Origin of the sequence: Rossellomorea sp. YZS02 (assembly GCF_033963925.1) — a bacterium.
Taxonomy (GTDB): domain Bacteria; phylum Bacillota; class Bacilli; order Bacillales; family Bacillaceae_B; genus Rossellomorea.
This window is the reverse complement of sequence record NZ_JAXBLY010000006.1, coordinates 172139-223667: the sequence shown is the minus strand read 5'-3', so window position 1 is coordinate 223667 and position 51529 is coordinate 172139. Positions and strand designations below refer to the sequence as shown.

49 protein-coding genes (1 of these 49 only partly in view) are annotated in these 51529 nt (G+C 44.2%); 14 read left to right on the top strand and 35 right to left on the bottom strand.

The features are described 5' to 3' along the window. Positions 1 to 350: 350 nt before the first annotated feature. The 3 genes from SLH55_RS08445 to SLH55_RS08435 form a co-directional block, all read right to left on the bottom strand. Positions 351 to 722, bottom strand: coding sequence for a YisL family protein (locus SLH55_RS08445; RefSeq protein ID WP_219166980.1), 372 nt, complete (start codon positions 720 to 722; stop codon positions 351 to 353). Positions 723 to 794: 72 nt separating this feature from the next. Continuing rightward, entirely contained in the window at positions 795 to 1664 is an 870-nt protein-coding gene (locus tag SLH55_RS08440; RefSeq protein WP_320323173.1) for a fumarylacetoacetate hydrolase family protein, read from the bottom strand. 24 nt (positions 1665 to 1688) lie between these two features. Further along, positions 1689 to 2876: a DUF418 domain-containing protein gene (locus SLH55_RS08435; RefSeq protein ID WP_320323172.1), complete on the bottom strand. Its 1188-nt coding sequence runs from the start codon at positions 2874 to 2876 to the stop codon at positions 1689 to 1691. Positions 2877 to 3005: 129 nt separating this feature from the next. Here SLH55_RS08435 and SLH55_RS08430 point away from each other — a divergent pair, with 129 nt between their 5' ends. The 6 genes from SLH55_RS08430 to SLH55_RS08405 all read left to right on the top strand — a co-directional run bounded on the left by SLH55_RS08430 (position 3006) and on the right by SLH55_RS08405 (position 4996). Further along, positions 3006 to 3227 carry a spore germination protein gene (locus SLH55_RS08430; RefSeq protein WP_219166983.1) on the top strand — a complete coding sequence of 74 codons (222 nt, stop codon included), beginning with the start codon at positions 3006 to 3008 and terminating at the stop codon, positions 3225 to 3227. Between the two features lie 12 nt (positions 3228 to 3239). Then, complete coding sequence (locus tag SLH55_RS08425) at positions 3240 to 3464, top strand: spore germination protein GerPB (protein ID WP_320323171.1); 225 nt, start codon at positions 3240 to 3242, stop codon at positions 3462 to 3464. 35 nt (positions 3465 to 3499) lie between these two features. Then, positions 3500 to 4129: a spore germination protein GerPC gene (gene gerPC, locus SLH55_RS08420; RefSeq protein ID WP_219166985.1), complete on the top strand. Its 630-nt coding sequence runs from the start codon at positions 3500 to 3502 to the stop codon at positions 4127 to 4129. Then, on the top strand, positions 4104 to 4283 hold the full coding sequence (locus SLH55_RS08415) for a spore gernimation protein GerPD (RefSeq protein ID WP_219166986.1): 180 nt from the start codon (positions 4104 to 4106) through the stop codon (positions 4281 to 4283). Before gerPC ends, SLH55_RS08415 begins: the two co-directional genes overlap by 26 nt. Positions 4284 to 4286: 3 nt before the next feature. After that, on the top strand, positions 4287 to 4697 hold the full coding sequence (locus SLH55_RS08410) for a spore germination protein GerPE (RefSeq protein WP_219166987.1): 411 nt from the start codon (positions 4287 to 4289) through the stop codon (positions 4695 to 4697). An 80-nt stretch (positions 4698 to 4777) separates the two neighbouring features. Continuing rightward, a complete protein-coding gene (locus SLH55_RS08405) occupies positions 4778 to 4996 on the top strand; it encodes a spore germination protein (RefSeq protein ID WP_219166988.1) in 219 nt (72 codons plus the stop codon). A gap of 39 nt (positions 4997 to 5035) precedes the next feature. Here the strand turns inward: SLH55_RS08405 and SLH55_RS08400 are convergent, their stop codons facing one another. From SLH55_RS08400 to addB, 3 genes are all read right to left on the bottom strand, one after another. Beyond that, the gene (locus SLH55_RS08400; protein ID WP_219166989.1) at positions 5036 to 5338 is read right to left on the bottom strand and encodes an HNH endonuclease; all 303 of its coding nucleotides are present in this window, start codon (positions 5336 to 5338) and stop codon (positions 5036 to 5038) included. Positions 5339 to 5431: 93 nt separating this feature from the next. After that, positions 5432 to 9193: a helicase-exonuclease AddAB subunit AddA gene (addA, locus tag SLH55_RS08395; protein WP_320323170.1), complete on the bottom strand. Its 3762-nt coding sequence runs from the start codon at positions 9191 to 9193 to the stop codon at positions 5432 to 5434. Further along, positions 9186 to 12668 carry a helicase-exonuclease AddAB subunit AddB gene (gene addB, locus SLH55_RS08390; protein ID WP_320323169.1) on the bottom strand — a complete coding sequence of 1161 codons (3483 nt, stop codon included), beginning with the start codon at positions 12666 to 12668 and terminating at the stop codon, positions 9186 to 9188. Before addB ends, addA begins: the two co-directional genes overlap by 8 nt. A 164-nt stretch (positions 12669 to 12832) precedes the next feature. Between addB and SLH55_RS08385 the strand changes: the two genes are divergently transcribed. Further along, the gene (locus SLH55_RS08385) at positions 12833 to 13987 is read left to right on the top strand and encodes an MFS transporter (protein ID WP_320323168.1); all 1155 of its coding nucleotides are present in this window, start codon (positions 12833 to 12835) and stop codon (positions 13985 to 13987) included. Here the strand turns inward: SLH55_RS08385 and SLH55_RS08380 are convergent. The 13 genes from SLH55_RS08380 to SLH55_RS08320 form a co-directional block, all read right to left on the bottom strand. Further along, entirely contained in the window at positions 13984 to 14370 is a 387-nt protein-coding gene (locus tag SLH55_RS08380) for a VOC family protein (RefSeq protein ID WP_219166993.1), read from the bottom strand. The genes SLH55_RS08385 and SLH55_RS08380 overlap by 4 nt on opposite strands. A gap of 342 nt (positions 14371 to 14712) precedes the next feature. Further along, positions 14713 to 15249 (bottom strand): GNAT family N-acetyltransferase, encoded by a 537-nt coding sequence (locus SLH55_RS08375; protein WP_219166994.1) that lies wholly within the window; start codon positions 15247 to 15249, stop codon positions 14713 to 14715. A gap of 48 nt (positions 15250 to 15297) precedes the next feature. Beyond that, a complete protein-coding gene (locus tag SLH55_RS08370) occupies positions 15298 to 16785 on the bottom strand; it encodes a class I adenylate-forming enzyme family protein (protein ID WP_320323167.1) in 1488 nt (495 codons plus the stop codon). A 196-nt stretch (positions 16786 to 16981) separates the two neighbouring features. Beyond that, on the bottom strand, positions 16982 to 18106 hold the full coding sequence (locus SLH55_RS08365) for an endonuclease (RefSeq protein WP_374939761.1): 1125 nt from the start codon (positions 18104 to 18106) through the stop codon (positions 16982 to 16984). Positions 18107 to 18355: 249 nt separating this feature from the next. Then, positions 18356 to 19534 carry a thiolase family protein gene (locus SLH55_RS08360; RefSeq protein ID WP_320323166.1) on the bottom strand — a complete coding sequence of 393 codons (1179 nt, stop codon included), beginning with the start codon at positions 19532 to 19534 and terminating at the stop codon, positions 18356 to 18358. 25 nt (positions 19535 to 19559) lie between these two features. Continuing rightward, the gene (fabG, locus tag SLH55_RS08355) at positions 19560 to 20303 is read right to left on the bottom strand and encodes a 3-oxoacyl-ACP reductase FabG (protein ID WP_320323165.1); all 744 of its coding nucleotides are present in this window, start codon (positions 20301 to 20303) and stop codon (positions 19560 to 19562) included. Continuing rightward, on the bottom strand, positions 20300 to 21211 hold the full coding sequence (locus SLH55_RS08350; RefSeq protein ID WP_320323164.1) for an alpha/beta hydrolase: 912 nt from the start codon (positions 21209 to 21211) through the stop codon (positions 20300 to 20302). The genes fabG and SLH55_RS08350 overlap by 4 nt, the downstream gene beginning before the upstream one ends. 16 nt (positions 21212 to 21227) lie before the next feature. Further along, positions 21228 to 22232, bottom strand: coding sequence for a 3-oxoacyl-ACP synthase (locus SLH55_RS08345; RefSeq protein WP_320323163.1), 1005 nt, complete (start codon positions 22230 to 22232; stop codon positions 21228 to 21230). Between the two features lie 13 nt (positions 22233 to 22245). Then, positions 22246 to 23238, bottom strand: a complete 993-nt coding sequence (locus SLH55_RS08340; protein WP_219167000.1) for a branched-chain amino acid ABC transporter permease — start codon at positions 23236 to 23238, stop codon at positions 22246 to 22248. Between the two features lie 4 nt (positions 23239 to 23242). Then, on the bottom strand, positions 23243 to 24103 hold the full coding sequence (locus SLH55_RS08335; RefSeq protein WP_320323162.1) for a branched-chain amino acid ABC transporter permease: 861 nt from the start codon (positions 24101 to 24103) through the stop codon (positions 23243 to 23245). A gap of 12 nt (positions 24104 to 24115) precedes the next feature. After that, complete coding sequence (locus SLH55_RS08330) at positions 24116 to 24823, bottom strand: ABC transporter ATP-binding protein (RefSeq protein ID WP_219167036.1); 708 nt, start codon at positions 24821 to 24823, stop codon at positions 24116 to 24118. After that, positions 24807 to 25580: an ABC transporter ATP-binding protein gene (locus SLH55_RS08325; RefSeq protein ID WP_219167002.1), complete on the bottom strand. Its 774-nt coding sequence runs from the start codon at positions 25578 to 25580 to the stop codon at positions 24807 to 24809. The genes SLH55_RS08330 and SLH55_RS08325 overlap by 17 nt, the downstream gene beginning before the upstream one ends. 86 nt (positions 25581 to 25666) lie before the next feature. Beyond that, positions 25667 to 26887, bottom strand: a complete 1221-nt coding sequence (locus tag SLH55_RS08320; RefSeq protein ID WP_320323161.1) for a substrate-binding domain-containing protein — start codon at positions 26885 to 26887, stop codon at positions 25667 to 25669. 498 nt (positions 26888 to 27385) lie between these two features. Here SLH55_RS08320 and SLH55_RS08315 point away from each other — a divergent pair, with 498 nt between their 5' ends. Then, a complete protein-coding gene (locus SLH55_RS08315; protein ID WP_219167004.1) occupies positions 27386 to 28900 on the top strand; it encodes an HD domain-containing phosphohydrolase in 1515 nt (504 codons plus the stop codon). Between the two features lie 59 nt (positions 28901 to 28959). Here SLH55_RS08315 and SLH55_RS08310 read toward each other — a convergent pair whose 3' ends face one another. From SLH55_RS08310 to SLH55_RS08295, 4 genes are all read right to left on the bottom strand, one after another. Continuing rightward, entirely contained in the window at positions 28960 to 32181 is a 3222-nt protein-coding gene (locus tag SLH55_RS08310) for a BTAD domain-containing putative transcriptional regulator (protein WP_320323160.1), read from the bottom strand. Positions 32182 to 32309: 128 nt separating this feature from the next. Then, positions 32310 to 32870, bottom strand: coding sequence for a signal peptidase I (gene lepB, locus SLH55_RS08305; RefSeq protein ID WP_320323159.1), 561 nt, complete (start codon positions 32868 to 32870; stop codon positions 32310 to 32312). Further along, positions 32867 to 33508 carry a TVP38/TMEM64 family protein gene (locus tag SLH55_RS08300; RefSeq protein ID WP_219167007.1) on the bottom strand — a complete coding sequence of 214 codons (642 nt, stop codon included), beginning with the start codon at positions 33506 to 33508 and terminating at the stop codon, positions 32867 to 32869. The genes lepB and SLH55_RS08300 overlap by 4 nt, the downstream gene beginning before the upstream one ends. A 361-nt stretch (positions 33509 to 33869) precedes the next feature. Then, positions 33870 to 35840, bottom strand: coding sequence for a S9 family peptidase (locus tag SLH55_RS08295; protein ID WP_219167008.1), 1971 nt, complete (start codon positions 35838 to 35840; stop codon positions 33870 to 33872). 205 nt (positions 35841 to 36045) lie between these two features. Here SLH55_RS08295 and SLH55_RS08290 point away from each other — a divergent pair, with 205 nt between their 5' ends. Next, positions 36046 to 36435 carry a hypothetical protein gene (locus tag SLH55_RS08290; RefSeq protein WP_219167009.1) on the top strand — a complete coding sequence of 130 codons (390 nt, stop codon included), beginning with the start codon at positions 36046 to 36048 and terminating at the stop codon, positions 36433 to 36435. Positions 36436 to 36443: 8 nt separating this feature from the next. Here the strand turns inward: SLH55_RS08290 and SLH55_RS08285 are convergent, their stop codons facing one another. Further along, positions 36444 to 37013, bottom strand: coding sequence for a competence protein ComK (locus SLH55_RS08285; protein WP_219167010.1), 570 nt, complete (start codon positions 37011 to 37013; stop codon positions 36444 to 36446). 196 nt (positions 37014 to 37209) lie between these two features. Here SLH55_RS08285 and SLH55_RS08280 point away from each other — a divergent pair, with 196 nt between their 5' ends. Both SLH55_RS08280 and SLH55_RS08275 read left to right on the top strand, forming a co-directional pair. After that, positions 37210 to 37449 (top strand): IDEAL domain-containing protein, encoded by a 240-nt coding sequence (locus SLH55_RS08280; RefSeq protein ID WP_219167011.1) that lies wholly within the window; start codon positions 37210 to 37212, stop codon positions 37447 to 37449. 102 nt (positions 37450 to 37551) lie between these two features. Then, entirely contained in the window at positions 37552 to 38250 is a 699-nt protein-coding gene (locus SLH55_RS08275; protein ID WP_320323158.1) for a DUF421 domain-containing protein, read from the top strand. Between the two features lie 34 nt (positions 38251 to 38284). Here the strand turns inward: SLH55_RS08275 and SLH55_RS08270 are convergent, their stop codons facing one another. From SLH55_RS08270 to SLH55_RS08255, 4 genes are all read right to left on the bottom strand, one after another. Beyond that, positions 38285 to 38605, bottom strand: a complete 321-nt coding sequence (locus SLH55_RS08270) for a hypothetical protein (protein ID WP_219167012.1) — start codon at positions 38603 to 38605, stop codon at positions 38285 to 38287. 199 nt (positions 38606 to 38804) lie between these two features. Next, on the bottom strand, positions 38805 to 40076 hold the full coding sequence (locus SLH55_RS08265; protein ID WP_320323157.1) for a M48 family metallopeptidase: 1272 nt from the start codon (positions 40074 to 40076) through the stop codon (positions 38805 to 38807). Between the two features lie 286 nt (positions 40077 to 40362). After that, positions 40363 to 40674, bottom strand: coding sequence for an AzlD domain-containing protein (locus SLH55_RS08260; protein ID WP_219167014.1), 312 nt, complete (start codon positions 40672 to 40674; stop codon positions 40363 to 40365). Continuing rightward, entirely contained in the window at positions 40667 to 41389 is a 723-nt protein-coding gene (locus SLH55_RS08255) for an AzlC family ABC transporter permease (RefSeq protein ID WP_219167015.1), read from the bottom strand. Before SLH55_RS08255 ends, SLH55_RS08260 begins: the two co-directional genes overlap by 8 nt. A 103-nt stretch (positions 41390 to 41492) precedes the next feature. On the opposite strand from SLH55_RS08255, the gene SLH55_RS08250 reads away from it, so the two are divergent. Together SLH55_RS08250 and SLH55_RS08245 are read left to right on the top strand one after the other, a co-directional pair. Further along, positions 41493 to 42050 carry a helix-turn-helix domain-containing protein gene (locus SLH55_RS08250; protein WP_219167016.1) on the top strand — a complete coding sequence of 186 codons (558 nt, stop codon included), beginning with the start codon at positions 41493 to 41495 and terminating at the stop codon, positions 42048 to 42050. 134 nt (positions 42051 to 42184) lie between these two features. Beyond that, positions 42185 to 43240, top strand: a complete 1056-nt coding sequence (locus SLH55_RS08245; protein WP_219167017.1) for a CotH kinase family protein — start codon at positions 42185 to 42187, stop codon at positions 43238 to 43240. 36 nt (positions 43241 to 43276) lie between these two features. Here SLH55_RS08245 and SLH55_RS08240 read toward each other — a convergent pair whose 3' ends face one another. The 5 genes from SLH55_RS08240 to SLH55_RS08220 all read right to left on the bottom strand — a co-directional run bounded on the left by SLH55_RS08240 (position 43277) and on the right by SLH55_RS08220 (position 49161). Next, positions 43277 to 44527, bottom strand: a complete 1251-nt coding sequence (locus SLH55_RS08240) for a YeeE/YedE family protein (protein ID WP_320323156.1) — start codon at positions 44525 to 44527, stop codon at positions 43277 to 43279. A gap of 123 nt (positions 44528 to 44650) precedes the next feature. Continuing rightward, on the bottom strand, positions 44651 to 45553 hold the full coding sequence (locus SLH55_RS08235) for an AEC family transporter (RefSeq protein ID WP_320323155.1): 903 nt from the start codon (positions 45551 to 45553) through the stop codon (positions 44651 to 44653). Between the two features lie 101 nt (positions 45554 to 45654). Further along, positions 45655 to 46587 (bottom strand): zinc-binding dehydrogenase, encoded by a 933-nt coding sequence (locus tag SLH55_RS08230; protein WP_320323154.1) that lies wholly within the window; start codon positions 46585 to 46587, stop codon positions 45655 to 45657. Beyond that, positions 46584 to 48056, bottom strand: a complete 1473-nt coding sequence (locus SLH55_RS08225) for a serine hydrolase domain-containing protein (protein WP_320323153.1) — start codon at positions 48054 to 48056, stop codon at positions 46584 to 46586. Before SLH55_RS08225 ends, SLH55_RS08230 begins: the two co-directional genes overlap by 4 nt. A gap of 328 nt (positions 48057 to 48384) precedes the next feature. Beyond that, positions 48385 to 49161: an enoyl-CoA hydratase-related protein gene (locus SLH55_RS08220; RefSeq protein ID WP_219167021.1), complete on the bottom strand. Its 777-nt coding sequence runs from the start codon at positions 49159 to 49161 to the stop codon at positions 48385 to 48387. A gap of 152 nt (positions 49162 to 49313) precedes the next feature. Between SLH55_RS08220 and SLH55_RS08215 the strand changes: the two genes are divergently transcribed. After that, positions 49314 to 49622, top strand: coding sequence for a hypothetical protein (locus tag SLH55_RS08215; RefSeq protein ID WP_219167022.1), 309 nt, complete (start codon positions 49314 to 49316; stop codon positions 49620 to 49622). A 43-nt stretch (positions 49623 to 49665) separates the two neighbouring features. On the opposite strand, the gene SLH55_RS08210 is transcribed toward SLH55_RS08215, so the two are convergent. Both SLH55_RS08210 and SLH55_RS08205 read right to left on the bottom strand, forming a co-directional pair. After that, the gene (locus tag SLH55_RS08210; RefSeq protein WP_219167023.1) at positions 49666 to 51222 is read right to left on the bottom strand and encodes a fatty acid--CoA ligase family protein; all 1557 of its coding nucleotides are present in this window, start codon (positions 51220 to 51222) and stop codon (positions 49666 to 49668) included. Between the two features lie 150 nt (positions 51223 to 51372). Further along, positions 51373 to 51529, bottom strand: the 3' portion of a protein-coding gene (locus SLH55_RS08205; protein ID WP_320323152.1) for a lipoate--protein ligase. The gene runs 830 nt beyond the window's last position; 157 of the gene's 987 nt are visible here — the last part of the coding sequence; the start codon falls outside the window, past its right edge; it ends in the stop codon at positions 51373 to 51375.

The window sequence follows — 51529 nt, the reverse complement described above, 5'->3', positions numbered from 1 at the left end:
TTTCGTCAGTTGATTCTCGCTGCAGGTGCTCGACTCCTGCGGGAAACGCTGGACAGCACGAAAAGCGGAGGCGGCTCGTTCAGCCCCGACAAGCATAAGATGAATGGGCTAAGAAGGCGTTCTTTTGCCTTCTTGGACCATTTAGCTTATGACCTCGAGGGGCTAGCCGCCGTAGCTGGACAGGTGAGACCCCGCAGGGCGCCGAGGAGGCTCACCGCCAGCCCCGCGGAAAGCGAGCACCTGGAGAGGAAATCAACAGCCACTCGCTACGTCCAAAAGCAACAATGTGTACGAAAACAGCCTAAAATAAAAAAAGTTGGCCCTCATACGGAGCCAACTTTTTTTTTACGTTATGCAAATGGATGAAGACCTAACGGTAAACGTAGTCCCAAATATAAAACAACGACTAAAGCGATGACCATCACGATCCAGAGTACATTTGTGTTCTTACCTTTATTCATGCGGACCAGAATCATTTCAAACATTCCGATCAATAAGATTCCCACCAAACCTTTGATACCGTAAAGGGCAGGATCGATGCCTTGATGCTTCCAGAATAATAGTGCGCCCGTTAAAATGATGAGCAGATAGAATAATCGTAAGATCATATGTACAACTTTCATGCCTTTTTTCTTCCCTGCATTATGTAAGCCGACCGCTACAAAGAAAAGAATGATGGCAATGACCCACGTTGTAATATGGGCATGTGTATTATCAAACATATTGAACCTCCTACAGGTAGATAGTTTACGCTCATAATATTACCACAGTCTGTACAACAACAGAAATTTTAACTAGGCCTGTAACGGATTTGTCAAAATTCCAAGGGATGCGATTTCAATTTCCACTAGATCTCCCTTATTTAAAAAACGTGGAGGCATAAAGCCTTTCCCGACGCCTGATGGTGTACCTGTCGCAATTATGTCCCCAGGTTCCAGTGTCATCCCTTTGGATAAGGTAGAAATAATGGTTGGAATGGAGAAAATCATTTCTCCAGTATTGGAAGACTGTCGGATTTCACCATTGACCTTTGTCTCTATGGATAAGTTATGAGGATCTCCCACTTCATCCTTAGTCACAAGGTAAGGTCCCATCGGGCATGTCGTATCGAGACTTTTCCCGATGAAGAACTGGCCATGTTTTTTCTGAAGATCACGGGCAGTAATATCATTAAGGATGGAATAACCAAACACATACTTCATTGCATCTTCAGGAGAGATTCCCCTCCCCTTCTTCCCTATAATTACGGCCAGTTCTCCTTCATAATCCAGCTCTTCTGTTATATCATCGTGATGAAGTACCGTTTCCCCGTGACCGATGACCGTATTGGTTGCTTTCGTGAACATCATGATGTCCTTTGGGATATCTTGTTCACCACCCATTTCGATGGCATGATCACGATAGTTTTTTCCGACACACATAATATTCCTCTTCGCTTTCGGAATCGGGGAAAGCCATTTCACTTCATCATGCGCAAAAGAGCGAAGAGTTCCTGCATGCTCCTTAAGGACAGCTGTCACATCCTTGAGAAAATCTTCCCCGTCTTCTATACCCTTCAGTAAATCCCTTGGTAAATCATGGACCCCGGCCAAATCAAGGAGCCTGCCATCCATCTCCACCCCAAATGTTTCTTTATCCTCCACTTTAAAACTTACGAATTTCATATTTCATATCCCCTCTCTACCGTTTTACATCTTTCCTTTTTCCCCCACATTGCGTCTACCATAACTTAATACACGCCACAGCTTCTCAACAGGACCGTATTGGAACTTGGACAACCAAATTTCTGACAGTATCACCTGTATGACATATATGCCTACTGCGAGCATCGTCCCCGTCGTTAACGTCACTTCCCCATATAGACCAAATCCATAAGAATAGAAGATCAATGTACCGATGATCGATTGCATCAAATAATTTGTGAGGGACATCTTCCCAACTGAAGAGAGCGGCTTGCTCCATTTCATGATTTTTTGATTCAACAATAATAATGAAAGGATTATTGCATAAGATACTGATAAGAACGGACCTCCCAAAAAGTCTTGTATGTATGAATAAGCAAAGTTGGACTCTATGAGAAGCGGCAGTGACTTAATGGCGACTCCCAAGAGTAATGTACTTCCACCCGTTACCATCCACATCTTCTTATAGGTCGATACCTTTTCCAATAGTCGCAGTTTACTTGCACCTGCCCCGATCATCATCATGGGGAGGATTGATAATAATAAGAATAAAAGGTTATCAGGCGAATTCACTATATACCAGTCTTCGAAACGTTGTCCCATGATACTGCTGAAGCTGCCTGAAGCATAGGCGGCAACTGAATCCTGGAGAGCGGAGATGTTTGTATATTGCGTCACCCCAGTCGGATCGGCAAAGGTCATCAATACTAGTAATATACTGAAAAAAGTTTGTGGCAACAGAAATAAGATACCTCCCAGCCACATCAATCCTTTACCGGATAGCCTCATGAATACAAGTAGCACGAGACCAAACATAGCGTAATTAATCAGGATATCCCCAGACCATATCAGGAAGGCATGGATACATCCGATTCCCAATAATACAAGAAGTCTTCTGATTCCAAAGCTGTAGAAGGACGTTCCTTTATCCATAGCCCTTTGTTGCTGGATCCCTAATCCATATCCGAACATCATGGCGAATAACGGATAAAAGCTTGCTTGAACCAAGACATCAATCCATGGATATAATGTGACATCTTCAGGTGTCTTCCACCACGTATACGGATCCAGATACAGAAATGGGGAATGAAAGGAAATCATGTTAATGATAAAGATGCCAAGCAATGAGAATCCCCTAATCACATCAAGGCTTACGATACGTTCTGTTTGTTCAATTGGTGACATGGTGTTCATTCATTTTCCTCCGATAAATTAATCTTGATCTCATTTTAACCCGAAAAAGGAAATTAGGCGATTATCACCTATTCATGTTCTTAACATAGAATAACAATAATTAACTTTGTCTTAAAGGTGTGAGTCACAATGCCCGCAATCGTAGGAATTGCTCAAGTCGTCAATGTTGGTTCCAGCGCCGTTTTCCATATTGGGGATGTATTTAACATCAGTCCGATTTCAACAGCTAAAACCTTTGCTGGGGCAGGTTCATTCATAACGGGTAAAGGAATTTCCGTATACAATGAAAGCTCACTGACCTATACCATTGATGATGATGGCATGGATCAGGGAATAAACTTTAATCTATGAGTGTGATGCAGAATGACCAATTATTACGTGCAACAATCCATCCAGATTCAATTTATCAAGATTGGCGGCATGTCAAACTCCTCCATCCTTCAAATTGGAACATGCGGTCAAATTTCAACAAATGACTTTCTATATAATACCGGGGGGTATACAGAGCCTGCTCCTGAAGCGGAGAAAAATGGTGGAACCAAACCACCTTCCGTTACTCCTCTGGTCCCCCTTCAATCACCAGGCTAAAATAAATGATCGCGACAAAAGAAAGAGGTGGCAGAATGAATAATTACTATATGACCCCACAACAACTCTATCAGTATATCGAAATGTTGAACTCGAAAATTGTCGCGTTGGAAAACAAAGTGAATGACCTGTCACAGGAATTAACCAGCCTCAGGGATACACCGACTATCAACGTAGAAAAGATCGAATATAAATTTGATCAGCTGAAAGTGGAATCCCTGGACGGGACGCTGAATATCGGGCTAAATCCAAACAGTTTGAAGGAAACGATCGAAGACCTCGCCGTTCAGCCCAATGTAGATGTTAAATCCATTAAAGATTTGGAACCATATAAAGAACGAATTTCCTCAGCGATAAGAGCCTATATCGATTCAGAACTACCGGGCCTCATCCAGGATAACGAAATTCAGTTCCAGAGATCCCTCGACCCATCTTATTATGAAATGATTCAACAGGATTTGTTGAATCAAATGCCACAAAGAATCGAATTTTATTTACAAAACATACCCTTTATTGAATCGAAACAACAGGAAGGGGAGTGGGAGAAAAAGATCATCAACAAAATCAAGAAAGACATTGAAACCGCCCTTTTCTCCTTTATGTCGCAAATCCCAGATCATATGGAAGGAATGAATAATAATGAACCTCCAGGTCATCAATCGTGAATTAACCGTCGGAAATATTGATATCGCAGGAGTGGCCAGCTCCTCTCTCGTTTTGGTCGGGGATGCCGATATCATCCAGCTTGCCTCTGCATTCGATACGCCGCCTGAATCCCTGATCATCGGTCCATTCGTCCCGCTGACCCCTAAAGGATGAACCATGCTTAAACGATATTCGATTGTTAATGAACTTGAGGGGATCACACTGGCCTTCTCCTCTGTTTACCAAATTGGAGATTCACAAAATATTTATGCACAATCCAAGGCATTTGCCGTACAAAGAGAAAAGGAACTCTTTTACACAAGTGAAGGTAGTTTTGATTCGGATGTATTCCTAAACCCAATTGAACTCCCCCCTATCAATCCTGAGATTGGGGTGTCAAGACTCAATCTTTGCCCGATTAAAGTCAATACGATGTATATTCGTGCAACCTCCGCTGCTTCCATCATACACATAGGGAATACATCAAATGTATATATGGAAGCAAGGGTGAAAAACATTCGCCAGCTAGAAAATAAAGAAGGAGAGGAACCGTCTGAAACGATTGAAACGATTGAATCACCTGATTGATCTCTTTCTTTGATGTATGAACGTTACTACAACACTCACATAGCCTATAATATAGACATATAGAAAAGAGGATGTTGAATATGCCCGCATTAGTAGGTCCAGTCGCGATTCTTAACGTCGGGGGCGGAAATGTCCAGTTTGGGGATACGGCCATCATTTCTCCTAAATCTGCTTCCAAGACTTTCGGTGGTGCCGGCGGCTTCAATACCGGTCCATTTCAATTAAGTTACAATGTATTCAGTGTAAGTACCACTTTTGATTGTAATGTTATTGACCAACCGATAACAGGAAATAACTAAAAAACAAAAAGCCTTAGAATAGGCTTTTTGTTTTTTTCATTATCGCTTTTTTCTGCGCTCATGGCTTTTCTTTGTTTTGATCAATTTGGTGGGCGGCTGCTTACGTATCCATTTGATGAATGCATAAATTTTTATATCGTTCCTTAAATCTTCAATTGTGTTTAACCTTGCACCCAGCTCATCATTTGTGTACAGGGAGTGTATCTGCTTATGACAAGGAATGCAAAGCTGCGCCGTGGGAAGGAATGTGCCCCCCACCTCCTTGGGTGTGAGGTGATGAACCGTGGTTTCCACATTCCCGCGAGCACATAATTCACATGTTCCGATCGTTTTTTTACCCATCTTCCACCCTCCCTCAGGTAAGTAATTAGTTTAGCTATTCCCTGCCTGGTCTTAAAAAAACACCTCGAAGAAAAGCTTCGAGGTGTTTTTTATTTATAATTCCAACACATGTCCTCCATCGAAGAAGTATAGGTACTTTTGTGATACCGGTTCTTTCCAGATGGATTCTAACGCACGGGTATATAATTCAATCTGTACTTTGTACCTCTCGAGCAGGACAGGCTTCGCTTCAGGAAAACCTCCTTCATAGCGATCATGAATGCCGTCTGTTTTGTAATCCAACAGGACGATTCCTGATTCATCCCGGAATACACAGTCGATGACCCCTTGAACGAGGATTGTTTCTTCAGGGGCTTCATCACCTGTTTCTGAGATTTCACTTAGAGGGACGCTCATGCTGAACGGAATTTCCCGTTGGATGTTCCGTGCGCCTGCCAGCCGCTTTCCGAGTTCACTTTTGAAGAACCCTACAATATTATCGACTGAGATTGCCAGTTTCTGCTCTTCCGTCAGAATTTCTTTACGGACAAGGTTTAATAATAGATCTTCAACCTTTTCCTGTGTCGGCACCCCATCTTCAAATGAAATATGTTGCATGACAGTATGCATGGCCGTCCCCTTTTCAGCAGGAGACAATTCTTTCGACTGCATGAATTGTGGACGGTTATATACAGGCTTGTGGTGGCGTCTCAGGATATCGATGCTTGACGCTTCGTCTCTTATTTCAACCATCCTCTTGAGTTCTGATACGGATTGCTTCGAACGGAGATTTGTAGCACGAAGATGTGGATATTTCCACGATAAGCGCTTCAATACCTCATCTTTGTGGAGAGACTCTATTCCCACTTTCCTTCCTTCCTTCACCTGCTCTTTCCAATTGTCCTCTTCACTCGGTGACTCCCCGGCCTCTTCGACCAATTCAGACTTATGAACAGCCGTGACCTGGAAGCAGGAAGGATGTTTAAGAATCTCCTCATTGATGCCGCTTCCCTCCGGCACTACTCCCCCAAGCTCTTTGCAATGAGGATGACGCATGAGGGACGGACCTATCCAGTCAAGATAGGAATTTGCACCCGCCCTGTCATAATCAGACAGCAACCACTCATTCTGGTTTAAAGCCCCACGCCATTTCTTGAGTGATTTCTCCAGGCTTTTCACCGTACCCACCAGGAACAATTTCTCCTTGGCACGGGTCAATGCCACATAAAGCACCCTCATTTCCTCGGAGATCGCCTCCATCCGCTTCTTACGCTTGAATGCCAATTGCGGGAGGGAAGGGTAACTGATTCGTTTGTCTGGATCGGTGTACTTCACAGCTAATCCAAGATCTTTATCTAATAGGTATGCTGCATTCAAGTCCATGAGGTTAAATTGCTTAGACGTACCTGCAACAAACACAACCGGAAACTCAAGACCCTTACTTGAGTGGATGGTCATTAAACGAACCACATCTTCTTGTTCGCTCAGCGCTCTCGCCACCCCCAGGTCATCCCCGCGTTCCCTCATCCTGTCGATGAATCGCAGGAATCGGAATAATCCCCTGAAGGATGTTTCTTCATATTGGCGGGCACGATCGTACAATGCCCTGAGATTAGCCTGTCTTTGCTTCCCTCCGGCCATCCCACCTACATAATCATAGAAACGGGTATCTCGGTACAATTGCCATATCAATTCTGTCACAGATCCCTGACGCGCTTTCGTCCGCCAATTCTCAAGATGATACAGAAACACTTTCACCTTCTCAAATGTTTCTTCATCCCTGGGATTATCCGGCTTCTTACCAGCAAATTTTTTCATGGCCTCGTAATACGTCCCTGCACGTGAATGAACCCGGACACTTGCCAGACCCTGCTCATCCAGTCCCACAATCGGAGACCTTAGAACCGAAGCAAGGGGAATATCCTGATACGGATTATCGATCACTTTCAACAATGATAGCATGATGGCAATTTCAGTCGCTTCAAAATATCCAGTGGATAAATTTGCATAAATCGGTATGCCCTGCCGTTTGAATTCCTCCATGATTTCCGCAGCCCAAGGCATGGAGCGAAGGAGAATGACAACATCACGGTACTGGATCGGACGTTCTGTTTTCGTCTTGGCATCATAGATCGGTGTCCGTCCCTCGATCATTTGTTTCACCTTATTTGCCATATAACGGGCTTCAAGGACAGACTTTTCTATTTCCCCTTCATCAAAGATGGACAGTTCCTCTTCTCCGGCATCTTGAGCAGGCTCTTCGGTTTCCTGATCGATGATCGCCACTTCAATGGGAAATTCCTTTTCTTCAGGATAGGGAGCACCCTTAACAAGCTCCGCTTCCCGGTTATATTCCATCTCGCCGACAGATGTGCCCATGATTTGTTTGAATAAGAAGTTCGTCCCTTCCAATACTTCTTTCCGGCTCCTGAAGTTTTGGGATAGGTCGATTTTCAATCCTGCTTCCCCGCTGACCGGAAGGAATCGGGTGTACTTTCCTAGGAACAGATTGGGTTCAGCCAGTCGGAAGCGGTAGATGGATTGCTTCACATCCCCTACCATAAATCGGTTCCCGACCGCTTCACGTTCTTCTGTAATGAGTAGAAGGATGGATTCCTGAACCATGTTCGTATCCTGATATTCGTCCACCAGTACTTCCTTGAACTTATTTTTATATTCCAAGGCAGCTTCTGAAGGTACTAAAGCATGATAGGAATGGTCTCTCAATATGTCGAGACAGAAATGCTCCAGATCGGCAAAGTCAACAAGTCCCTTTTCTTCTTTCACTTGTCTGAACCGTTTCCCGAATTCGATCACCACTACTGCGAGGGTGTGGATCACATCCTTCATCTTCTTCATATCCTCAAGGAATGACCCGGGTCTTCTCGAGAAGAAGTCCTCCTGAAGCTTTTCCAATGTTTTCTTACCCTGATCACGGAGTTTCTTGGCTTCATCCACTATTTCTTTCATGTACTCATCCCCCCGACAAGCTTTTAGCTTTGTGAAGGGTAAGGTTTGAATCGCTTCATATAAAGCATTCCAGGAAATAGACAAACGTTCCTCCAGGCTCTCGACGATTTCGATATCACTTAAGAAATTCTCAGCTCTCGGGGCTGGCCCCCCTGGTACACGGGTGAGGTCCAATGCGCGCTGAAACAGGCTTTTCGCCCCATGAAGCTGTAATTGGATATCTGTCAGCAAAGGTTGAATGAAGGGGAGCTCGTCTATCTCCCCGCCTTCTTCCAGCTCATACATCCCCTCCAACCCCAATAGCCATTCATCGGGATTCGGATGGGATCTGGAAAAATCGTACAGTTTCCTGATCATATCTTGCAATGCCCCGTCACTTCGATCATTTGTAAACGTATCAACGAGCTTAAAGAAGTCATGGTTATCTTCTTTTCCATACTCCTCCTCAAATAGATCGTCAAGGACCTCGTCCCGAAGCAGGTCTCCTTCTGTTTCGTCCGCAATCCTGAACCCTGGATCGATATCAATGAGGTAGTAATATTTACGGATCACCTCAAGGCAGAATGAATGCAACGTAGAAATGGATGCCCGGTTCAATAGGCTCAGCTGCTTTCTTAAATGATGCGAATGGGGATCCTCATCGATCGCCTTTTCCAACGCCTGTCCGATCCGGTGTCTCATTTCCGCGGCAGAAGCATTGGTAAAGGTAACAACCAATAATTCATCCACGTCCATCCGGTCTTCTTCTGAAAGAATCTTCTGTATGATCCTCTCGACCAATACAGCGGTCTTCCCCGATCCCGCGGCTGCAGCGACCAGGATATCCTGCCCCTTCGCCCAAATGGCCTTCCACTGGTCGTCGGTCCATGTTACATCAATTGGCTTGGCTGGAATACCATTACTCATTGGACTCTACCTCCTCTCTCACTTTCCGTAATAAATCTTCCGGTTTCGCTGTAGGCAGCACTCTGTATTCGTTTTCCTCCAACGATTGATCAAATTGACAGACGGAACGGAATGAACAGAACTGACACGGAGTCCGGTCCTTCAGTTTATAAGGAGAAATGTCCGTCTCCCCTGATATGATCCGGTTTCCTGAAGCTTCATAAAGCCTTCTGACATGCTTTCGCATATAGTGAAAGTCTTCCTGGCTGGCCGCTTTTGACCGGGATGACAATGATCCATCTTTTTTGATACCGGCTGAGATCATATCCGAATTCCCCGTTTCCAGCGACTGATCCATCAACCTGACGATATCTGTATCCCCGAGGACCAGACCCTTCATTTTGAAACTCTTGAAAATTTCCTTTTCGATTTGGTCCATCGTCAGGATCTTCTTACTATTGATCATCGGATTGTGAACATGGAAGTAAAGGACGCCCGCAGGCTTTGCTTCACCCCCTACGAATTGTTTCGAATTCGTTATCACAATATCCAAATACGTGAGCATTTGAAGGGCCAAACCGTAATACACTTCCGTCATATCGAGGTCCCTTGCACTCGATTTGTAATCGACGATCCGGAGATATACCCCATTGGCATCCTCCGCTTTGTCCACCCGGTCGATCCTTCCCTGAAGTTCCATCTTCGTCCCGTTTCTGAGCTGAAACTCGAACGGGGGTAGCGTCGCGTGAGGTCCGAATCCAAGCTCCACCCCGACTGGGACAAATCCGCTCGCCTTCGCATGCTCACTAAGGATGAGGCTTGCCCGACCAATGATTTGCTCAAGTTTCTGAGCGATATAATAATGCCTGTTCGAGCTCAGTAGAATCTGGTGCTGAAGCTTCGGTGCCAGCATCAGGACGGCTTCTTTCGCGAGCTTTAAACACTGGGATTTCGAAAGGGATGCCCAAGTCAGACCATGACGCTCCACTTCTTCCGAGATCCATTTTAAAGCTGAATGGAACATTTCACCGATGTCAGGCGCCTCTAACTTGAAGAAATCCCTCTCTCTCAGCTTTAACCCGTGGCTTGCAAAATGAGAAAATGGGCAGCTATGAAATAACTCCATCCGGGAAACACTGGCCAGGATATGGTCACCGTACAAATCTTTGCTTGTATCCTCAGACAGCTGTTGCCCAATATTCTCGTAAAAGAGGCTCGATAATATATGCCCGGAATGCCATTTCCAATCATTGGACGTTGTATAGAAGTTATACACATCCCACCAGAAATCATAAATAGGGTATTCCCGTTTCTTTAATTGCAGCTGGGACGTGAGATGGGATATCGTCACATTCGGATGACAGACGTAATGAAGCTGATCCTCTTCAGGTAATTCCGATGGTTCATTGATGAGAAGCTTAGTTGGTGCACCCGGGAACATTTCATTTATCCTTTTGATAAACGCAGAAGGCAGTAGTGCCTTTCCTTCTTCATTGGCGATCGGATAGCTGATGAAGAGACGTTCACTTGGAGTCGTAAAGGCTTTATATGCCACAAACTCCTCATCCAGGAGCTTCGTCCGGTTACTTGGGGCGATCTTATACCCCCTCCTGATCAATGACTCACGATCCTCATCTGACAGGACTCCGTCTTCATTCATTTTCGCCGGCAGCACCCCGTCATTCACGCCAATGATGAAGGCGGCTTTAATATCACCGAGCCTTGATTTCTCCAGGTCGGCAATAATGACCTGATCAATGGCCGGTGGTACCAAGGAGAATTCCATTGTCTCTATACCTGCATCCAGGATTGATGAAAATTTCTTCATGGTCGTTTCTTCATCACCGAGCATCTCTACATATTGGTCAAGCAGATCCATCACCGCTGACCACGCCTGATCATGTTCTCGTGCTGCAACCAGGTTCCCTTTTTCCTCTGCTTCCATGCGCATCCGTTCGAGCTTTTCAGGTATATCCAACTCTTCCAGATACACATAAAGGGCCTCACAGTATTCCCGACCCGTTGACCGCTTCTTTAAACGTTTTCCTAGACGGATGATCGGTGCGGATATAAATAACCGCAGCTCATTAATCTCGTGTTCGATTTCTCTTTCAGCATCGGTCTGTGGTGCATCCACATGCTCCAGCCCCCGGAAACGACGATATTTCCATCGGTCTTTCTTCGTCCACCGGTCGCCCTTTATCCCGTAAGCCAACACATAGTTTTCGAGCCGATCCATTTTTTCACGCAAATCGGTTGGATTCTTCTGATAAGGAAACAGAAGATCTGTTTTCACTGCCCGGAATACGGGTTCATACCTCCAATTCGTGTTCATGATCTCAAGTGTCGAACGGATAAGTTCAATTAAAGGATGATTCAGCATCGTCCGCTTCTGATCAAGGAAAAAGGGTATCGAATAATCTTGAAATATCGTTTCGACTTTATCACGATAATCCTGGCTGTTTCGTACCAATACAGCGATATCCTTGTAGCGGTATCCTTCTTCCCTGGCAAGCTTCCTGATTTCCCTGGCGACGCCTTCAATTTCAGCCCGGCGGTTGGAAGCTTCCAGGAATTCAATGGTTCCATTTCCTTCTTCAAAAGATTTGGTCGGCCTTTCATCAAAATGACGCTCTAAGTGAAGCAGGGATTTACTTTGGTAGCGAATGGGTTTGGTCATCACCTCTTCTACTATCGATTCTCCTGCCATCCTGCATATATCCTGCAGTGTCTGATACGTTTCATTCGTCATTCGATACAGGCTTAACTCGTTCATCGCCCCCATAGGCTCTTCCGGATCGGTTGTAAGGGCAACCGTCACTTTTTTTGTATGCTGAATGAGCTGATCGATGATGAGATACTCCTGAGGCGTGAAACTGTGGAATCCGTCAATATAGATTTCTGCCTTCTTCAGCAGCTCGGAATTTCTCACATTATCGGAAAGCAATTGAAAATAATCTTCTGAGTCGATGTATTTACCGAAAAGCTTTTCCTCAAATTTCTCATAAATCAGTTCGAGGTCATGAAGTTTGTCCTTCAATACCTTGGATCGTTCACCGTCCCCATCAAATTCTTGCAAGTCTGAAGGAGAAATACAATAACGTTTGAATTCCTTGACAATCGCTTCAACATGATGAATAAACCCCGGCTTTTCAGAAGCCTTGTTGAAAATGTTGAGATGTTCCTTGTTTTCATCTATGATTTTACGGATCATCATATTTAAGCCTACATCCGACAAATGATAACGGCTCATTCCTCCCGTTTCCTGAAGGATCTTCCACGCAAGGCGTGTGAAGCTGAATACTTGTCCACGGATCATACCGTTCAACCCCGGTGTGTTCACAAGCTCGTATTCCGATATAAAGGACATTTGATCCGGTACGATATAGATGATAGGATCCCCATTCGGCGCTTCCAGCAAGCTCCGTTTCATCTCACCCAATACATGATGTGTTTTCCCCGTGCCGGAGCGTCCGAGAATAAAGCGTACAGACATCCTCTCACTCCTTTTCTTATGCTCTATCTATTCTAACCCAGAAGGTTTATGATTTTTTGTATAGGTTCATTATAGTACACTACCAGGAATCTTTCCCGTCTCAATCATGACTGAAAATATTTGGATCACCTGCATACAGTAAAGATAGGTAGGTGATTTTCATCATGAATCATGATTTTAACAGAATTTCTGCTGTTCTAGTTGCCATGGCCGTTATGGTGGCATGTAATATTTACACATTCATCCCCATTTACAGGGAGATCGGCGCCTCCCTTTCCATCACCCAAAGTGAAGTGGTCATGGCCGGCACTTCGTTCATCTTTTTTTACGCATGCGGATTATTGACCTTTGCCAACGCGGCTGATCACTTTGGGAAAAAGCGGATCCTAGTCTGGGGAATGCTTGCTTCTGCCTTCGCATCGGGACTCGTTGGTCTTTCTACAGATTTTTGGAGTTTGTTTTTCACGAGGGGATTTCAAGGCTTATGCCTGGGGAGCTTTGCCCCTGTCGCATTTGCCTATACGTATGATTTGTTTTCTGGAAAGCAAAGGACCCTGCTTCTTGCCTTTATCAACACCGGCTTCCTCTTTGCAGGCATCTTAGGACAATTACTCAGCGGGGGTATTACGCAATTATCTGAATGGTCAAGGGTATTCTATTTTTTCGCAGTGGTGTATGCTTTCCTTTTTGTCATAGGAAAGCACATGCTGCCCCTTACAAACGTCCAATCCGTGTCCCCATCCTATCAACTGGCAACGATCATGAAACTACTGAGGAGGAAAGAACTCCTATACTCCTACGGCATCGTATTCACTCTTCTTGCTTCTTTCATTGCCTATTATGACAGCTTGACCCGACACTTGTCAGGCGAGGAGGATCTCCTTTTTCTTACAAGGTCGGTGGGACTGATCGGAGCGGGTTTATCACTCTATACCGGGCGCTTTATGGAAGTTATCGGAATTTATAAAACGCTATTTATCGGTCTGGCATTATCTATCGTAAGCCTGGTCGCTGCTTTGATTTATGCAATTTGGCACATACCCTTCATCATTATTTCTTCCATTCTATTTGTCTCAGCCATCTCATTATTGATACCTACCGTCATCACCTTGATCGGAAATATGAGCGGAAAGGGACGAAGCCAGGCACTTAGCCTGTACTCCTTTATCTTATTGTGTGGAACGAGTCTGGCACCTCTGATCGTCATGAATCTTTCATACGTCCAATCTTTATACTTGCTTCTAGGCTTCTGTTTCTTCCAATCTTTGATGGGTGGCTTATTGTTTAGGGGACGGAGGAAAGGGGAGGTGGGTAATTAATCCCACACTTCCATTCTTTCCTTTAGATTCGAGGTGTGTAATTCGAATTGGACACTATCCGGGGCCAGAAAATTGATACTCCAACCTTTCCCCCTCTTTAAGGGTTCCCTTACAATCGGCACTTTCTTCTCCTTTAGAAGTTGAACAGCCTCTTGGAATCCTTTTTCGTCGATGGTGAATGCAATGTGATGGATTCCACTGCCGCTTCGGGTATCGGAGCAGTTCCTTTCCTGAAGGCAAATCCAAATCGGCCCCCATTCCAAATAAGCATCTTTTCGTCCCTTATGTACCAGCGTGGCTCGCAAGATTTCCATATAAAATGACAGTGATTCTTCCAGGTTACTAGTGTTGATTGTAAGATGATTAAAGCCGGATATGTTCACTTTATTGTCACCCTCTCATGCATGATTAATGTTTCTATTTCAAAATATGGAAGGAGGGAGAAGACTGCTGAGAATGAAGGGCTGTTGACTCGTTCAAGGGGAATCTTCAGCATCGTTTTCGTCAGGGATTGCGTCATTTTCCATTATGATTGCGTCATTTTTTCCGTATTTGCGTCATTATTAATTTTATTGCGTCATTTTTTAATTAATTGCGTCATTATGCGGGGGAATTGCGTCTATTAACAAATTAAGGGAATCGACTGAGCGCTCGATCCAACGATCCATCAATTCAACGTCATACCAACAGCCCATCCCCCTCTCCACACCAAAAAAAGAAGGACATCACAATCCTTCTTCCCATTCATCTGCTAATAATCCATATAAAAACATATCATACCGCTTTCCGTCCCTTTGCAGGAATTGACGATAGCTTCCTTCTTTTCTGAATCCGAGCGATTCATACAATCGGATCGCTCTCTCATTATACGAAAATACCGTTAATTGAAGTCGGTGAAGGTTCAATTCGTGAAAGCCGTATGCCAAAAGGCAATCCATTGCTTCCCTGCCATATCCATTCCCCCAGGATGTTTCGTCACCGATTGAAATGGATATCCATCCCACGCGATGGGTCCAGAGAATGCCGTCAAGCTCCGCAAATCCGATGATTCTCCCGTCGTCCTTCAGGCGTATAGCAAATCGAAAGGAATTTTCTTCCGGGACCATCCATTTCTTAATCTCTTCTTCTGATTTCGGCTTAAGGGGAAGGGCGTCCAATAGTCTCTGCACTTCTTCATTTTGGTTCCATTTCTTTATGGACGAAATATCTTCTTCCTGAAATCCTGTTAGGTCAATTCGCTTACCGGTCAATAGTCTCTTCATACTTTTCACCTCGACATATGTATTTCGAGGCATTTCATACGATTCCCTCTATTGTCTCTGAAAAAGTTTGGTCAGCGCCTGTTTATTGACTTTCCCAACATCTGTTTTCGGAAGTTCGTCCATAACATGATAGTCCTTAGGGATTTTATATTTGCCGAATTTCTTCAAGCAATAAGCCTTCACCTCTTCTATCGTCAGAGTTGCTCCACTCTTCATAGATATAAAGGCCGTTACGACCTCACCCCATTTTTCATGGGGCAGTCCGATGACCGCACTCTCAGAGATTTCCGGGTGCTCACTTAACCAGTGCTCAAGCTCCAAGGGGAAGATATTCTCCCCGCCGGAGATGATCATGTCTTTTTTCCTTCCGACAATATAGTAATCTTCATCTCCATCGTATTTCGCCAGATCACCTGTATGAAGCCAACCGTCTTTTAACACCCTTTGTGTCTGCTCGGGATTTTGCCAGTATTCTTTGAATAAATGATCTCCTCCTAATAATAGCTCCCCCACTTCACCCTGACCGACAGGATTCCCCCTCTCATCAACCACCTTCACCCGGTTGAACATCATCGCTTTTCCAACTGAGCCCTTTTTCATCCGTATTGGATCGATGTAAAAGTTGTTAGGGCCTGCTTCTGTCAATCCATACCCCTCTTTAAATGAGATTTTCTTTTCTTTGAAAAAGTCATACACCTTACCTGGACATGGGGCCCCTCCTGATAGGAATACCTTCATTTTCGGAAAAGGGGTACATTTAAATTCCTCCCTTTCCATTAATAAGTGATACATCGTCGGTACTAATAGAACAATACTGCAGCCGTATCGGTTCAGATCCTTCACCGCCTCTTCCGGATCAAAGCGTTCAGCAATCACAACCTTTCCTCCCACCATCAGCAGGGGGACCGATAGTGCATTTAACCCTCCTGTATGAAAGGTTGGCAAATACGTTAACGTGCAATCCTCATGGGTCAAATTCCAGCTTACCACTGTGTTCAGGGCATTGGCCGTCACCGATTGATGAGACAGTACTACTCCCTTTGGACTCCCTGTCGTCCCACCCGTATAAATCATAATCCAAGGATCTGCAAGTGTGAGAAAGGGTATGGGATAGCCCCCTCTCTCCCGGGAGTATACTTCTTGAGTCACATCATCAATACATAGCTTACTAAAGCTTTGAGGAAGGTCCGTGACAAGAGCTTGAAATTCTTTTTTATATAAAAGAAGTTTCGGTGTACAGTTCTCTGTAATCGAGCCAATTTCGGTAGCTGATAATCGCCAATTGATTGGGACAAACACCGCTCCGATCTTCCCACAGGCAAACAATAGCTCAAAACAAACCGTATGATTCCTGGATATGAATACGACACGGTCCCCTTTAATTATTCCGTTTTCATGCATATATCGAGCCCACTTAGACGCCCGTTCATCTAAAGTGCGGTAATTGATCATTTCGTCCGTAGCAGCATTCATTAAAGCAACGTGTTCAGGAGAGATCATTGATCGCTTCTGCAACCAATCGGTGATCCTTTCCATATTCATCTCCTCCTTTGGATGGTTGCTTTCATGATAGATGCCAGAGGTTACAAATGAGTTACAGCTTAGGTAAGGATGTGGTCCATTGCCATTTTTGTTTAACAGGTTACCTAGGAAATTTCGTCTGACAAGTCCATGCACTCTGAATTTCCGCACAATAAAATAGAGCCTGGAAAAATTCCAGGCTCATTACTCATTACCAAATCATTTCTGCCCATTCAGGATGATCTATGAATGGATTTCGGTTACCTTGATATTGTTCAAAGATAATATTATTCCTGCGGATTTCCCTTGCATCCACCGGATCTTGTTCATTCCACTCCAGAAGCACAGACATTTTACCCATATAAGGAGCGCTTCCGTTGTTGACGTTATTATTCAGCTCTAAATCCACTTCCCCATTATCTCCTTCATAACGGACATCCATGTAAAAGATCATTCGTGCAACATCGCCTTTCACTTCATCACGTGGCTCCCACGAATCGCTGTCATAGTAGTTGCCTGGTGCTTCTGTCTGCTCGTTACCACCATTGTCAAAGTCAAGATTTCCTCTCGTGGAGTTGACCGTAACATCCGTCGGTCTCAAATGATGGAGGTCCGTCCCTGGACCCTGTGCCGTCCCGAAGTCTCCGTGGGATTTGGCCCAGACGTGCTCCCGATTCCAGTCGTTCACCCCGCCACCGTTAGTCGTTTTGGATTGGGAACGGCCTGAGTAAAGGAGAATGACATTATTGGGATTGTTCGGATCTTCGTCCGTGTTTCGCAATGCTCCCCATACAGCATCATAGGATAGGGTCTGATGATCGTCAATGATGTTATGTAGTGCCGTTTTCAAGGCATCACCAGTTTTGCCTTCCGCTGCGTTGTAATACTCTTCATAAGCCGGGGGATCCGTAGGTTCTGTTGGAGGATCTGTCGGATCGGTGTCACCATCTTCCACTGATTCAAAAGCTGATGTCGATTTCACTCCCGGGTGGGAGAAGTAGGCTGACAAGCTTCCCGTCACTTTGATCTTTTTACCCATTAAACCCGGGTTACTTTGCAGGCCAAAGCTTGAACGATAAGAAGAAGGAATTTGAACATAAACCATCTGATTCGTATTGGCTTCTGATGGTGATGCCGCTAATGCCAGTGCATAATCGTTCGGAAAGTTATTTGTGACAACAGAGGACGTTGAGGTTGGCTGTCCGACCACATATCCTTCAACAGACTGAGTTGAACCATTCTGATTTGAAATCGCCTGATCTACTGTATAAGGGGAGCTCCAAGTTCCGCTTCCCGCCGCACTCATTTGAGTTGGTGATACCTGGCTGCACGCGATCGTAAAAAGAAATACAATAGCAAAAATACCAATGACTTTCTTGTGTACAAATTTCAAACTGCTTCGCCTCCTTTAAATACATTACACATTTAGCGTACATTAACCGTTGTCATAATAGGGTAAATTTTTTGTAAATAAGGGAAAATGAGTCTAATTTCACATATTTTGTGCCATGGAAGCGGAGAGTATTTCACTTATTTCCCTAACTTAAAAAAGCACCCGCCCATATAAGGACCGGTACTTTCCATACTACATTCCCTCTATTAAAACGGATGCCCCCATGCCTCCGCCCACACATAATGACGCAATTCCCTTCTTCAATTCCCGGCGTTTCATTTCATGCAGTAATGACACAACAAGGCGGGCACCTGTACAGCCGACGGGATGTCCAATGCTGATGCCGCTTCCATTCACATTGACCTTCTCACGGTCCAGACCAAGCTCTTTTTCCACCGCTAAATATTGGGCTGCGAACGCTTCGTTGATCTCAAATAAATCGATGTCATCCAGAGACCAGTTTTCCGTCATATGTAAGCCTTTTTGAATGGCCGGAACCGGACCGATTCCCATCACTTTGGGATCGACGCCTGCTACTGAGTATCCTACGATTCTTCCGAGGGGCTCGAGTCCTCTTTTTTTTGCTTCTTCTTCACTCATTAAGATGAGTGCCGCTCCACCGTCATTCAAGCTGGATGAATTTCCCGCAGTGACGGACCCGTCTTCACGAAACGCAGGTTTTAGTTTTTGCAACTTGCCAATCTCCAGTCCTGCCCGGGGACTTTCATCCCGATCAATGACTTTCTCGCCTTTGCGCTCTTTAACCGTTAGGGGAACTATCTGCGAATCAAAGTACCCGTGTTCCAATGCGTTCACTGCACGCTGGTGGCTTAATACCGCATACTCATCCTGTTCTTCACGGGAGATCGAATGGATTTCCGCCAGATTTTCAGCGGTTTCCCCCATCATGATGCCATGGATGGGATCTTCGAGCACCTCCCAAACGGAATCCCGGATTTCCCCGTGTTGAAGCCTTTGACCGAAGCGGTGCTGTTTAAGAATATAAGGACTGGAACTCATCGCTTCCACACCGCCGGCAAGAACGATATCGGATAAGCCCGTCTGAATTTGCATGGCTGCAGAAATGATGGCCTGCATGCCGCTTGCACATTGGCGCTGGATCGTAAATCCTGTCGTCGTGTCGTCAAAGTCTGCGAGTAGTGCAGCGGTTCTTGCCGTATTCGGCTGATCGGTCCTTTGGATGCAATGCCCAAGGATCACTTCATCGATATCACCGGCTGATAACCCGCTTTCTTTCGCCGCCTCTTTCATGACAGGTACGATCAAGTCTGTCGGAAGAAGCTCTTTGAATGCTCCTCCAAATGCTCCAACCGGCGTACGAAAAGCCGATGTAATGACTACGTTTCTCATCTTATCACTTCCCTTTCTCATCGAATTACATCATGATCCCACCGTCAACATGGAGGACGGTGCCATTCACATAGTCACTGTCGTCTGATGCGAGATACAAGTAAGCCTTTGCGATATCATCCGGTCTTCCCAATCTCCCCAGAGGGATCATCGCTTTCATTTGATCAATGACTTTTTCAGGAACAGCTGCCACCATGCCTGTCTCGGTAAAACCGGGTGCGACTGCGTTGACATTGATTCCTTTGCGACCCAATTCTTTTGCCCAGGTTTTCGTCATCCCAACAACTGCCGCTTTTGTTGCAGCATAGTTTGTTTGTCCGACGTTTCCATATACCCCGCTGACTGAAGAGGTGTTGATGATCTTACCTTTCCCCTGATCGATCAGGTGGGGCAGGACCGCCTGGGTACAGTTGAATACACCCGTCAAATTGACATCCAGTACTTTCTGAAAATCTTCGGGCGAAAGCTTATGGAGCATACCGTCCCTTGTAATGCCGGCATTATTGATTAATATATCGATCTTGCCAAATTGATCTTTTACTGCTTCAACAAAAGAATTGACAGAAGCACGGTCAGCTACATCGCCTTGAAAGAAAGCAGCTTTGCCCTTTCCGAGTTCATTCAGTTGACGCGCTTTTTCTTCTCCGGCCTCCTGATTGAAGTCCACAAGGGCAACATTACACCCTTCATTTACAAACGTACCTGCTGCTGCGTAACCGATTCCATTCGCTGCGCCTGTGATCAAGGCGACTTTCCCCTCAAGCCTCATGTTAGTTCCTCCTTCATTTGCAAAAACGATTGGATTTGATGAAGTAATTGATCCAGATCGTCTATGAGCGGTGAATGCCCACTATTCTTTAATTCTACAAATAAAGCATTTTCTCCTATATCCTCGACAATTTCCTCTGTCATTTCTTTGGTGATGACATAATCCCGGTCTCCCCTTAACACCAGGACAGGGATGGAAATGGAGCTTGCTTTACCCGTCCCTTCAACGAGGCCGTTGTGAGTATTGCTTATATTGAACGTATTGAGTGCTTGATAGATATGAGCCAGATTCCGTTGTGTCCTCATGTCATTGATGTATTCTTCATACCGTCCTTCTTCGGGCTCGGCATGGGTGTAAATCAATGCTTTCCAGAGACCCCTAAGAAATGACCTGTCATTTTGGTCATACGCCGCTTGTACAGGAATGGTCTTCCCTTTATCCATCATCACTTCATCCACTGTTCGAAGACGATTTCCAATATCAGGGGTGCCATCTTCTTTCGTTCCGAAGAATGGATACCCCCTTGTCGAAGCAGAAGCTAATAAAATAAGATTCTTACAGTAATCGGGGTAGTCAATGACAAATTGCATGGCGACCGCTCCCCCGGTAGACCATCCCATCATTGAGAATCTTTCAAGCCCCATTCCGTCTACCCAGTCCTTCAGGTCATCGGACAAATCTCTGATGCCCTCAATCTCCCGATGATAACTTGATTCCCCAAACCCTCTCATATCAACGGCATAAACCTTATACGTTTCATCCAATCTTTCAAGTACAACATCCCAATGTTTGGAGGAGGTCATATTTCCATGAACCAGAACGAGAGGGATATGCCCCCCGCTCCTTTCACGATAAGCGAACGTCTCTCCATTCCCTAGCAATACTTTTTTCAATTGAACCGTTGCCATACCAAATCCCCCTTAATTATGAATTTCCCCATACGATGGCAGTCGCTCCCCATGCGTACCCGATCCCCGCACTGACAAGGACCACCAGGTCACCATTCTTCAGCTTCCCTCTTTTTTCTGCCACTTCCAATGATAAAATTTGATCGAATTGACCTATATGACCATATTCCTCCAGATAAATGGATTGCTCTTCTGAAAGCCCCAATTCCTTTAATACATAGGCATGGGCGGACCTTTTCATATGCAGCATGGCGACGTAGGAGATGTCTTTCTCTTCGTATCCACTTTTATATACCGATTCCCGTACTACCTTTAAGAAATGATCCATGGATTTCTGTTCCAGCCTCTTTTTCATTCCTTCAGGATCGGTCACGTCCAGCTTATATCGATGGAGGGACTTTTCTGTTAAAGGCTCCTTCGTTCCTCCCACAGGGACGATAACGTCTTCTGAAAATGAGCCGTCGGTGATGATGGCCGTTTCCAATACCGTATTTTTCTTCAGATTTTTTTGTAGGATCATCGCTCCTCCACCTGCTGCCAGGTTGAACATAAAACGGGTCCTCTCATTCTTGTAATCAATGAAATCAGAGTTACGGTAGCCTCCTGCCAGAAGGACCGTTTTGATGGCAGGATCCATTTCGAGTAAGCTTTTTGCCAGTTTCATTGCCATGATGGTGGTCCCGCATCGAAGGGAAACATCGAATGCCCATGCATGGTACGCGCCAATTTCCTCCTGTAGCTTGATACCTGCTGTCCAGAGAGGATATTCTTTATGCTCTTCCCCTACGTATATAATCACATCAATCTCCTTGGGATCGATACCTGCCTTTTCCATGGCTTTTCTTGCAGCCCGAATTCCCATGGCACACGTATGATCTTCCGGACCTGGAACCGTTTTCTTTTTGATCCCCATTTTGCTTTCTACAATTTCTAATGGAAGTCCTGCTTTTTCCGCAATTTCATTACCAGTCATAATGGATGATGGTAAATATACCCCCGTGCTGAGTATTCCGATTGTCATGAAGATCCTCCCTTTAGCTTGCGATGTTTTGCTGTTTGCTCTCTTCCTTTGCTCGTTTGCTTTTCTTGATTTTTTTGAATGACCCTACAATTCCTGCTGGGAAGAACATAACGGCGAGGATATAAAGGATCCCGAAGAAAATGATCCATCGTTCAAAAATCGGATATGTTTTGGCGAGTTCGGTCAGAAAGTGGTGGGCAAACTCAATCAACCCTGCCCCGACAATCGGTCCGATGAGTGTCCCCACACCACCGATAATGGTCATCAATAATGCATCAAGGGTCACATCCATGGTGAATACACTGGTGTTAACGAATCGCAAGGACAGTCCATACAAAGAACCGGCGAGGCTTGCCGTCACGCCCGCTATCACACTTGCTAATATTTTGTAATGTAGAACCTGGTATCCAATCGATTCCACTCTCTGCTCGTTCTCCCTTATCGCCTGGAGGACGGAGCCTGCCGGAGAATGGGTGAATCTCTTTAATAATAGAAAGATCATGACCATGACACCAAGACAGATGAAGTAAAAGACTAGACGGTCCTTCATCAAATCCGGTGTCCGAAAAGTGAATCCATCATTACCAAACGTCAGACTCCTCCACTTTTCCGCACCGACGAGGAACAATCCTGCAAATGCAAGGGTCAGCATGGCATAGAAGTGACTTTTGAGGCGCAGCGTCAGGAGTCCGACGATATAGCTGACGGCTCCCGCTATGACCGATGCGACCAAGATGGAAACGGCGAGCCAAAACATGGTAGGCTCCATTCGATCGAGAAAGATGCCGGTGGAATAAGCTCCGATTCCGAAAAACATGGCATGCCCAAAGGAAACGATCCCTGTATAACCTAGAAGGAGGTCATAGCTCATGGCGAAGATGCCAAAGATGAATATCTGGGTCAGGAGAATCAGCATGCTCCTCGAATCGTTAAATAAAGGGTAGACAATTAAAATGGCTAATGTCATTCCTAAAACTGCGTGTGACCTAACTTTGAGAATCTTCATATCCTCACCCCTTTACTGTGAATAATCCTTGTGGTCTGAATATGAGTACGAGTGCCATTAAGATCATATTCACGGCCAGGGATAGCTCCGGGACATAATACGTCATGAATGATCCTGACAATCCCACAAGGATTGCCGCGAATAATGAACCCGGAAAGCTTCCCATCCCCCCAATCACCACGACAATGAAGGCGAGGATCGCGAACTCCATGCCCATTTCGGCATAAATCACACCTGAATACGGCGCAAGTAAGATCCCACCAAGGGCAGCCAGTGCTGACCCGACCATGAATACGTACAAGAATACTTTTTTGATATTGATTCCAAAGGATTCGACCATTTCTTTATTCATGACCCCTGCCCTGACAATCAATCCAATCCTTGTTTTATTCAAAATCAGCTGAACAATCGTAAAAACCAAAAATCCTATAATGATGATGAAGATACGATATTTAATGACGATGATGTCCCCAATTGAAAAGCTTCCCGCTAGATAGTCAGGTGCTGTGGCCGATAACTGATTCGGTCCCCACACCACTTTCAGTAATTCAGACAGAACAAGCATAAATCCAAGGGTAATCAGGATTTGCTGTACATGGTTTCCGTACACAGGCTGTATGATGAATTTCTCCGTCACAAAACCTAATACCAATCCTGTCGCGACGGCCCCGATGATGCCGATGACAAAACTCCCAGTCACGGTATAAACCCAAACACCACTGTATGCCCCCCATGCGAATAATCCTCCATGGGCAAAATTCAAAACATCCATCAATCCGAAAATGAGCGTCAATCCTGCTGCCAGCAAAAAGATCAGCATCCCTGTCGCCAATCCATTCAGTGCCAGATTAATGATGAGGTCCATCCCATTCACTCCTCACGCAATTCCTAAATATTTCTTTTTCAACTCTTCATCTTTCACCAATGACTTCATCTGTCCATCGTGAACGGTTGTTCCATCATCGATAATATAGAAACGGTCCCCGACCCCGCTCGCCATCAAAAAATTCTGCTCTACAAGAAGGATTGTCGTTCTTTCCTTCATTTCTTCAATGGAACGCATGACTTTCTCGACGACGATCGGAGCGAGACCCTTACTCGGTTCATCAATCAAAATAAGATCGTTATGATTTAAATACGCCCGTGCGATGGAAAGCATCTGCTTCTGTCCTCCGCTTAAGTTCCCCCCTGCTTTCTTCCAGAACTTCTTTAAATCAGGAAACAGATCAATGATCCAATTCATTCGATCCTCCGTCTCTTGATCCCGGCTTCTCATGGCCACCTTCATATTTTCCTCCACCGTGAGGTCCCCGAATATCCCTTGATCTTCAGGAACATAACCAATTCCTTTACCAGCTACTTTAAAGGTAGGAAGCCCATTGATCTCCTCACCTTTATAGATGACTCTACCTGACGATGGGGGAGTCAGGCCCATGATGCTCCGGAGACTGGTGGTTTTGCCCGCTCCGTTCCTCCCGAGAAGTACGGTTACTTCCCCCTTTTTCACTTCAAAGGAAACACCTTGAAGTATGTGATACTGTCCGATATACGTTTCAATCCCCTCTACTTTAAGCAGTGTGCTCATCATAAAGTCCCCCCAGATAAGCCGATTGGACCTGCTCATTTTTCATGATTTCCTTCGGATGATCGTCAGCGAGCAGTCTCCCATTGAATAACACCATGATACTGTCTGACAAATCCATGATCATATCCATTTTGTGTTCAATGAGGACGATGGTCTTCGTTCCTTGGGATTTGATGGTCCGGATCACTTCCAAGATCTGCGGCACTTCCTCAAGAGACATGCCGGCAGTCGGCTCATCCAAAAGTAAGATTTCCGTATCCAGTGCAAGCAGCATGGCGATTTCAAGCTTTCTTTTTTCTCCGTGGGCTAGATTGGCTGCAAGGGAGTCTGCTTTATTCGAAAGCAATACCAGTTTCAACAAGTCATGCGATTCGCTGATCATATCCCTGAATGCTTTGATATTCCGATGCATTACGTAGCGGATTCCCCGTTTGGACTGAACCGCCAACCTCACATTCTCTAAAACTGTTAAATTCGGAAACACATTCGTCATTTGAAAGGAACGGCCGACACCCAGGCGGGCGCGCTTTGTCGGTGATAACCCCGTAATTTTCTTTCCTTTGAGAAAAACATCGCCAACCGTAGGCTTTAACTGACCGCTCAATAGATTAAAAAGCGTCGTTTTTCCAGCGCCATTGGGTCCGATGATAGATTTGAATTCCTTTTCAGGTACAGAGAACGTCACATCATCAACGGCAGTATGACCACCAAACGTAATACTCAGATTCTTGGTTTCTAATATACTCAAGTTCTTCACCCCGTTCTGATTTCATGAAAGGGGCTGACTGTGAACATAGTGCCGAAACACCATGTCAGTCACCCCCTTCTTTCTTTATATACTAATTAGTTACGTATAGGAGGAGCGGTTTCTTCCGGAGAAAGCTCTCTGATCAATACCGGAACAGGATATGGTACTCCCTCTTTCTTCTCAAGCTTGATGGCGTACAACGTTTGGAGGGCCTGATGATCCTCTTCACGGAACGTCATCTTCCCTTTCGGAGTTTCAAAGCTCATACCTTCCATCGTTTCGATCAGTTTATCTGCATCAAGATCACCTTCTGTTTTCTTAATCGCCTCTACAATGGAGATTGCTGAGCTCATTCCACCAGGGGTAAAGAGATCCGGTACTTCTCCATATTTCTTCTGATGCTCATCAACCAGCCAATCATTGATTTCATTGTCAGGGAGCTCATGATAATACACGCTGAACCCTTCCATCCCAACAAGTGGCTCCATCGCGGAAAGTGCTGCAATGTCAGGGGCACCCGTTGATATCTTGATTCCTTTTTCCTGAAGTTTCATATCGGCTATCTGATTCCAGGGAGAGTTTGCACCTGCCCAGATGACAAATAGATAGTCCGGTTTACTATCCATGACCTTCTGGATATTGGATGTAAAATCCGTTGCTGCGGGGTCCGCATATTCCTCCAGGACAATTTCTGCCCCAAGCTTTTCCGCCGCTTCTTTAAATGCTGCCACCCCATCGCGCCCAAATGAGTAATCCGGTGCCAAGGTGGCAATCTTCACACCATCCTTAGCAATCGCTGCTGCCCCTGCAACAGCATCCTGTGAAGAGTTACGGGCCGTCCGGAAAATATATGGATTAAACTCTGAACCCGTAATACTATCCGCAACAGCCGGCTCGACAATCATGACCTTTTCGTATTCTTCTGCAAGAGGCAGGACCGCAAGCGTGTCGCCCGAGCTTGATGATCCCACAAGGAAATCGACCTCATCTTCCTCTAATAGTTTCGTCGCTTTCTGAACCGCTACCTCAGGCTTCGTTTCTGTATCTTCATATACTACTTCTATCTTCTTTCCTGCCACTTCCATCGTTCCATCCGTCGCATATTGGAGTCCCAATTCAAACCCTTGCTTCGTTTGCTTCCCATATGACTCCAATGCACCGGTCAGCGAGGCAAGCACCCCAATTTTCACCGTCTCCTGTTCGTTTCCTCCTCCACTTCCTGAGCCTCCGCTGCTTTCCGAGCTGCAGGCACTTGCAGAAACCAGCAGGCATGACAATATCAGGATCAGAGCAGTCAAACTAAATGATCGTTTCATATTTTCTCCCCCTAAAGATATGAACTAAAGCGATAATAGCTTTGATTTCATCTTAGGGGAGAGGAGTTACAAATGAGTTACAGGTGTCTTTGGGATTGGCTCGTGGTCCGTGGTACGTGCTTGCGATGAGATAGGATTTGGATAAAAAAGGTAAACAGCTGAATTTTTTGGGATTTCAGCTGGATTATCCTCGAAAACGGCTGGATTCCGGATCGTTTCAGCTGAATTATCCCGAAAAACGGCTTGATCCCACCCCATTTCGGCTGGATTTTCCCGAAGGACATCTGGATGCTGAACGATACCCTGCTGCTTGCTCTTGAAGATAGGCTGGTTCCTGCACCTTTCAGACTGGCTTACCGTCAAAACGCCTGGACTTTTCCGAAAACTTGAACAAAGACGTTCACTCTTCCCACAAATCTATCAATCACCTATGTTCCCCGCTCCCATTTTCCTTTATAATGAATCTACTAAATGTTAGTGAATTTGGAGGATTCATCCTTGAATATATTTCAGCAATTTCAGCGTACAATCATTAAGAATTATCTTTTGGGCAGTATCATCGCTGTGTTTGGTGTCGGTTCTGTGTTTATCTTTCAAACCCTTTCCCTTAAGGAAAGCGAGTTCTTTGCAATGGGAAGCATCATTTCCCTCTCGATTGTTACGATGTTCGGCTTTGAATTCCTTGTGTACCAGAGGCATATTCGTCCTATTAAGCTTGTCTATCAAAAGCAGGATGGGACGATCGAATTGGATCTCCTGATAACTGCTTATCAACAAGCAGAAAGATTCCCGCTTTTAACAGTTAAACGAATTATGCTCCCTCATTTCCTTGGGCTCGCTCTACCTTCGACTTTATTGACCGTCTTCTTCATTCATACAGATTCACTTTCGCTTCCATACTCTTATATATTGTATGCCTGGTGTGGTGCTTTTTTAGTGGCGATCCTTCATGCATTAATCGAATTTTTCTTAACCTTTAAAGCATGTCACGGACTTCAAGAAGACCTTATTCAAAAAACGATGAAAGCATATGGAACGGATCCGGCTAATCAGTCAACAATATTTATCAGTTTGAAACGAAAGATTTTGGCAGCTTCATTGTTTCTTGCGTTGTTTCCGATACTGCTGTTTTCACTCGCTTCTCAGATCCGCTTATCGATTGAGGATTCCACCCTTTTAGTCGACTACTGGAAATGGGCAGGGACCTTGATCTTCATCATTACGCTCCTTGCCTTTTACGGGGCGGTCCTTATCTTTAAGAGCATTGAAGAACCCGTGAAGGAGCTTGTCTCCCATTTCAAAAAAGTGGAGGGTGGGCATGTTGCTACCGTTACGAATACGTATACGGATGAGTTTTCTCATCTTTTCTCCGGATTTAATCATATGGTGGATGCCATCAACCTCAGGGACCGGAAGAATCAGCAGCTCCTCGACCAATTTTTCGCAGTGGTGGCCGGCACATTGGATGCTCGCGACCCCTACACTGCAGGTCATAGCAAGCGGGTAGCGGAATATTCCATTTTAATTGCCAAGCAGTGCAAATGGTCGGTGAAGGATATCGATTTACTTAATAAATCTGCCCTTCTTCACGACATCGGTAAAATCGGGATTCGTGATGATGTGCTATTAAAAGAAGGGAAATTAACAGATGAAGAGTTTGACCAGATTAAGCGTCATCCTGTAATCGGTGAAGAAATCGTCAAAGGGGTTCAACTTACTGAAGAGCTCCTTCCAATCTTACCCGGCATCAAGCACCATCATGAGCGGATGGATGGTTTAGGGTATCCGGATCAATTAAAAGGAATGGAAATTCCCATATTCGGACGATTGATTGCTGTCGCCGATGCCTTTGACGCCATGACCTCTGATCGCCCTTACCGAAAGGGTATGCCTTATGAAAAGGCGTTCTCAATTCTAAATGATGGGAGAGGAACTCAGTGGGACGAGCAATTCGTCGATGCCTTCCTAAAAGGAATGAGGGTTGAATCGGGCGCTATAAAGCAGACAGGCTGATAAAGCACTTATTATCAAACTAAAAGGATCAGACCGTTAACCGATCTGATCCTTTTTCATTATCGTCCTTTCTCACTACGCTCTGTTCCAATGACCATATCATACATTTGCCGGGTGGCCATCATCGGATCGACTCCGAGTTCTGACTCAAGCCGATCTTTACAGCGTTGAAACCATCTTACTGCTTGGGGTCGATTATTCTTTTGGTAATAACAGTACATGAGAATCCTGTAAGCTTCTTCCCAAAGGGAGTCATGTTCAATGATGTTGAGGCAGTAATCGATGGCTTCATCCATATCTTCCATTCTCACTGCAATCTGGGCCCTTTTCTCTAATCCCCTCAAATAGAATAGATGTATTCTTTCCCTTTCTTTCTCGGTCCACCACGTTCCTTTTCGATCAGGCAGGAACATGCCTTTATAATAGTGAAATCCTCTTTCAAGATATTGCAGGGACTTCTCCATATCATTTTCTTTTATTCCTTCCATAATCCAGCTGATGAATTGTTCTGCATCGTATTCGATATTCGCTGCCGGGTTCAGCCCATACCCCTCCTGTTGTCTAGAGATGAAGAATGCTTTCTCCCTTGCTTGTCGATTCGGCTCCAATACGTTGTTCAGGGCGTTGAGTGCCACCTTGAAATCACGATCTGAACCGGTCCCTTCCGGCCACAACTCTTCAATGATCTCTTCCTTCCTCTTTAATTTGTGCCCCTGGATCAGGAAGTATTGAAATAATTCCTTCGCCTTTTCCCTTTGCCATTGCTTCTCTTTCACCTTATGATCCCCTAACCATATTTCAAAACGTCCAAGGGTCTGAACCTTAATCGTGTAACCCGGATGAGAGGATATAGAATCATGCCCCCATCTGGTTAATAGATGGTGGCAGTAAGGGATATGAATCCCCTCCTGATAAGCTTTTACTACGAGTGGAATCAGGGTCTGAAGATCTTTCGGTCCGAATGTGGTCGGTTTGAAGAATATAAACTCATATTCTCCGATTTGGACTTCACTCAAACAGGAGGTCATGCTTTCTTTGAATAAGCACATGTCATCTATTTTACTAGCCGTCGCACTTATCCACAGCTCTGTCATCATTTTGCCGTACCTGTCACCACATGAAGTGAATTGCCCTCGTGCCCGCTCAAAGTTCATTCTTGCTTCTTTGAACGCTTCCTTGTAGTAGTCCGTTATTCCGACACTAAGGAGGATGAGGGAATTCAACCACATATCCTCTACCTTCTCTGTTTCATGTAACGCCTCTTCTGCCAGTTCCCTCGCTTTTTGAAAATTTCCTACTCTTGCATAAAGAATGGAGAGGCCCATATACGGCTCTGCTTTTCCCCTTGAAACATTGATCTGATTCATTAATTCCAGCGACGTTTCATAGCAGCTTTTCGAGAGGGAAGTATCATAATCACTGATCAACTGAACAGCATGACCCATCCTCATCCATCCACACGCTTCAACAAACGGGGATTTCCCTTTGATCCCTTGGGTGATCCCATGCTGAGCCAGCGTTTTGGCTTCGACGCCATTTCCCATGAACGATTGAATGAGGGACAATAGCAGCTCCTTCTCACGATGAGATTGAGGAAGCTGCGCCTCTTTTTCCTTGTAAAGAAGGACCTGCCTCGCTTCGTGAAGCTTTCCTGTACGGAGGAGCATCCTTGCCTCAAGGTTTCCTTCTTCCTTCATGAACCCGTTTAACTTCCCTTTGTCATACCATAGCTTGGCCTCTATCGCCTTCCCTGAATTGACCAGATTCTCAGATATTAATGCATACAGTCGATTCTTTTCTATAAGATACTCTTCTTCCCCGCTCTCCAAGCATTCAATGGCCTTTAATAAATACCGCTGTGCTTTCCCGGGTTGTATAGTATCTAAATAGATCCTTCCAATCCCTTCATACGACTTACTCAGCATAACCGGATCGTTTTTTGCACATCGTATCCCACTGTCATATGCTTTTTCCGCTTTTTCGTAAAATGACCGGTATCGGAAGAACTCACCTTGATAAAACCACAAAGAATAATAGGCATCTTTCAAGGAATCCGGTATTTCCCCCAAATAGTCACCCAGTGTTTCGAGCTGTCCGCCTTTCATCATTTCTTCAGCTTCCCGGACCAGGATGGAACATACCGCTTCGATGTTTTCCATTTTCATATAATGGAAGATTGCTTTCTTCCACTTACCCTGTCCTTCAAAGAATCGTGCGCACTTCTGCTGAAGTTCTTTGTAAAGTTCAAGGCTCTCTTCTTTTAATTTACGTTCCAGAAACGTTTGAAACAAAGCGTGGAGGCGATAGTGGTGAGAACCTTTCATTTCCTGAAGGAGTGCATTTTTATCGGACAACTGCTTCAGCATCTGTCCCGATCCCGGCAGTTCAAAAATGGTTTCGCACATACTGCCGTTGATTTCATCCAGGATTGAAATTTGTTTCAGGAACTGCTGAACAATTGGTGTTTGTTTGGAAAATACTTCGTGGGCCAAATAATGAAAGAGCTCTTCCAGGGAAGAGTGTTGTTTGTCCACCAAGAGAATCTCCGGATTTTCCTGAAGTTGCGAATGGATCATACTGACAGCAATGACCCATCCTTCGGTTAAGTCATAGATCATATCAAGCTGGGAGTCTGGAATGATTACCTCATGAAAGTCCGTAAGCAGGACTTCTGCTTCTTCTTTCGTCAGACACAAATCACTTTCCGTTATCTCCAGCAATTGACGGGAGATTTTCAATTGTATAAATGAGGCCCATGAAGGTTTGGTGCGTGTAGATAGAAAGATGTGTATATGACCGGGTAAGTGCTCAATGACCTTCTCCATCCATTGATTGATGAGAAATGAATGGTCCACAAGATGATAGTCATCCACGATAATGATGAATGAATGAGGAATGTTCATGCACTCGTTAATAAACAATGCACTCAACCGATAGATATCATCCTCTTTCATATATTGCCCCATCGACCTGACCGTTTCCCAAAGCTCCAGTCCAAACTGCGGAATCTGCTTCTGGATGCTGTAGACAATATTTGTCACAAAAGGAATCAGTCCATCATCTGTCTGTGTGATTGAGTACCAGCAATAATTCGGTTTCATATCCTGCAAAAACTGGCTGATGGCTGTACTTTTCCCATAGCCTGCTCCGGAATGAACGATCACTAATTTATAGTCTGTAACCGTTCTCATTTTTTTCAATAAACTTGGACGCCTAACATAAGAATCCTTGACAACAGGCGGCACAAATTTAGTTTCAATAATCGGAAGTTCCGTCGTCACAATACCACCCTCAAAACGAACGAATTTTCTTACTATTCTACCATATCTATATGGAGCCTTGGAGGACAACAAGTACAGAATTCACAAAAAAAGAAGACGACTATCATTTAAGTCGTCTTCCCTTGATGTCATTTTCTAAATTGTACATCCCATTCATTGATGGGCCAATAGCGAAGGTCCACTTTTCCGACAATCTGTTCCCGGTCTACAAAACCGAAATAACGGCTATCCATGCTGCCCCTGCGATTATCCCCGAGAACGAATATTTTTCCTTTTGGAACTATTTTTTCACCAGTGATTTCCTGCAGGGTAAAGTCACCTGTCAGCTTGCTGCCAATATACTCCTGCTTGAACTTCTCCAAGTAAGATTCAGGATAATATTCTCCATTCACATATAACTTGTCATCTTTATAAACGACTTTATCACCCGGGAGCCCGATGATTCGTTTTACATAATCCTCTTCTTCATTTGCATGAAATACCACTACATCAAAGCGGTCCAATTCCCCGATATGGTAGCCTATTTTATTTACAACCAGTTTATTTCCATCCTGCAGTGTCGGCATCATGGATTCGCCTTCCACCACATAGTTGGAGAAGAGAAAGGTCCGAATGATGATAAAGATGATTAATCCAATTCCCAGGGCTTTGATCCATTCCAGTCCTTCTCTTTTTACCTCTTCTCTCAATTTGATTCCTCCTGCTTTTTCCGTTCAATTCGTTGGTCTAATTCCATCTTCTTATTCAGATGTATCTCAATTCGTTTTCCTACAAACCACAAAACGAAAATAATGGCTACAACGATGACTGTACGAATAGGTTGTTTAACTAATGATATAATATCATATCCGATAAAGCTTATGGTGAATATCATCACCATTTTCCCTGTCACGACCGCTAGCATATACTGAGCGATGCTGATGGAAGATAAACCTGCCACCACATTGACTACAGCAGACGGCGTGAAGGGGAAGCATAGGAGAATGAATAATGGGCCAAATCCATGCTTATCTACCCACTTCGTTAATCGATTCACCTGGCGGCTCTTCCTTAAGAAGCGAAAGATCCTGGCCTCCCCGTATCTTCTGACCAACAGGAATACAATCAGGGCACCAAGGGTCGCACCGATCCATGAAAACAAAAAGCCCCACCATAATCCGAACGCATTCGCATTGGCCGTCACAAACACGACCAGTGGAAGAAACGGGAGAAACGCCTCCAACAATGGCAGAAGGATTCCCGGAATCGGTCCAAATGAACGATATTGCTGAATCAAGTCCATCATATTTTCAAGCGTAAACCAATCTTTTATCGTATTGATATTCATATTATATGTTTCCCCTTAAACGACCATGAACAGATCTACTCATCTCGTCTTCACTTCTTACTGATTTCATCATATCACACCAGAACAGGATTTCCATATCGTAATCTCCCGCGTCGTTTTTATTAATACAAGGTTGCCTAAAGTTGTGGGTTGTAAACCTTTTGGTTTAGGATAATTTCTGGCAATGAGCGGCTGACATGTGAAATCTAAAGGAATGGAAGAGAAATCTTTATCCTGCTTGGGGATTACCCTGTCTGTCCATCCATTTTGATCGACTTATTCCAATTATCGACCCTCCTCTCCGCCTTCCTTCAGCCAAAAAGAACTGCCATCCCGAGACGGATGGCAGTTCTCCCTTTGTCTATAAATATTTATCAAACCAATCGACAATCTCCTGTAACCGGGCTTCCCGCAAGGATGGCTTTCCAGTCCGGGACAGATGATGGTTGGATTCCGGGAAACGAACGAATCTAGCCTCTTTTTTCTCCCGCTTTAATGCTATGAAAAGCTGTTCAGCCTGCTCGATCGGGCAGCGGTAGTCATTTTCGCTGTGAAGAATCAATAGAGGTGTGTTCATATTCTTCACGTAAGCGAGTGGTGAGTGCTTCCAGAGGGTTTCAATATCGCCAAGATCACTTTGGATCTGCCACTCAGAGAAATAGTAACCGATATCACTGACTCCGTAAAAGCTGATCCAGTTACTGATGGAACGCTGGGTCACTGCCGCTTTAAATCTGTCGCTGTGACCGATGATCCAGTTGGTCATGAAGCCACCATAGCTTCCACCGGTTACGCCCAGGCGATTTTCATCAATGAAAGGATATTCCTCCAGGGCATAATCCACTGCTCGCATGATATCTTCGTAATCTCCTCCTCCGTAGTCACCCCTCACAGCATCGACGAACTCCTGGCCATAGCCATGACTGCCACGTGGATTAACATATAAGACAACATACCCGCTGTTCGAGAGCACCTGAAATTCATGAAAGAACGTATTCCCGTACATCGTATGCGGGCCGCCATGTATTTCAACGATCAGCGGATATTTCTTTCCTTCCTCAAATCCTGCCGGTTTCATGATCCAGCCTTGTACCGGCCAATCATTCGCCCCTCTGAACATGAAAGATTCCGGAGATGACACGTCACGGTCTGCCAGCCAAACTCCGTTCACATCGGTGACTTTGGTCAGCTCTCCTGTCGGTACGTGGAGCGTATACAATTCACCGGGCTCTGCCGGTTTGCTCATTGAAAGCAGGATGGTTTGGCGATCTGAATCCAAGTCGAACCCATAGACGTGCTGCTCTTCCTGTAAGAGTGCAGGATAGATTGCTCCTTCTTTATGTGCATAATAAAGGATCGTATTTCCCGCATCGGATGCCAGGAAATAAAAGCTTTCATTGTCATTTGACCACTTGATTCCCGTTTGGGCCGTGCCCTGGATGCTATCGCTATTAAGATAATCCCCTACAGGAACGTCCATCCCTTCTGTCAGGCAAACGGAGTGCCCCGTTGAAATCTCATGAATCCATATCTTATTGTGCGTAGCGTTCTCATATTCACGATTATGGCCTATATAGGCCAGATGCCTGCAGTCCGGGGACCAGCTTGCTTCTCCGTAGTATCCCGGCTCCCCATTGATCTGCTTATACTCTTTTGTTTCAAGGTGAAAAATATATAAATCGGACTGAAAGGAGAAATCCCTGTCCTCATTCTTGTCTGTTGAAAAGGCAAGATAGTTTCCATCCGGGGACCATGAGTGAAGGGTATAATCATTTTCATCATCGGTGACTCTTCTCACTTCCTTCGTCCCCAGGTCCACAACTGCTATTTGAGCATAACGGTCATCATCAAAACCGCGATCATCACTTTTGTATTTCATACTGGTTGTAGCGAATGGTTTTAGCTTTTCCTCTTTGACTCTCTTTAGATCGGATGCCTCCCCTTTCTCTAATCGAATGGAAAGGGCAATTCTCCCCCCGCAAGGAGACCAGACGGGACTTGAAACCCCATTCGGACAGTTTGTGACCGCCTCTGCCTCCCCGCCATTCCGACTAAGCAGATAAAGCTGATTGACTCCGGACCGATTGGAGATGAAAGCGATACTCCTTCCATCAGGTGACCATCTCGGTGATGAAATTTTCTGTTCGCCAAATGTCCATTGACGGGTGGACTGATCTTTCAAAATGATGCTATGTAAGGAGGAAAAATATTCATTTTCTTCTTCATCCAGGATGGTTTGGACAAAGACAGCCTCTTCCCCACTTGGAGAAAGCCTTGGATCGGATACGGCCTTTAATTCATAAAGATCTTTTATTGTAACCCCTGTCTTCATGATTTTGCACCTTCCTTTCTATCTGTATTTTTTATTAATTCGACACTGACAACCTTTTCCCTTCACGGATAAAAACCTGCATTCCCCTTCATAATAGAAACAAATTCAAATTCTACAACTTTCCCTATTGAAAGTAAATTGAAATCAACGTAAAATAAAATCACGAACGTATGTTCTGTATAAAAATGAAAAGGAGTCTTTTCATATGACAAGAATCCCGGAGAACGATCGGAATATTTTGGAACAGGCGATCTATCTGCCCATGGTACTGACGATTTTGAATCGTGACCTGCAAATCGTCGACAGCAGTCCCTTTAAATTAAAACGTCCGTATTTAGAGATGATCGAGGAGACGATGAAGGTCATTCAAGGAGAACTCGCCCACGTTAAGAAATATATGAGGACAAATAAGATGAAGGTTGAACGTATGCAATCGGATGATGCATTCACGATGTATATGTTTCTGTATAAGGGATATGAAGAACACCATAATTATTTCAATCCACGCCTTCGTAACCGGGTCGAGGACTTGATGAGACACTATTTGTACCGCCGATTCACAGAATCAAAGACTGATACAACAAAAGAAGCGTGATGCTCTGCTCACGCGTCGGTTTTGTGGATATGTCGATTCAAATAAAATGTCTTTACATGATTCGTTTCGGTCTGGACCTTAGTGTTATATTTACTCTCCATTTCTGCGATTCGCTGTGTGTAGGCAATTCGTAAATCCGAGGTGCGGAGCATTTGATTTTCAAAGGAACTGTATGAAATGGGAACCGTGCAGGATTCATTGTTTTGAAGGAAGATTCGTGTTGATCCATTTGTCAATCGCTCATATCCCCGGACATGGGAGTGGGAGATCCAGGCACATTCCTGCTTCACTGGAGATGATGTTGGGAATAGATAAATGAACATATCAGGATTAACCATGATGGGGGCTTTGTAGATGATACCCGTAAGTTTTTTCGTTCCTTCTTTCCTGCCTTCATAAGAGCAGCCAAAGAATTCGCAGCTTTTCTTCAGGATATCAAAAGGCTTGAACGGAGAGATCAATACGTCATCTACCTCTATTATTTTCGTAAATGTCCTGGCACCGTACTCCATAGGCTGAAGGATCATCGTATGGGGATTTACTTCATATTCTTCTATAATTCGAGATTTTTCTCTCATAACATCGCCTCCATTTACATTTTTCTCCAAAATGATACCACAAATTTCGAGGGTTGTCTTCTATATTTTTAAAAATTCTGAAATTAGTTAACCGCCATCATTATATGAATAAAAAATTATCTGAATATTTAATTTTTTAGTTGAATTTTTAATACTTACACCATATACTAATAAAAAGAATTCAGGGGTGAGGTATATGGAAAGCAAAAAGTCCTATACAGAAATGATGAAAGCCGCCGCCGCCATTAACCGGAAGAAATCCGCTGAAAGAAGCGTAATGGAAATTTATATCGATATGGTGCTGCATGAAAGCATCCTTATGACACAAAAAACCAAACTCCTAACCGACATTGATGCCGCCCTGGATACTAAAGATAAAGTACTGTTCATGAAATTGTCTAAAGAATTAAATGAATTGAACATAAGCTGCGGATAATCATAAATGGCTGACTCCACTATCGAGTCAGCCATTCCCATTTTAATGGACGGGCCATTTATACCTCTCTATGCATGACTTCTTCCCGATTGGTGAAACCTAATGGTTAACTTGAATACGATGGAGCGAATCACCTTGATCCTACTAATAAAAGTTTTGGTCCTTTATTTGATCACCATTGCGGCAATGAGGCTGATGGGAAAATCAACAATCGTACAAATGACACCTTATGATCTCGTGGCCATCATCATTGTGGGGACGATTGCCTCTGAGCCATTGATCTCTACAAAGTTCTGGCCAACCATTGCAGCCCTCGTCTTTCTTGTAGGGCTTCACGTACTTTTCTCGTTTATGACGTTAAGTCAATGGGGGAACCGCTTCTTCCTTGGAGAACCGACTTTACTGATTAAAAACGGGGAAATATTAGAAGATAACCTGGAGAAATCCAAGATCTCACTCATTCAATTAACATCCATCCTCAGATCCCAAGGGTACCCTAAAATATCAGACGTGGATTATGCGATGCTCGAACCCATCGGAGAAGTGAGCATCATTCCTAAAGTAGAGAATACCCCGGTTACCGTAGAGCATCTTAACTTAACGATCGACGACGAAGGGTTGCCGATTTCCGTCATTGTGGATGGTAAGATCCAAATAAGGAACCTGAGACTACTGGGAAAATCGAAAGAATGGTTGGAAACTCAACTAACCAACTCAAATCTCCACCATAAAGATGTCATTTTCGCCTATATGACGGAAAAAGCAAAAAAACTGGTCATCAGCAAAAGAGAAAAGGCCTAGACAAGGCCTTTTCTCTTCATGCTCGCTTCAAGGTTCAATAAAAAAAATTCCCGTAAGCTTTTACCGTTAAATAGAGTGCAACCAAGGTATAGATAAAGGCTGTCCAGAATGAAATTGAATGATAAAATTTCTTCTTTTTCTCTTTGATCATGTGTTGGAACCTTTGAAACCTATAACCATCTCCGTTTATATAGATGATAATCAACGTGACCATGATTCCAATCAGTAATGACCATTCCATAATCGGGCGACCCGTTTCAAGGTAACCAAAAAGTGGTAAACCCATTAACACAAGCATAGTGAAAACAATCTTGCTAAACACCAACAACAGTTTTTGGTTTATGATTACTTCCATCCCAAACCGCCTCTCCATCCGATTTTTTTAAAGAACCCAACTCCAAATAGTATTACTTATTTTACCATAATAGTAATAATTTAGCGATAAATAATTTATTTAGTCTTTCTATTCTCACGGTAGATATGGTCGAGGTAGCCTTTCCCTATTCATTCAAATAGATAAAAAAACCAAGTCAATTTAGACTTGGTTTTTTTATTTACTCTTCTTTCTTTTCCGCTTCATATTCCTCAAGCATGGAAAGGCGCTCAAGCATGGTCGGATGTCCGTATCGGAAGATCTTCACCAGAAGAGGCGGATTCACTTGGGATAATCCGACCTTTGATAACTTCTGGAAGGACGAAATGGCTGCTTCCTTTTCAGCGGTCATTTCGATGGCATATCGATCTGCCCTCGTTTCCTGGTAACGTGAAATCCAGTTGCTGAGAGGACTGATCGTGAACAACAGCATAGATGTAATCATTAAGAATAATGGTAAAGAGCTTAGGTTCGAGACCTTTGATACTTTGAGATTATCTTTATGGTTTGCCACAATTCCCCTCATCAGCTTGGACGTCAGGAACAGACCGAAAAAGGATAAAACGAGATAAATCCCGATGCCTATATAGATATGCTTCTCTACGTAATGAGCCATTTCATGGGCCATGACAAAGAGGATTTCTTCATCTGTCAATTTATCCAGGGTCGTATCCCAAAGGACGATCCTTGAATTCGATCCAACACCGGTAACGTAGGCGTTCAGTGAGTTGGTCTTTGCCGACATATCGACTTCAAACACATGGTCTGCAGGAATATCCGCCCTGTCTGCAAGAGTCAGGATCTGTTCTTCCAACGCTTTATCCTTCAAAGGATAAAAGTCATTGTACAGAGGATCGATCAGGACAGGCTGAACGAACATCATGAAAATCGTGAACGGGACGGATAAAGCCCAGGCAGCGAGCCACCAGCGCTCTTTAAACCGTTTCATCAGGGCATACAGGACCGATACAATGATGAACATGAGAAGATAATTCACCCAGAAGTCCGTTATTTCATCTTTCATCCACATTGAAAACGTCTGAGTGGAAATGTTGTAGCTCTTTGAAATCTTATACGAAATATACTGCAATGGAAAAATCGTAACAAAAGAAGCGATCGATAGCCAGAACAAGTAAATGGCCGTTTGAAGGAACCCATTCTTCACGGTCCCCCTCGCCCATTTCTCAAACAGCCGTGATACCCCGAGTATCAGTATCAAGAAATAAAATAGCCATTCATATGGAGTGGAAAGAAAGAACAAAAGATTCTTGATCTTTGAAAAATCCTCACTCAACATGATTTCTTTATTATTCATGAAAGTGGCTGGATCCGCACTACTTCCCTTATACATTTCGGGTAAAGTGGAATCTGCCAGGAAAAATAAGTATACATATAAAAATAAGCCTAATAGCATATATGCCAGTATCGACCTCAGCGCCCATTTTCTAGCCAACATACTTCCTCCCTTCTAGTCTTCATTACTATATGTAATACCCTGTCCAAAGTTTTAGAACCTAAACACGGACGGTGAGTGAAATGGTGCTGTTCGTGCGTGGAAAATCGTTTGACTGCCGTTCTGGTGGGTACGTGCCACATATTCAACTTCTTTGCCATATCTTCATTATATCTACCGAATTAACATTTTATCGGCCATTTTTATTATTTATCTGCAGCTCTACAAAATAGGACGACCATGCTCAAGAAAAAAAGCCACGATTCAAATCGTGACCAATAATCTTTTACATTAAGAGAACTGAATACAAAGACAAAACAGAAATCGCCCCGATCACCACAAGGATGACGTTTGCTCCCAAAAAAGCGATCCCAAAGGCAGCCACCGTTCCTACCACTCCAAATAGGAGATTTCCTTCCTGAATCAACAAAATGCTCGGAAAGATCAGCGCACCCAATACGGCGAATGGGACATTTCGCAAAACCCCTTGAAGAAATGGAGGAAGTTCTTTCCCTTTAAACACGATGAAAGGAAGCATTCTCGGGATGTAGGTGACAATGGCCATCCCCAGGATCATCCATACAATCGCACTATTCATCCGCTCTTCCTCCTCTCTTCATCATGTCCACTACCTCCACGATAACGGCTGAAACAATCGTAGCTGTCACGATCGACCATCCGTTTGAAAGATTAGTGGTAAACAGGAGGATGCTATTCAGAGCACCCGCCACCACGGCCAAAAACGTGACCTTGACACTTTTTTTCATGGAAGGAACGAGGAGCCCGACAAACATGGCGTACAGAGCGATCGTCATACTGGCCTGAAGGAATTCCGGCAGAATTTCCCCGATGAAATATCCTACCCCCGAGTTCACGACCCAGCTCCCGTAAGAAATGAGCATGACTCCAACGGCAAACCCCGTCCGTACCTTCCCCTCTTTGACACTGATCACCGTAAACGTTTCATCCGTGATACCAAACGCATAGAAAAGCTTTTTAAACAAACGGTCTTCCTCAAGCTTCTCACTTAACGATGCAGACATGAGAAAGTGACGAATATTGACGATGAACGTGGTCAGAATGATCTCGATGATTCCGGTGCCGACCGCAATCAAACTCAATGATATGTACTGAGCGGCACCAGCAAACACGAGCATACTCATCATGACCGTTTCCGTAACGGTCAGTCCGGTTGTACGTGCCAATAAACCAAACGTAAGGGCCACCGGCATGTATCCAATGGCTATACTAAGACCGCCCTGCAGGCCAAGGCGAAAATCACTCACTTTTTTTGTAGAAAGAAGTGCCTCCATCCTCTCACATCCTTTATAATAGAAGTCATTACTGTTTTAATTTTTCGATAATTTATTATATTATACATATAGACGTTATAGTATACAAGAGGAGTTTTTGAGTATGGAACATTTCCCGATTCAAATTGGCGACAACATTAGGAAAATACGAAGAGAGCGGGGATTCAGCCTTGAACAGATGGCTGAACGAACCGGAGTAAGTAAGGCTATGATCGGTCAAATTGAACGAGGCGACTCAAACCCAACGGTTGCGATACTCTGGAAAATTGCCAATGGCTTGAAGGTTTCCTTCTCTTCCCTGATTGAAAAGCCGAGCAATCAAGTCTCCATTATTCACTATGAAGACGTACAACCTGTACTTGAAGATGACGGCAATTATATCGTATATCCCATCTTCCCATTCGATCCATTAAAAAAATGGGAAAGCTACCGGGTGGAGATGAAGCCTGGATGCGCCTATCGGAATGAAGGACATTCGAAAGGTGTAGAAGAATACATCACTGTCCTATCGGGAAGCATCATCCTGAAGTTAGCTGAAGAAAAGTATGTATTACCGGCAGGTAGCTCGATACGCTTTGCAGCCGACTCGGGTCATGAATATACCAATGAGTCGGATCAAGAGGCAATATGCCAGATGGTCATTTATTATGGGGAGGGATAATGGACGGTCATAAAAGCTGTCACGGTGTGGGGTTCCACACCGTGACAGCTTTTTCTCTGTTCATTTCGTGGCAAATTGTGCAACAGGCCAATATACTATTACATCATTAATAAAATGGAGAGGAGAAAATGGCCATGACTCCTTCCTTACCTTCGTTTGACCTCCAATTCCTACGTTCAGATCTAATGGAATTGGAACGCGATGCAAGGAGTAACTCACCTGTCCCGGCACGGCTGGTAATAGAAGACACTACGTATGACATCGATATCCGATACCGGGGTTCCTATACACGGCAATTGAAAAAAAAATCCTTTCATATAGAATTCAGAAGACCAGGGGAATGGGCCGGATCTTCAGAAGTCCATCTGAATGCTGAATTATTCGATCCCTCCCACTTCAGAAATAAACTCTCCCTGGATTTCATAAGGGATTTGGGGATTCACACTCCAAATAGTCAGCACACACTCCTAACCCAGAATGGGGAACCCCTTGGTTTATACCTTCAGCTCGAGTCGGTGGATGATAGGTATTTAAATAAGAGGAATCTCCCACCCGGGACGATTTATTATGCTGTCAGTGACAAGGCGAATTTTTCCACCAAGAGAAAAAGGGGGCTTACATCAGGGTATCAGCGGAAACTTGGGAAAATGCAGGATGATCATCATCTCATCCATTTCATCAGGAGCATCAACTCAACTCCTTATGAGATACCGAGACTCTTAAACATTGAAAACTATTTAAGGTGGCTTGCTGGGGCGGTTTGCACAATGAATAATGATGGATTCACCCATAATTACGCGTTGTATCTCAACAGCGAGGATCACCTCTTTTCCATCATTCCGTGGGATTATGATGCCACATTCGGACGAAGAGTGAATGGGGACGTTATGGAATGGGATTACGTGCCCATCACGGGGAAAACGAAAAACAAACTAACTGCGCAGCTGATGAAACGATCCCGATACAGGAAACTTTATAAGGATATATTGGAAGAGATTCTCGAGACGAAATTTAATATGGACTACTTTGAAAACAAGGTGATGGATTTCCATTCTTCCCTGCGGCCATATATTCTGATGGATCCTCACCTTCATAACGATATAGATTCATATGACAGAGAGCCTGCCTTCATCTTTCAGTTCATCGAAGATCGTGGGAATTTCCTGAAAAGTGAATTAAAGAAACTCTAACAAAAAATACTGCGTGGGTTACCCCCACGCAGTGAATTAACAGAATGTATCTTTTGGTTTAGGGACAGACAAGCCGAACAAAGGACGTAGATATAGGGCAAGGAACGTACCAAGAAGGGCAAGGATTCCCCAAATGTAACCGTGCAGGCTGAAGGAAGCAATTCCCCCGAAGTAAGCACCAATATTACATCCGAATGCCAATCGGGCACCGTAACCCATCAACAGGCCTCCAATGACGGATGCTGCAGCATTCTTTCCAGTGATCTTATTGAAACGAAACAATCCGCCTGCAGCCGAAGCAAGAAAGGCTCCAAGAATGACACCAAAATTCAACACGGTGGTGGAATCAGAAAAGATGGAAGCTTGTAAAGCCTCTGCATTGGCACCGGACCAATAGCCCCAGCTGGCAACATCCATTCCGAACATGCCGGCAATCTTTGATCCCCAAAGAGCAAAGGCAGAAGTGATTCCCCACGGATTCCCCCTCGTCATGAGCGTGAGGGCATTTAATACTGCGAGAACAATCGCAGCGGCGATAAGTGGCCAGGAACCGCGAAAGATCCGCTTCCACCCTTTAGATGAAGGAAGCTTTGCCATTCGCGGGGGATTCTTCTTCTTTTCGATCCGAAGGGTAACCCAGGCAACCAGGCCAAAGAACAGCATGGAAACGGCCCAGGCCCCGAAATACCCAAGTCCCGTGGAAGTCGCTAATGAGACCGGCTTAAAGGAAGGGAGCTCCTCTGTCCAAAATGGGAGATGAGCCGCCCCCACCGTTGCACCCACGATAAAAAATAAGAGTGTGATGAACATGACGGAACGTCCCCCGCCAATCGCGTAAAGGGTTCCTGAAGCACACCCTCCCCCGAGTTGCATGCCGACCCCGAATAAAAAGGCACCTACAATCAAGCTGACACCGACTGGTGAAACATAGCCGGTCGCTTCTCCACCAAAAAACGTATACCCAGTTGCGAGGATTGGTGCAAACAAGGTAACGGCAACGGCCAACATCAGCATATGGGACCGCATAGCCTGTCCGTTACCTACAGACATCACCCTCCGGAAGGCGGAGGTGAACCCGAATCTCGCATGAAATAATGTATATCCTAACATAAGGCCAAGAACGAGTAGCACGGTTTGAGCCAAGTCTTGTGTAAAGAGCAGATATAGACCAAGAATCGCTGTAACGAAGATCCCCCCTGCCACCAGTCTGGTCTGTGGCGGGTTCAATTCAGTGCTCGCTTTCTCAGGACCTTTTTGTTCATTAATAGGTTGAACGTAGCCAGTCATAACTAATCCTCCTTAATCATATTGATTTTGTTGGAATTTATTTTACAATACTAATAGATTCTCTGCTTACTGTCAAAACATGAGCTTCCATAAGAAAAACCGCTTGAGACAGCGGTTTTTCTTTTATGACACAAGTGCCAGCATGATAGGAATCGTCACGATACTCAGAATGGTCGTGACTAATGTACTTGCTGAGACCAGATCAGGCTCTGTATTAAACTGGAGGGAAAACATCGTCGTATTAGCAGCAGTCGGCATGCTGGCCAGGATGATGAGGATCGAACCCAGTGTAGGTGAGATCGGCATCAAGGAAACAATAAACCAGGCAATAATGGGTGAAGCCACCATTCTCATGATTACTACGAATGATAACGCGCTTCTCTCCACTTTTTTACCTCCAAGTGTGGCCAGTTGCATCCCAAGAACCACCATGATGGTAGGAATAGTGGCTTGTGCAATGAGATCAATCGTTTGATTCAGAAATAGCGGAACGTGGATGTGCAAAACCTGGAGGGCAAGCCCGATAATCGCACCATGAAGAATCGGCATTTTAATAATCTTCATCCAGATTTCCTTTGAATCCCTCGCTTTGTCACTTCCGCTGACCGCATAGTACAGGCCAATCGTATTCATGAGGAACGACTGAATCACCATCATGATGACCGCATAGCGAAAGCCGAGCTCCCCAAACCCGAACAGGATGATTGGTACGCCATAATTACCGGAATTCATGAAAACCCCAGATAGGATCATGGCAGAAGCTTTTGATTTGGGATACTTCCGGGTCACGGCCGCTATTTTAATAGAAAGAATCAATACTACACAAAGACCGATACAAAAAAGAAAGATATATACATAATCCATATTCAACTCATTTTCGTAAAAAGTCTTAAATGCTAAAAATGGATTCATTAGATAAATCGCCATTTTGGATATCGAGTTGATCTCGAATCCCAGCATCTTTTGGCCGATAAATCCTACGAGAAAGACTAGTAAAGCAGGTAAAACGATTAATATTACGTCCATATATGTCACCACAATCTATTAAAATGAAAGAAGGCTTGACTGGTAAAGTCAAACCTAAGTGTATCATATGTACAGTAATCAAGTTCTTAGTCAATATCAGTCTATGTATAATTCACCAGAACTTTAATGGGGTGAATCCTGCCTGTACTCAGTTCCTCAAAACACTCCGGCAAACCTTTAAAAGATACCGTATGCTCAAACAGCCTGCTCAAACCCGAATCCTTATTCTTAATCTGATTAAAATACCATTTTGCATGCTTGTGGTAATCCCAGCCATCACTGGAACCTACAATCTTAAGCTCTTTCCGGTAGAAGTCCGATAGCAATTGAAACGTTTCCTTATTGCCATCTGACAATATACACATTTCTCCTTCATGCTTCAGTGCCTTTTGCAGCGTATTGAATGCCTTATTGAAACCCGAGCACTCAAATCCATAATCATAGAAATCACCCGGGCAGTCACTTTGATTTTTATAGACGGTTTTCGCACCCAATTTTCTTGCTAACTCACCTCTGGAGCTGTAGGGTTCTACCATATCAATGTGACGAACATTCATATACTCTTTCAGAAAGAAGACCGTCAACAGCCCCATCGTTCCGGAACCTGCCAGCAGCACTCGATCGTTCTCTTTCGGATTCAATTTAAGGACACCTTTTGCTGCATCACATGAAAGGATTACAATCAACGCTTCTCGATGGGGAATATCTTTGGGAACGAAAATTGCCTTATTCTCTTTCACGATTCCGTAATCCTTATGTCCATAAAATGCTACTGCCCGGTCACCGATTTTGAATCCCTCGACTGCCTTCCCCGTTGCTATCACTTCCCCATAGCTTTCATAACCAGTTTCTTTTGGATACGTAGGGGAAGGATCTTCAGGGTCGTTTTCATTGTATTGGGGAAGTTCTGCCCCGATACTGATTGCTCCTGCCAAGGTTTTTATAAGGATCTCGTTTTCTTTTAATGGCGGTATAGTATTTGTTACCCATTGAAGTGTCTTTTTTTCTTTTAACTGTAGGGATTTTTGTATCATGTCGTATTTCCTTTCGTATTCATAGCAGCACCATAACTCTGTTCATTTCTTTTAAGTAGTGCCCCCAGCAAACAAAACGAACCGTGCAAAATCATCATTCCAACCACAACTTTTATGAAGAAGCCTATATCGGGTGCGTATAAATTAATTGAACGCCAAGGAGTGTTAAAGAAGTAAGATATCGAAGGAATTAATCCACAGGCGAAGAGTAAGGAGAACGTTCCGATAAATATCCATACCCTCTTCTTAATGGAGGTTTTTGTACTCAATACATATAAATTCCCACAACATAACATAAAAAGCAAAACTGTAATAAACAATACGCTCAATTGCAAGTGGTGATCCATCGTCTTCACTACGGGTAACTTACCCTTCTCGATAATGGTCCTAACCCCGTCTCTCATCCAAACGGTTGAAAGGACTTCTGCAAAGTTATTTTTGTTTGTGAGTAAAATAAACCCGTAGTTTTCTTTGGGGTTGATGAATAATTCTGATCGGTAGTCCGGTGTTTCTCCACCATGAAAGTAATAAGGTTCATCAGGATTTGCTGAAATTCTCCAGCCGTAGCCATAATACATATCTTCTTTTCTATGGATTTGTGGCGAAGTATACTGTGAAAAGGTACTATGAGAAAGCCATTCATCTCCTCCAGCCAGCATGAATCTTATATACTTGGACATATCAACTGAAGTAGAGGCCAGATACCCGTAGGGCATACCGCTGTCATCCATATAACCTTTACTTTTCACAGGCTTGCCAAGCCATGATTGAAATCCGGGCTGATACCCTAATTCTTGAGCCTTTAGAACATTCGATGCAGTCCTCTTCATGCCGATCCTATTAAAAATCTCATTATCCATAAATCCGGAAAATGTCTGGTTTGTTACAATTTCAATTATTCTTCCTAGAAGCAGGTAATTCGCAGGGCTATATACATGGACTTTACCTGGTTCATGGATCAAACTTTCATCACTAAGTTCTTGAACGGCTGTATTAATTGCATCTTTCCCACGTAGATTACGATCAGCAAGGACCATCCCAGCATAAGAGCTTAAACCGCTTGTATGTGTTAACAAGTGCTTTATGGTGATTTCTTTGTTAGATTCAGTTTGTTTGTATTGAAAATCAGGTAAATACCGGGATATCTCATGGTCAAGATCAATCTTGCCATCATCCAAAAGCTTCATGATACCTAGGCTCGTTAGGGGCTTACTGACGGAGCCAATTGCAAACAAGGTTTCGTCTGTTACCGGGTCCCCATTACTCTGCTTTCCATAGCTCTGCTGAAATAAAATTTCCCCATTCTTAACGATAGCCAGAGAAGCACCAGGAATTTCATACTCTTTCATAGAATCTTTCATAAATTGATTGATGAGTTCTTTTTGATTAGTCACTTCTGCACGAACGTGGGAATGAGAAGGAATAGCCATACAACAAATCACTACTATAGTCATCAATGCTTTTTTCAAAGACTTTAGTCCCCTTTCTCGAAGGAATGCCGGTAGTATAATGCATTTACATAAAATTACCAATAAATACATCACCTTACTAACGGCTTGGGGACTATCTTATATTAAGACTAGAGAAGTAGGGAATGATTACAATGTATAGGTTTCTTATAATAAGAATTTCTAAGTGTGATCTGTGAATGAGAGTTTTTTTCAAAATAGAATGATATTTTCAAATATGATTCCCAAAAAAGACCCGCCACCAGAGCCAAACAGCTCCACCAGCAGATCTTTAACTTGCAAAAAACATTAATACCTCATTGCAATAGCTGCAAAGCAATATTCCTTATTATTTCCCTTTGAACTCCGGTTTCCTCTTCTCACTGAATGCCAATAACGCTTCCACCCGATCTTCGGTTGGGATTGTGATTTCGTATGCTTTTCGTTCAATCTGCAACCCTGTCTGCAGGTCCACATTCATCCCATTCTTCACGGCAAACTTCGCCTGTTGCAGGGCAATCGGCCCGTTCGAAAGCATCGGTTCCACGAATGTATGAACCTCTCCCAAGAAATTCTCTTTTTCTACTACCTTTGTAACAAGTCCGATGTCCAATGCTTCTTCTGAAGTTAAGCGTTTAGCCGTCAGGATCAGCTCCAGTGCTTTGGATTCACCGACTAATCGCGGAAGTCGTTGAGTTCCTCCTGCTCCCGGGATGATGGCAAGGCTTGTTTCTGTAAGTCCCATTGTGGTACCTGCTACAGCGATTCTGAAGTCGCATGCCAGGGCAAGTTCCATCCCTCCACCGAATGCATAACCGTTCATGGCAGCGATGGTAGGTTGTGGAAGGGTAGCGACAGATTGAAAGACTTCACCGATCTTGTAAACGTTGCGGATGACCTGCTGTTCCGTCAAGGTTTTTCGTTCCTTAAGATCCGCCCCTACTGAAAAAGCTTTTTCCCCACTCCCTGTAAAGATGACGACCCGGACGTCCGGATTGATGCGGAGCGCTTCGACTACCTGCTGTAGCTCATTCAGTGTATCGTAATTAAAGGCGTTCATTGCATCCGGTCGATTGATGGTAACCGTTGCCACGTTGCCCTTTTGTTCTAGTAAGATGGATTCCATATGTGTTCTCCCCTTTGTATAAGTGTTTCCTCATTATGTATGATTCGACACAAACCGAGAAAACCCTTTCATTTTTTAAAAGGTCTGAACACTTCTACCGTGAATGCATAGACTATTCGTGACATCCACCCAAAAAGGAGTTGTAAGATAGTATGTATCATCCTTATAATCAATACCCTTACTTTCAACATCAACAGATGAGCCAAAACCAAATCGTTCATCCTTACTACCGAGAAACGAAAAGCCTTCCCGACCAATGGGTTGACTATATCCAGCCACTCGTGACCCGTGCCTTATCGGAAGTGGAAGAAGGCATCAACCTGACCCACCTTTTCCAGGAATTCATCTTGTCTGGTGTATTGGTCGGTCAGGGATTCACTCCTGAACAGGCGATCGAGCAGGTCGAGACGTGGGAAAAAGGTGAATCCAAGCTGTTGCAGGCCAGTAAAGCCATGAAATGAAATAAGAAGATGCTCAAGTCCAGGACTTGAGCATCTTCTTGTATTATGATTGAAGCACCTGGTCTTTCAGAGCTCTTCTTAAGATTTTACCAGTTGTATTCTTCGGAAGTTCATCCAGGAACTCGATCGATGCCGGAAGTTTATACTTCGCAAGATGTTCTTTACAATATTCCAGCACATCTTGTTCTGTTAAAGATGGATCGCTTTTCACGACATAGCTGCTGACGGCTTCACCCAGTTCGGGATGTGGGACGCCGATCACCGCGGCTTCCACGATGCCGGGATGGTTGTACAGGACTTCTTCGACTTCACGCGGGTATACGTTGTAACCTCCCACAATAATAAGTTCTTTTTTACGGTCCACTATATAGAAGTAACCCTCTTCATCCATCCGGGCAAGGTCACCCGTGTATAACCATCCGTCACGAATCGTTGCGGCTGTCTCCTCTTCCATTTTATAATATCCCTTCATGACATTAGGACCTTTGACGATTAATTCACCGACCTGTCCAACGGGGACTTCCTCTCCCATTTCATCCACGACCTTGTTTTCCAGGTTCATGATCGATGTGCCGATAGAGCCAGGTTTTCTCGGGCGATCAAGCGGGTTGAAACAGGTAACCGGAGATGCTTCGGATAAACCGTATCCTTCAGAAACCATGACGTTGAATTTCTTTTCAAAGTTTTTAAGTAAGGCAACCGGCAAGGAAGCACCTCCTGAAATACAGAGACGGAGTGATGATAAATCTTCCGGATTTCCTTCAGGATACTGAAACAGGAAATTGTACATGGTCGGTACACCTGCGAATACGGTTGGCTGATGCTTCTTCGATAATTCAAATATGGCTTTCGGGCTGAAACGGGGAACAATGAGCAAGGTGGCTCCCCTCAACAGCGGTGCATTCAATACCACTGTCAAACAGAAGACATGGAACATCGGAAGGGCAGTAATGACGGTGTCGTCTTCATTCATTTTCAAATAGCTTCCAACATCAGTTGCATTGGAATAAATATTTTTGTGCGTCAACATGGCGCCTTTCGGTTTCCCCGTCGTTCCTGAAGTGTACAGGATGATGGCTACTTCATTTTCATCGACTGACTCACCCTTAAAACCAGGGTTCCCTTTCCCGAGCACATCTGTAAACGATTTCATTTTTGGATACGCAAGAGAAATTTGATCTAAATCAATCCCCTTCGCTCTTTCATCCCCTGATTCACAAAGAATGAAGTGCTCGACTTCAGTCAATAGATGCTGCATCTTTTCAATCAATGGTACCAGTAAATCAAGTGTGACGATGGCCTTCACATCCCCGTTTTTCAGAATGTAGCCAATCTCATCCGGTGTATAGATCGGATTGATCGGAATGACCTTCAACCCGAGGCGCAAGGCACCATATAGTCCGATGACAAAATGCGGTGAATTCCCTAATACAAGTGCGATATGATCCCCTTTTTTCAAACCCAATTGCTCCAGGCCACTTGCAAATTTTGAAACAGCACCATTCAATTCCCCGTATGTACTTGAGGTATTTAAAAAATGATAAGCCGTTTTATCTGCTTTCTCCTGAGCGATTTGATCTAACCGAGTCGCAATATTCAATTGTATCCCTCCCCTTTTCGCTAAACTGAATGAATGGTCATTCATCTAACTATTAAAAGTATTCAAAATATATTCTATATAAAGAAAAGTATTAATACAAGTAGTATGGATAAAAAAAGCCGCCCAAATTGGACGACTTTTCCATCAATATTAGTATACCAAATCCACAAATTCTTCCTTTGTCACATTCCCAAAATAGTGTTGAATATCAACACCCTCCAATGCCCCGGCAATGTCTTTTCGTTCATAGCGGGTGCCTATCAGCTTTTCTTCGATGTCATCAACATTGCCGACACCGAAGAAATCA

Excerpts from the sequence above, each read along its gene's own strand:
- SLH55_RS08385 (WP_320323168.1), top strand. The coding sequence starts at position 12,833 with ATGAATCATGATTTTAACAGAATTTCTGCTGTTCTAGTTGCCATGGCC.
- SLH55_RS08285 (WP_219167010.1), bottom strand. The coding sequence starts at position 37,013 with ATGAGAGAAAAATCTCGAATTATAGAAGAATATGAAGTAAATCCCCAT.
- SLH55_RS08260 (WP_219167014.1), bottom strand. The coding sequence starts at position 40,674 with ATGAATAGTGCGATTGTATGGATGATCCTGGGGATGGCCATTGTCACC.
- SLH55_RS08425 (WP_320323171.1), top strand. The coding sequence starts at position 3,240 with ATGACCAATTATTACGTGCAACAATCCATCCAGATTCAATTTATCAAG.
- SLH55_RS08370 (WP_320323167.1), bottom strand. The coding sequence starts at position 16,785 with ATGGAAAGGATCACCGATTGGTTGCAGAAGCGATCAATGATCTCTCCT.
- SLH55_RS08290 (WP_219167009.1), top strand. The coding sequence starts at position 36,046 with ATGACAAGAATCCCGGAGAACGATCGGAATATTTTGGAACAGGCGATC.
- addB (WP_320323169.1), bottom strand. The coding sequence starts at position 12,668 with ATGTCTGTACGCTTTATTCTCGGACGCTCCGGCACGGGGAAAACACAT.
- SLH55_RS08235 (WP_320323155.1), bottom strand. The coding sequence starts at position 45,553 with ATGGACGTAATATTAATCGTTTTACCTGCTTTACTAGTCTTTCTCGTA.
- SLH55_RS08415 (WP_219166986.1), top strand. The coding sequence starts at position 4,104 with ATGAACCTCCAGGTCATCAATCGTGAATTAACCGTCGGAAATATTGAT.
- SLH55_RS08345 (WP_320323163.1), bottom strand. The coding sequence starts at position 22,232 with ATGACAATCGGAATACTCAGCACGGGGGTATATTTACCATCATCCATT.
- addA (WP_320323170.1), bottom strand. The coding sequence starts at position 9,193 with ATGAGTAATGGTATTCCAGCCAAGCCAATTGATGTAACATGGACCGAC.
- SLH55_RS08275 (WP_320323158.1), top strand. The coding sequence starts at position 37,552 with ATGGTTAACTTGAATACGATGGAGCGAATCACCTTGATCCTACTAATA.
- SLH55_RS08300 (WP_219167007.1), bottom strand. The coding sequence starts at position 33,508 with ATGAATATCAATACGATAAAAGATTGGTTTACGCTTGAAAATATGATG.
- SLH55_RS08335 (WP_320323162.1), bottom strand. The coding sequence starts at position 24,103 with ATGGACCTCATCATTAATCTGGCACTGAATGGATTGGCGACAGGGATG.
- SLH55_RS08330 (WP_219167036.1), bottom strand. The coding sequence starts at position 24,823 with ATGAGCACACTGCTTAAAGTAGAGGGGATTGAAACGTATATCGGACAG.
- SLH55_RS08255 (WP_219167015.1), bottom strand. The coding sequence starts at position 41,389 with ATGGAGGCACTTCTTTCTACAAAAAAAGTGAGTGATTTTCGCCTTGGC.
- SLH55_RS08445 (WP_219166980.1), bottom strand. The coding sequence starts at position 722 with ATGTTTGATAATACACATGCCCATATTACAACGTGGGTCATTGCCATC.
- SLH55_RS08250 (WP_219167016.1), top strand. The coding sequence starts at position 41,493 with ATGGAACATTTCCCGATTCAAATTGGCGACAACATTAGGAAAATACGA.
- SLH55_RS08295 (WP_219167008.1), bottom strand. The coding sequence starts at position 35,840 with ATGAAGACAGGGGTTACAATAAAAGATCTTTATGAATTAAAGGCCGTA.
- gerPC (WP_219166985.1), top strand. The coding sequence starts at position 3,500 with ATGAATAATTACTATATGACCCCACAACAACTCTATCAGTATATCGAA.
- SLH55_RS08215 (WP_219167022.1), top strand. The coding sequence starts at position 49,314 with ATGTATCATCCTTATAATCAATACCCTTACTTTCAACATCAACAGATG.
- SLH55_RS08280 (WP_219167011.1), top strand. The coding sequence starts at position 37,210 with ATGGAAAGCAAAAAGTCCTATACAGAAATGATGAAAGCCGCCGCCGCC.
- SLH55_RS08405 (WP_219166988.1), top strand. The coding sequence starts at position 4,778 with ATGCCCGCATTAGTAGGTCCAGTCGCGATTCTTAACGTCGGGGGCGGA.
- SLH55_RS08360 (WP_320323166.1), bottom strand. The coding sequence starts at position 19,534 with ATGAGAAACGTAGTCATTACATCGGCTTTTCGTACGCCGGTTGGAGCA.
- SLH55_RS08245 (WP_219167017.1), top strand. The coding sequence starts at position 42,185 with ATGACTCCTTCCTTACCTTCGTTTGACCTCCAATTCCTACGTTCAGAT.
- SLH55_RS08320 (WP_320323161.1), bottom strand. The coding sequence starts at position 26,887 with ATGAAACGATCATTTAGTTTGACTGCTCTGATCCTGATATTGTCATGC.
- SLH55_RS08410 (WP_219166987.1), top strand. The coding sequence starts at position 4,287 with ATGCTTAAACGATATTCGATTGTTAATGAACTTGAGGGGATCACACTG.
- SLH55_RS08430 (WP_219166983.1), top strand. The coding sequence starts at position 3,006 with ATGCCCGCAATCGTAGGAATTGCTCAAGTCGTCAATGTTGGTTCCAGC.
- SLH55_RS08350 (WP_320323164.1), bottom strand. The coding sequence starts at position 21,211 with ATGGCAACGGTTCAATTGAAAAAAGTATTGCTAGGGAATGGAGAGACG.
- SLH55_RS08220 (WP_219167021.1), bottom strand. The coding sequence starts at position 49,161 with ATGGAATCCATCTTACTAGAACAAAAGGGCAACGTGGCAACGGTTACC.
- SLH55_RS08240 (WP_320323156.1), bottom strand. The coding sequence starts at position 44,527 with ATGACTGGCTACGTTCAACCTATTAATGAACAAAAAGGTCCTGAGAAA.
- SLH55_RS08435 (WP_320323172.1), bottom strand. The coding sequence starts at position 2,876 with ATGAACACCATGTCACCAATTGAACAAACAGAACGTATCGTAAGCCTT.
- SLH55_RS08270 (WP_219167012.1), bottom strand. The coding sequence starts at position 38,605 with ATGGAAGTAATCATAAACCAAAAACTGTTGTTGGTGTTTAGCAAGATT.
- fabG (WP_320323165.1), bottom strand. The coding sequence starts at position 20,303 with ATGAGGCTTGAGGGGAAAGTCGCCTTGATCACAGGCGCAGCGAATGGA.
- SLH55_RS08440 (WP_320323173.1), bottom strand. The coding sequence starts at position 1,664 with ATGAAATTCGTAAGTTTTAAAGTGGAGGATAAAGAAACATTTGGGGTG.
- SLH55_RS08400 (WP_219166989.1), bottom strand. The coding sequence starts at position 5,338 with ATGGGTAAAAAAACGATCGGAACATGTGAATTATGTGCTCGCGGGAAT.
- SLH55_RS08375 (WP_219166994.1), bottom strand. The coding sequence starts at position 15,249 with ATGAAGAGACTATTGACCGGTAAGCGAATTGACCTAACAGGATTTCAG.
- SLH55_RS08340 (WP_219167000.1), bottom strand. The coding sequence starts at position 23,238 with ATGAAGATTCTCAAAGTTAGGTCACACGCAGTTTTAGGAATGACATTA.
- SLH55_RS08230 (WP_320323154.1), bottom strand. The coding sequence starts at position 46,587 with ATGATACAAAAATCCCTACAGTTAAAAGAAAAAAAGACACTTCAATGG.